This is a genomic window from Streptomyces sp. NPDC002206 (assembly GCF_053593595.1).
The window spans coordinates 56,110-112,764 of record NZ_JBSFCW010000007.1 but is presented as its reverse complement, the minus strand read 5'-3'; the positions used below and the strand labels follow the sequence as shown (position 1 = coordinate 112,764).

General features: G+C 70.1%; 46 protein-coding genes and 3 pseudogenes. 21 read left to right on the top strand and 28 right to left on the bottom strand.

The window, feature by feature from the left end; all coding sequences use genetic code 11:
- The first annotated feature begins 113 nt into the window (after window positions 1-113).
- Window positions 114-593, top strand: a complete 480-nt coding sequence (locus ACWCP8_RS16105; protein ID WP_352266848.1) for a hypothetical protein — start codon at window positions 114-116, stop codon at window positions 591-593.
- Window positions 594-716: 123 nt separating this feature from the next.
- Here ACWCP8_RS16105 and ACWCP8_RS16100 read toward each other — a convergent pair.
- A pseudogene (locus ACWCP8_RS16100) lies at window positions 717-1,256 on the bottom strand (AMP-binding enzyme); the annotation flags it as partial.
- 64 nt (window positions 1,257-1,320) lie between these two features.
- Here ACWCP8_RS16100 and ACWCP8_RS16095 point away from each other — a divergent pair.
- From ACWCP8_RS16095 to ACWCP8_RS16085, 3 genes and pseudogenes are all read left to right on the top strand, one after another.
- Window positions 1,321-1,758, top strand: a complete 438-nt coding sequence (locus ACWCP8_RS16095; protein WP_451116443.1) for a hypothetical protein — start codon at window positions 1,321-1,323, stop codon at window positions 1,756-1,758.
- A 317-nt stretch (window positions 1,759-2,075) separates the two neighbouring features.
- Window positions 2,076-4,856: a SpoIIE family protein phosphatase gene (locus tag ACWCP8_RS16090; protein ID WP_451116441.1), complete on the top strand. Its 2,781-nt coding sequence runs from the start codon at window positions 2,076-2,078 to the stop codon at window positions 4,854-4,856.
- A 524-nt stretch (window positions 4,857-5,380) separates the two neighbouring features.
- Window positions 5,381-5,719, top strand: a pseudogene (locus ACWCP8_RS16085) (tyrosine-type recombinase/integrase); the annotation flags it as partial.
- 111 nt (window positions 5,720-5,830) lie between these two features.
- Here the strand turns inward: ACWCP8_RS16085 and glnA are convergent.
- Window positions 5,831-7,240, bottom strand: a complete 1,410-nt coding sequence (gene glnA, locus ACWCP8_RS16080; RefSeq protein WP_030933685.1) for a type I glutamate--ammonia ligase — start codon at window positions 7,238-7,240, stop codon at window positions 5,831-5,833.
- A gap of 276 nt (window positions 7,241-7,516) precedes the next feature.
- Here glnA and ACWCP8_RS16075 point away from each other — a divergent pair, with 276 nt between their 5' ends.
- Window positions 7,517-7,984, top strand: a complete 468-nt coding sequence (locus ACWCP8_RS16075; RefSeq protein ID WP_078879252.1) for an RDD family protein — start codon at window positions 7,517-7,519, stop codon at window positions 7,982-7,984.
- Between the two features lie 107 nt (window positions 7,985-8,091).
- On the opposite strand, the gene ACWCP8_RS16070 is transcribed toward ACWCP8_RS16075, so the two are convergent.
- The 4 genes from ACWCP8_RS16070 to lipB form a co-directional block, all read right to left on the bottom strand.
- The gene (locus ACWCP8_RS16070; RefSeq protein WP_267005527.1) at window positions 8,092-8,799 is read right to left on the bottom strand and encodes a DUF4191 domain-containing protein; all 708 of its coding nucleotides are present in this window, start codon (window positions 8,797-8,799) and stop codon (window positions 8,092-8,094) included.
- Between the two features lie 19 nt (window positions 8,800-8,818).
- Complete coding sequence (locus ACWCP8_RS16065; RefSeq protein ID WP_030970723.1) at window positions 8,819-9,019, bottom strand: SCO2195 family GlnR-regulated protein; 201 nt, start codon at window positions 9,017-9,019, stop codon at window positions 8,819-8,821.
- Window positions 9,020-9,320: 301 nt separating this feature from the next.
- Window positions 9,321-10,286, bottom strand: coding sequence for a lipoyl synthase (gene lipA, locus ACWCP8_RS16060; RefSeq protein ID WP_352266845.1), 966 nt, complete (start codon window positions 10,284-10,286; stop codon window positions 9,321-9,323).
- A gap of 203 nt (window positions 10,287-10,489) precedes the next feature.
- Window positions 10,490-11,287, bottom strand: a complete 798-nt coding sequence (gene lipB, locus ACWCP8_RS16055) for a lipoyl(octanoyl) transferase LipB (protein WP_352266844.1) — start codon at window positions 11,285-11,287, stop codon at window positions 10,490-10,492.
- A 267-nt stretch (window positions 11,288-11,554) separates the two neighbouring features.
- Between lipB and ACWCP8_RS16050 the strand changes: the two genes are divergently transcribed.
- A complete protein-coding gene (locus ACWCP8_RS16050; protein WP_451116438.1) occupies window positions 11,555-13,249 on the top strand; it encodes a regulator in 1,695 nt (564 codons plus the stop codon).
- 198 nt (window positions 13,250-13,447) lie between these two features.
- Here the strand turns inward: ACWCP8_RS16050 and ACWCP8_RS16045 are convergent, their stop codons facing one another.
- The gene (locus ACWCP8_RS16045; RefSeq protein WP_352266842.1) at window positions 13,448-14,764 is read right to left on the bottom strand and encodes an NAD(P)/FAD-dependent oxidoreductase; all 1,317 of its coding nucleotides are present in this window, start codon (window positions 14,762-14,764) and stop codon (window positions 13,448-13,450) included.
- Between the two features lie 170 nt (window positions 14,765-14,934).
- Window positions 14,935-15,834: a TIGR01777 family oxidoreductase gene (locus ACWCP8_RS16040; protein WP_451116436.1), complete on the bottom strand. Its 900-nt coding sequence runs from the start codon at window positions 15,832-15,834 to the stop codon at window positions 14,935-14,937.
- 127 nt (window positions 15,835-15,961) lie between these two features.
- On the opposite strand from ACWCP8_RS16040, the gene ACWCP8_RS16035 reads away from it, so the two are divergent.
- Window positions 15,962-16,480 carry an N-acetyltransferase family protein gene (locus tag ACWCP8_RS16035; protein ID WP_451116434.1) on the top strand — a complete coding sequence of 173 codons (519 nt, stop codon included), beginning with the start codon at window positions 15,962-15,964 and terminating at the stop codon, window positions 16,478-16,480.
- A 57-nt stretch (window positions 16,481-16,537) separates the two neighbouring features.
- On the opposite strand, the gene ACWCP8_RS16030 is transcribed toward ACWCP8_RS16035, so the two are convergent.
- The 7 genes from ACWCP8_RS16030 to ACWCP8_RS16000 all read right to left on the bottom strand — a co-directional run bounded on the left by ACWCP8_RS16030 (window position 16,538) and on the right by ACWCP8_RS16000 (window position 27,095).
- Window positions 16,538-17,059, bottom strand: a complete 522-nt coding sequence (locus ACWCP8_RS16030) for a DUF4240 domain-containing protein (RefSeq protein WP_451116432.1) — start codon at window positions 17,057-17,059, stop codon at window positions 16,538-16,540.
- A gap of 61 nt (window positions 17,060-17,120) precedes the next feature.
- Window positions 17,121-18,092, bottom strand: a complete 972-nt coding sequence (locus tag ACWCP8_RS16025; RefSeq protein WP_352270876.1) for a helix-turn-helix transcriptional regulator — start codon at window positions 18,090-18,092, stop codon at window positions 17,121-17,123.
- Window positions 18,093-18,226: 134 nt separating this feature from the next.
- Window positions 18,227-20,896, bottom strand: a complete 2,670-nt coding sequence (gene aceE / locus ACWCP8_RS16020) for a pyruvate dehydrogenase (acetyl-transferring), homodimeric type (RefSeq protein ID WP_352270878.1) — start codon at window positions 20,894-20,896, stop codon at window positions 18,227-18,229.
- 258 nt (window positions 20,897-21,154) lie between these two features.
- Window positions 21,155-21,778 carry a GntR family transcriptional regulator gene (locus tag ACWCP8_RS16015; protein WP_451116429.1) on the bottom strand — a complete coding sequence of 208 codons (624 nt, stop codon included), beginning with the start codon at window positions 21,776-21,778 and terminating at the stop codon, window positions 21,155-21,157.
- A gap of 152 nt (window positions 21,779-21,930) precedes the next feature.
- Complete coding sequence (sucB, locus tag ACWCP8_RS16010; RefSeq protein ID WP_451116427.1) at window positions 21,931-23,736, bottom strand: 2-oxoglutarate dehydrogenase, E2 component, dihydrolipoamide succinyltransferase; 1,806 nt, start codon at window positions 23,734-23,736, stop codon at window positions 21,931-21,933.
- Between the two features lie 98 nt (window positions 23,737-23,834).
- Entirely contained in the window at window positions 23,835-25,223 is a 1,389-nt protein-coding gene (gene lpdA / locus ACWCP8_RS16005; RefSeq protein WP_267005538.1) for a dihydrolipoyl dehydrogenase, read from the bottom strand.
- Between the two features lie 327 nt (window positions 25,224-25,550).
- Window positions 25,551-27,095, bottom strand: a complete 1,545-nt coding sequence (locus ACWCP8_RS16000) for a leucyl aminopeptidase (protein WP_352270882.1) — start codon at window positions 27,093-27,095, stop codon at window positions 25,551-25,553.
- A 262-nt stretch (window positions 27,096-27,357) separates the two neighbouring features.
- On the opposite strand from ACWCP8_RS16000, the gene ACWCP8_RS15995 reads away from it, so the two are divergent.
- Window positions 27,358-28,191 carry an endo alpha-1,4 polygalactosaminidase gene (locus ACWCP8_RS15995; protein ID WP_352270883.1) on the top strand — a complete coding sequence of 278 codons (834 nt, stop codon included), beginning with the start codon at window positions 27,358-27,360 and terminating at the stop codon, window positions 28,189-28,191.
- A 34-nt stretch (window positions 28,192-28,225) separates the two neighbouring features.
- On the opposite strand, the gene ACWCP8_RS15990 is transcribed toward ACWCP8_RS15995, so the two are convergent.
- Window positions 28,226-29,005 (bottom strand): adenosylcobinamide-GDP ribazoletransferase, encoded by a 780-nt coding sequence (locus ACWCP8_RS15990; protein WP_355993671.1) that lies wholly within the window; start codon window positions 29,003-29,005, stop codon window positions 28,226-28,228.
- A gap of 88 nt (window positions 29,006-29,093) precedes the next feature.
- On the opposite strand from ACWCP8_RS15990, the gene ACWCP8_RS15985 reads away from it, so the two are divergent.
- Window positions 29,094-29,855 (top strand): hypothetical protein, encoded by a 762-nt coding sequence (locus ACWCP8_RS15985; RefSeq protein ID WP_352270886.1) that lies wholly within the window; start codon window positions 29,094-29,096, stop codon window positions 29,853-29,855.
- Here ACWCP8_RS15985 and ACWCP8_RS15980 read toward each other — a convergent pair.
- From ACWCP8_RS15980 to ACWCP8_RS15960, 5 genes and pseudogenes are all read right to left on the bottom strand, one after another.
- Window positions 29,801-30,535 (bottom strand): annotated as a pseudogene (locus ACWCP8_RS15980) (hypothetical protein); the annotation flags it as partial. The gene ACWCP8_RS15985 and the pseudogene ACWCP8_RS15980 overlap by 55 nt on opposite strands.
- Window positions 30,532-32,313, bottom strand: a complete 1,782-nt coding sequence (locus ACWCP8_RS15975; protein WP_352270888.1) for a phosphatidylglycerol lysyltransferase domain-containing protein — start codon at window positions 32,311-32,313, stop codon at window positions 30,532-30,534. The gene ACWCP8_RS15975 and the pseudogene ACWCP8_RS15980, both read right to left, overlap by 4 nt.
- An 89-nt stretch (window positions 32,314-32,402) precedes the next feature.
- The gene (cobT, locus tag ACWCP8_RS15970) at window positions 32,403-33,521 is read right to left on the bottom strand and encodes a nicotinate-nucleotide--dimethylbenzimidazole phosphoribosyltransferase (protein ID WP_355993664.1); all 1,119 of its coding nucleotides are present in this window, start codon (window positions 33,519-33,521) and stop codon (window positions 32,403-32,405) included.
- A 115-nt stretch (window positions 33,522-33,636) separates the two neighbouring features.
- On the bottom strand, window positions 33,637-34,464 hold the full coding sequence (locus tag ACWCP8_RS15965) for a class I SAM-dependent methyltransferase (RefSeq protein ID WP_352270891.1): 828 nt from the start codon (window positions 34,462-34,464) through the stop codon (window positions 33,637-33,639).
- A 34-nt stretch (window positions 34,465-34,498) separates the two neighbouring features.
- Entirely contained in the window at window positions 34,499-35,701 is a 1,203-nt protein-coding gene (locus ACWCP8_RS15960) for a bifunctional adenosylcobinamide kinase/adenosylcobinamide-phosphate guanylyltransferase (protein ID WP_352270892.1), read from the bottom strand.
- A 96-nt stretch (window positions 35,702-35,797) separates the two neighbouring features.
- Between ACWCP8_RS15960 and ACWCP8_RS15955 the strand changes: the two genes are divergently transcribed.
- Window positions 35,798-36,007, top strand: a complete 210-nt coding sequence (locus ACWCP8_RS15955; protein ID WP_030933634.1) for a hypothetical protein — start codon at window positions 35,798-35,800, stop codon at window positions 36,005-36,007.
- Window positions 36,008-36,086: 79 nt separating this feature from the next.
- Here the strand turns inward: ACWCP8_RS15955 and ACWCP8_RS15950 are convergent, their stop codons facing one another.
- The 3 genes from ACWCP8_RS15950 to ACWCP8_RS15940 all read right to left on the bottom strand — a co-directional run bounded on the left by ACWCP8_RS15950 (window position 36,087) and on the right by ACWCP8_RS15940 (window position 38,707).
- On the bottom strand, window positions 36,087-37,178 hold the full coding sequence (locus ACWCP8_RS15950; RefSeq protein ID WP_451116421.1) for a S1C family serine protease: 1,092 nt from the start codon (window positions 37,176-37,178) through the stop codon (window positions 36,087-36,089).
- A gap of 87 nt (window positions 37,179-37,265) precedes the next feature.
- Window positions 37,266-38,000, bottom strand: a complete 735-nt coding sequence (locus tag ACWCP8_RS15945) for a class I SAM-dependent methyltransferase (RefSeq protein ID WP_352270913.1) — start codon at window positions 37,998-38,000, stop codon at window positions 37,266-37,268.
- Window positions 38,001-38,107: 107 nt separating this feature from the next.
- Window positions 38,108-38,707: a DUF3043 domain-containing protein gene (locus ACWCP8_RS15940; protein WP_352270895.1), complete on the bottom strand. Its 600-nt coding sequence runs from the start codon at window positions 38,705-38,707 to the stop codon at window positions 38,108-38,110.
- 296 nt (window positions 38,708-39,003) lie between these two features.
- Here ACWCP8_RS15940 and ACWCP8_RS15935 point away from each other — a divergent pair, with 296 nt between their 5' ends.
- From ACWCP8_RS15935 to ACWCP8_RS15915, 5 genes are all read left to right on the top strand, one after another.
- Window positions 39,004-39,786: a PspA/IM30 family protein gene (locus tag ACWCP8_RS15935; protein ID WP_030933623.1), complete on the top strand. Its 783-nt coding sequence runs from the start codon at window positions 39,004-39,006 to the stop codon at window positions 39,784-39,786.
- Window positions 39,787-39,796: 10 nt separating this feature from the next.
- Window positions 39,797-40,075, top strand: a complete 279-nt coding sequence (gene pspAA / locus ACWCP8_RS15930) for a PspA-associated protein PspAA (protein WP_352270897.1) — start codon at window positions 39,797-39,799, stop codon at window positions 40,073-40,075.
- 189 nt (window positions 40,076-40,264) lie between these two features.
- Window positions 40,265-41,533 carry a sensor histidine kinase gene (locus ACWCP8_RS15925; RefSeq protein WP_352270898.1) on the top strand — a complete coding sequence of 423 codons (1,269 nt, stop codon included), beginning with the start codon at window positions 40,265-40,267 and terminating at the stop codon, window positions 41,531-41,533.
- The gene (locus ACWCP8_RS15920) at window positions 41,530-42,225 is read left to right on the top strand and encodes a response regulator transcription factor (protein WP_352270900.1); all 696 of its coding nucleotides are present in this window, start codon (window positions 41,530-41,532) and stop codon (window positions 42,223-42,225) included. Before ACWCP8_RS15925 ends, ACWCP8_RS15920 begins: the two co-directional genes overlap by 4 nt.
- Window positions 42,226-42,390: 165 nt before the next feature.
- Window positions 42,391-45,546, top strand: coding sequence for an efflux RND transporter permease subunit (locus tag ACWCP8_RS15915; RefSeq protein WP_451116418.1), 3,156 nt, complete (start codon window positions 42,391-42,393; stop codon window positions 45,544-45,546).
- A gap of 115 nt (window positions 45,547-45,661) precedes the next feature.
- On the opposite strand, the gene nadA is transcribed toward ACWCP8_RS15915, so the two are convergent.
- A complete protein-coding gene (gene nadA / locus ACWCP8_RS15910) occupies window positions 45,662-46,849 on the bottom strand; it encodes a quinolinate synthase NadA (protein WP_352270902.1) in 1,188 nt (395 codons plus the stop codon).
- A gap of 292 nt (window positions 46,850-47,141) precedes the next feature.
- Here nadA and ACWCP8_RS15905 point away from each other — a divergent pair, with 292 nt between their 5' ends.
- Window positions 47,142-47,498: a HesB/IscA family protein gene (locus tag ACWCP8_RS15905; protein ID WP_030933606.1), complete on the top strand. Its 357-nt coding sequence runs from the start codon at window positions 47,142-47,144 to the stop codon at window positions 47,496-47,498.
- 89 nt (window positions 47,499-47,587) lie between these two features.
- Here the strand turns inward: ACWCP8_RS15905 and ACWCP8_RS15900 are convergent, their stop codons facing one another.
- A complete protein-coding gene (locus ACWCP8_RS15900; RefSeq protein WP_352270904.1) occupies window positions 47,588-49,057 on the bottom strand; it encodes a hypothetical protein in 1,470 nt (489 codons plus the stop codon).
- A 154-nt stretch (window positions 49,058-49,211) separates the two neighbouring features.
- Window positions 49,212-49,409, bottom strand: a complete 198-nt coding sequence (locus ACWCP8_RS15895; RefSeq protein ID WP_451116415.1) for a hypothetical protein — start codon at window positions 49,407-49,409, stop codon at window positions 49,212-49,214.
- Between the two features lie 160 nt (window positions 49,410-49,569).
- On the opposite strand from ACWCP8_RS15895, the gene ACWCP8_RS15890 reads away from it, so the two are divergent.
- Window positions 49,570-50,544 carry a carbohydrate kinase family protein gene (locus ACWCP8_RS15890; protein ID WP_030933597.1) on the top strand — a complete coding sequence of 325 codons (975 nt, stop codon included), beginning with the start codon at window positions 49,570-49,572 and terminating at the stop codon, window positions 50,542-50,544.
- Here ACWCP8_RS15890 and ACWCP8_RS15885 read toward each other — a convergent pair whose 3' ends face one another.
- On the bottom strand, window positions 50,545-51,927 hold the full coding sequence (locus ACWCP8_RS15885; protein WP_451116413.1) for an aminotransferase class V-fold PLP-dependent enzyme: 1,383 nt from the start codon (window positions 51,925-51,927) through the stop codon (window positions 50,545-50,547).
- A 270-nt stretch (window positions 51,928-52,197) separates the two neighbouring features.
- Here ACWCP8_RS15885 and ctaC point away from each other — a divergent pair, with 270 nt between their 5' ends.
- The 4 genes from ctaC to ACWCP8_RS15865 all read left to right on the top strand — a co-directional run bounded on the left by ctaC (window position 52,198) and on the right by ACWCP8_RS15865 (window position 56,649).
- Complete coding sequence (ctaC, locus tag ACWCP8_RS15880; protein WP_267005559.1) at window positions 52,198-53,160, top strand: aa3-type cytochrome oxidase subunit II; 963 nt, start codon at window positions 52,198-52,200, stop codon at window positions 53,158-53,160.
- Entirely contained in the window at window positions 53,157-54,893 is a 1,737-nt protein-coding gene (gene ctaD, locus ACWCP8_RS15875) for an aa3-type cytochrome oxidase subunit I (RefSeq protein WP_313936920.1), read from the top strand. The genes ctaC and ctaD overlap by 4 nt, the downstream gene beginning before the upstream one ends.
- Window positions 54,890-55,288: a cytochrome c oxidase subunit 4 gene (locus ACWCP8_RS15870; protein WP_030973012.1), complete on the top strand. Its 399-nt coding sequence runs from the start codon at window positions 54,890-54,892 to the stop codon at window positions 55,286-55,288. The genes ctaD and ACWCP8_RS15870 overlap by 4 nt, the downstream gene beginning before the upstream one ends.
- Before the next feature lie 110 nt (window positions 55,289-55,398).
- The gene (locus ACWCP8_RS15865) at window positions 55,399-56,649 is read left to right on the top strand and encodes a L,D-transpeptidase (protein WP_352270477.1); all 1,251 of its coding nucleotides are present in this window, start codon (window positions 55,399-55,401) and stop codon (window positions 56,647-56,649) included.
- Window positions 56,650-56,655 lie beyond the last annotated feature (6 nt).

Here is a 56,655-nt window from a genome sequence, read left to right as displayed (position 1 = left end):
ACACCGTCCGCGTGCCCGCAGGCCATCTGCCGTCACCCGATCGACGTGCGCGGCATGCGGACCGCCGCGCCTGCGTCTTGACTGGGACGGATCCGTGAGTGCTGGGAGGCGCGATGACAAGGCGATCCGTGCGAGGCGCGTGGGCCGTGCTGCTGACGGCGGTCGTGGCATCGGCTGCCGCCTGTACGGACGACGGCGGCAGCCCGGCCGGCACGGTGTCCAAGGCCGCGTCCGCGGTGGCGTCCGCCGCGTCCAGAGGGGGCGACGTGGCGGCCTCGGCATCAGCTGCCGCGCAGGAGAAACTCCAAAATTTCAAGAACGGCGTGAACGCGGGCAAGGACGTCAAGGCGGGCGCGGTGACCGAGCAGGGCGGCCGCGCCACTACGAAGATCACCGTGACGAACAGCACCGAGTCGGCCAAGTCGTACATCGTCCAGATCAACTTCCGCGACCCCAGCGGCAATCTGCTGGACTCGACCGTGGTCACGGTCGACGACGTACGGCCGGGCACCCCCAAGGACGCGACGGCCCGCAGTAACCGCACGCTCGCCGGCGACGTCACCGCCGAGGTGGGCAGGGCGCTGCGGCACTGACAACAGGCAACGGGAGCGGGTAACTGAGTGCCGTCGCTCCCGTTGCTCGTCCCGCATGGCCAGCGGCCGTGACCAGGTGGCGGAATGTGGGGGCGGGATCCCGGGATGGCGGGTCGCCCTCCCTCAGGAGCCCGGGGTAGCGATCTCGCGCTTGAGGATCTTGCCGGTGGCGCCCTTGGGGAGGGCGTCGAGCAGCCAGACCTCGCGAGGGTACTTGTAGGGGGCGACCTGCGCCCGTACGAACTCCCGCAGGTCGTCGGGGGTGGCCTCGGCGCCCGGGAGCAGGGCCACGGCGGCGGCGATCTCCTGGCCGAGAGCAGGGTGGGGGATGCCGATCACCGCGGCCTCGGCGACTGCGGGGTGCTCGTAGAGGACCTCTTCGATCTCGCGGGGGTAGACGTTGAAGCCGCCGCGGATGATCAGGTCCTTCTTACGGTCGACGATGAAGTAGCAGCCGTCCTCGTCGACGGTGGCGAGGTCGCCGGTGCGCAGCCAGCCGTCGAGGATGGTTTCGGCGGTGGCCTCGGGGCGGCCCCAGTAACCCTTCATGACGTTGTGGCCGCGGACGCAGAGTTCGCCGACGCCGTCCTTCTCGTCGATCAGGCACAGCTCGACGCCCTCGATCGGGGTGCCGATGGAGCCTGCCTTGCGCGGGCGGTCCGGCAGCGTAGGCCTGTCCGGTGCGACGCTCGGCGGCGGCTTCGGCTTCCTCACCCGCTACCTCGGCATGGCCTGCGACAGCCTGATGGCGGCTGAGATCGTCGTCGCGTCGGGTGCCGACTGCGCCAAGGTGATCAGGGCAGACCTGAAGAACAACTCGGACCTGCTCTGGGCGCTCCGCGGGGCCGGAAACGGCAACTTCGGGATCGTCACCTCACTCACCTATAAGGCGGCTCCACTCAGGAGCGTCGCCTATGTGCAAGCGACATGGGACGGCATCGAGGACCTGCGTGGGGTATTCGACGCCTGGCAGCGTACGGCACCGAGGGCCGACAACCGCCTCGGGACCCAGCTCGAGATCCAAGGTTTCGGCGCTGCGTCGACAGCCGCCGCCCGATCCCTGCCCACAGAAAAGGCCGTCGGCCGCGTCTTCCGGGAGGGAAGAACACGGCCGACGGCCCAGAGACGGCACAGGCGAGCGAAATCCGACCTGCGGCGTTCTTAGATGTCGAAGAACTGATGTTGCAGTTTCGCCACCTTGGATGCGAGACCGTCGTGCTGCTCTGACCAGCGAGGGAGCGGTCGTCATTGGCCGTTGTTGGTCGCCGTGGGCCCCCCTTTGGCGGCCCACAGACGGCCCCAGGTCTTCCTCAGGTCGATCCCAGACGCGCATCGAGGACGATCTCGCGTACAGGTTTGCCGTTGTGGTCGGCTAGTAGTGCTGGGGCGTCCCTGGTCCGCGTACCCGTCGTCCCCGATTCCCTCATGTGCGTATCTCCCGGCGCAGTGGCAGCGTGGGAAGGGAGGCACAGACCCACACGCATGGGGACGGCCCGGATGCACGAAGAGCGTGGTCGCACTGTTGGCGGCAGGGACCTTGGCGGACCGGCGGAACACCATTCCTGGGCGCGTCGCCTGCGGTCCTGGCCGAGGGGGCGCAGCGTCGCCGGGCAGACTTTCCTCTGGCTGCTGGCAGCCGTGGTGCTGCTCGTCGTCGCGGCGCTGGCGGCGCTCGTCCTGCAAGCCCAGCACTACAGCAAGAGCGACGCGGAACACCGCACGGCCGCCGCTGCCATCGCGGTGTCGCAGTCCCCGGGGGTGGTGCAGGCCCTCGAGAGCGCTCATCCGAGCGCGATTCTGCAGCCGCTCGCCGAACAGACCCGGAAGAGCGCCGGCCTCGACTACGTCGTCATCTACAACTCCCGGGGCATCCGCTACACCCATCCCAATCCCCAGCTGATCGGGAAACACGTCCTCGGCCCGTACGAGTACGCCCGGAAGGGGCCGAGCACCGTCACCACCGCCTCGCCCCTGGGCCTCACCGTCGACACGACCGCGCCCATCAAGAGGCCTGATGGCTCGGTTGCGGGGTTCGTGTCGGTAGGCATCACGGCCGAGCACGTGACCGGTGTCGTGAACCGCCAGCTGCCGGTGCTCCTCGGCGGCACCGCTGTCGCGCTGGCCCTCGGCATGACCGGCGCGGCCCTGGCGAGGCGGCGGCTGCGCCGCCAGACGCATGGCCTGGGGCCGTCCGAGATGACACGGATGTACGAGCATCACCACGCGGTGCTGCACGCGGCCCGCGAGGGCGTGCTGATCGTCGGCGGGGACGGCCGGCTGATCCTGGCCAACGACGAGGCCCGGCGCCTGCTGGATCTGCCCCCCGAGCCCGAGGGTCGGCCGGTCCAGGACCTCGAGCTTGATCCGAAGCTGGCCGGGCTGCTGGCGTCCGGGCGCGTCGTCACCGACGAGGTGCACCTGGCCGGAGACCGCTTGCTCGCAGTCAACAACCGCCCGACGGAGCCCTACGGCGGACAGCCCGGCAGTGTCGCGACGCTGCGCGACACCACCGAGCTGAGGCGCCTGGCCGGGCAGGCCGAGCTGGCTCGCTCCCGCCTGCAACTGCTCTACGACGCGGGGATGCGGGTCGGGACCACGCTGAACGTGGTGCGGACCGCGCAGGAGCTGGCGGACGTGGCGGTGCCACGGTTCGCGGACTTCGCCACGGTCGAGCTGGCCGATCCCGTCCTGCGGGGCGACGAACCGCCCTTGGGCACGGGCACGGCGCGGGGCCTGCAGATCCGCCGCACGGCGGCGAGCGGCATCAGGGACGACCACCCGCTCTACCCCGTCGGGTCGACGATGAGCTTCGCCTCCGCGACACCGGAGGGCCTCAGCCTGGACACCGGCCGTGCCGTACTCGCCGCCGATCTGAGCCAGGCGCACGCGTGGCGGTCGCGCGACCCCGAGAGCTCCGACGCCATCCTGTCGTACGGGATCCACTCGCTGATCTCCGCGCCGCTCCAGGCGCGCGGCCTGGTCCTGGGCATGGTCAACTTCTGGCGCTTCGGGGATTCCGAACCGTTCGGGGACGACGACGTCTCCTTCGCCGACGAGCTGGTCGCACGCGCGGCGATCGCCGTCGACAACGCCCGCCGCTTCACCCGTGAGCACACCATGGCCGAGACGCTGCAACGCAGCCTGCTGCCCCGCGGCGTGCCCGAGCAGAGCGCCTTGGACCTGGCGTACCGCTACCGCCCGGCGCACCGTGGCGTTGGCGGGGACTGGTTCGACGTCATCCCGCTGCCGGGATTCCGTGTGGCGCTGGTCGTCGGCGACGTCGTCGGCCACGGCCTGCACGCCGCGGCCACCATGGGCAGGCTGCGCACGGCGGTCCACAACTTCTCCACCCTCGACCTGCCCCCCGACGAGCTGATCGCCCACGTCGACGAGCTGGTGGCCCGCATCGATCAGGACGAGGCGGCCATGGAGGGGGAAGAGGGCGATGGCGGGCGGATCACGGGCGCCACCTGCCTGTACGCCATCTACGATCCGGTGTCCGGACGCTGCACCATGGCGCGGGCGGGCCACCCCTTCCCCGCGCTCGTACGGCCCGACGGTGGTGTCGAGTTCGTCGACCTGCCCGCGGGTCCGCCCCTCGGCGTGGGAACCCTGCCCTTCGAGACGGCCAAGCTGCGGCTGGAGGCGGGATCCCGGCTCGTGCTCTACACGGACGGGCTGATCGAGAACCGGCACCGGGACCTGGAGGACGGGCTCACCCGGCTGCACGGCTGCCTGTCCAGGGCCCGCACCAACGGGTCCCCGGAGGAGATCTGCACGGCCGTCTTCGACGCGATGGTGCAACCGAACCCGAGCGACGATGTCGCGCTTCTCGTCGCGCGCACGCACCTGTTCGCCCCCGACCAGGTGGCCACCTGGGACGTGCCCCGCGACCCCGCCGCCGTCTCCCGCGTCCGCTCGGCGTGCGTCGGACAACTCACGGCCTGGGGCCTGGAGTCGCTCTCCTTCACCACGGAACTCATCCTCAGCGAGCTGATCACCAACGCCGTCCGCTACGGCACCGAGCCCATCCACGTCCGCCTGCTCCGCGACCGCACCCTCGTCTGCGAGGTCTCCGACGGCAGCAGCACCGCGCCCCACCTCCGCTACGCCGCCAGCACCGACGAGGGCGGCCGCGGACTGTACCTCGTCGCCCAGCTCGCCGAACGCTGGGGGACCAGGTACACGGAACGGGGCAAGGTCATCTGGACGGAACAGGCCCTCACCACGACGCCCGGGCTGTTCGACGCCATGCCTTTCTAGCTAGGGGCAGGTCCCGGCGCTCCTCTGTTGTTCATGCCGCGGGCCCCTGCCAACTTGGCAGGGGCCCGCGCTGCCCGAAGCCATGAACTGTTCGATTTCTGCAGTGCTTCGGGTGCTGCCCAATCTCGTGTCCGGATGCTGTCGGTTCTCGTGAACAAAGCCACTGGGGCGATCCGGCTGCGGACTAGGCGAACAGCGGGTGGCTGCGGGAGACGCTGGCCGCGGCGGACCCGTCGGGTCGCGGTGGTCACTACGTTGCCGACGGAGCACCGCGGGGCTGACCTGCGCATCAGCACCTTTGTGCGTCAAGGGCGAGAGGCTTCCAGAGCTGCGATCACGGCCGCAGTGTCGCCGTCGTAGAGGAGGTGCGGTTCGTCGACCTGAGGAGGGATGAACCGGGCGCGGTACCGCTGGAGGTCGCTCTCCGAGAAGTAGATCGAGTTGGGATCGTCCGCGTGGAACTCGTTGCGCTTGCTGATCCTCGCCCAAAGCTCATCGTGGTTGGCTCGCGCGAGCGGAAGGCGCTGAACCGCAATTACTTCAACATGTACCTGTGGAAGCCCGCGCTCGTCTCGGCCGGCGTCATCCCGGAGCGCGAGCCGGGGGAGCGGTTCACGAAGTCGCGCGAGCACGGCATGCACGCGCTGCGGCACTACTACGCATCGGTGCTCCTGGACGCGGGGGAGAACGTCAAGGCTCTTGCCGAGTACCTCGGGCACTCGGACCCCGGCTTCACTCTCCGCACGTACACGCACCTGATGCCAAACAGCCAGGACCGCGCGCGGAAGGCCATCGACTCTGCCTTTGGAGCGGCGGGCGCTGACGACGATGGCGACGACGGAGCGGTGCTTGTGGCGGCCTGATCGGCGCTCACAGAAAAGGCCATCGGCCGTGCCTTCCGAGAGCGGAGGAACACGGCCGACGGCCCACAGAGTGCCCAGGGGAGCGGAAACCCTCTCTGACCTGCGGCGTTCTTAGATGTCGAAGTACAGCTCGAACTCGTGCGGGTGCGGGCGCAGCTGGATCGGGGCGATCTCGTGAGTCCGCTTGTAGTCGATCCACGTCTCGATCAGGTCGGACGTGAAGACACCGCCGGCGAGCAGGTACTCGTGGTCCGCCTCGAGCGCGTCCAGGACGGCCGGGAGCGAGGTCGGGACCTGCTGGACGTTCGCGTGCTCCTCGGGAGCCAGCTCGTAGAGGTCCTTGTCGATCGGCTCGGCCGGCTCGATCTTGTTCTTCACGCCGTCGAGGCCGGCCATCAGCAGCGCCGAGAAGGCCAGGTACGGGTTGGACGACGGGTCCGGGGCGCGGAACTCGACGCGCTTGGCCTTCGGGTTCGAGCCCGTGATCGGGATACGCATCGCGGCCGAGCGGTTGCGCTGCGAGTAGACCATGTTGACCGGGGCCTCGAAGCCGGGGACCAGGCGGTGGTAGGAGTTCACCGTCGGGTTCGTGAAGGCGAGCAGCGAGGGGGCGTGCTTGAGGATGCCGCCGATGTAGTAGCGGGCGATGTCCGAGAGGCCCGCGTAGCCCTGCTCGTCGTAGAACAGCGGGTCGCCGCCGGCCCACAGGGACTGGTGGACGTGCATGCCCGAGCCGTTGTCGCCGAAGATCGGCTTCGGCATGAAGGTCGCGGTCTTGTTGTTGCGCCAGGCGACGTTCTTCACGATGTACTTGAAGAGCATCAGGTCGTCGGCCGCGGCGAGCAGCGTGTTGAACTTGTAGTTGATCTCGGCCTGGCCGGCGGTGCCGACCTCGTGGTGCTGGCGCTCGACCTGGAGGCCGTTCTTGTCCAGCTCCAGGGAGATCTCGGCACGCAGGTCGGCGAAGTGGTCGACCGGCGGGGTCGGGAAGTAGCCGCCCTTGTAGCGGACCTTGTAACCACGGTTGTTCTCTTCCGAACCGGTGTTCCAGGCGCCGGCCTCGGAGTCGATGTGGTAGAAGCTCTCGTTCGCCGACGTCTGGAAGCGGACGTTGTCGAAGACGTAGAACTCCGCCTCGGGACCGAAGTACGCGGTGTCGGCGATGCCGGTGGAGGCGAGGTACGCCTCGGCCTTCTTGGCCACGTTGCGCGGGTCACGGCTGTACTGCTCGCCGGTGATCGGGTCGTGGATGAAGAAGTTGATGTTGACGGTCTTGTCGCGGCGGAAGGGGTCGACACGGGCGGTCGACAGGTCCGCGCGAAGCGCCATGTCGGACTCGTGGATGGCCTGGAAGCCGCGGATCGACGAGCCGTCGAAGGCCAGTTCCTCGGTCGGGTCGAAGGCCGCTGCCGGGATGGTGAAGTGCTGCATCACACCGGGCAGGTCACAGAACCGGACATCGATGAACTTGACGTCTTCGTCGGCGATGTACTTCTTCACGTCGTCGGCGTTCTGGAACATCCAACTCCTCCTACTCCCGACCCGGGAGGGGCGGGGTTGTAGCTCGTTGTGCGGCCAGTGCGGTGGCACACGCTGGACCCGACCATAGGCAGACCGGATTTCTCAAGCATGACCCATTTGTTTCGCCGAAGTTAACCGAGCCGGGTGCGGGTGGCATCTCGGAGTCGCATCCGGGTCCGGTAGTGGTCCGGTCGGGGCGGTGGCGACGCCCGGGGCCCGGGGCGGCCATGGGCCCCGGGCGGCAGGGCGCGGAGGCGGGCGCAGTACCGTGGTCGGGTGGACAATAGGCAAGCAATCGGATCGTGGCTCTCCGGGCCGCGCGCGGCAGCCGAGGAAATGGGCGTCGATTTCGGGTACCGGGGCAAGCGGCTCGGTCTGCCCGAGGAAGGCCCGGGGTCCGTCGCCCCGCTCGGCCGGCGCTTCGGCGCCCTCCTCATCGACTGGGCGCTCTGCATGCTGATCGCATACGGGCTGTTCGCTCGCGGTGACCAGCAGGCGGCCGGAAACTGGGCGCTCGGCATCTTCCTCGTACTCAGTGTGCTCACCGTCGGAACCATCGGCTGTACGCCGGGCAAGCGCATCCTGGGCATCCGGGTCGTCGCCGAGGGCGGTGGCCGGCTCGGTCTCGGGCGGGTGGTCGTGCGGAGCGTGCTGCTGTGCCTGGCGGTCCCGGCCCTGGTCTGGGACCGCGACGGCCGGGGGCTGCACGACCGGCTCGCACGCGCCGTCCAGGTGCGGATCTGAGTGTGATGTGACCGAGCGGACGTGACAGAGCAGAAGAGGGCGGGTCCCTGAACCGGAGTGGTTCGGGACCCGCCCTCTTGCTTGTTGTGTCCTGTGCGGTGACTGCGTCAGCGCATCTTGCCGCCGCGCGGCATCCGCATACCCTTCGGCATCGGGCCCTTCGGCAGCGGCATGTTGCTCATCAGGTCGCCCATGGCCCGGAGCCGGTCGTTGGCCGCCGTCACCTGCGGGCCGGTCAGGACCCGCGGCAGCTTCAGCATCTTGGTGCGGACCTTCTTCAGCGGCACCTGGCCCTCGCCGTTGCCGACGATGATGTCGTGCACGGGTACGTCCACGACGATGCGGGCCATCTTCTTCTTCTCGGCCGCCAGCAGGACCTTGACCCGGTTCGGGTTGCCCTCGCCGACCAGCACGATGCCCGCCTTGCCGACGGCCCGGTGGACGACGTCCTGGCTGCGGTTCATCGCGACCGCGGGCGTCGTGGTCCAGCCACGGCCCACGCGGTCCAGCACCGCCGCCGCAGCGCCCGGCTGTCCCTCCATCTGCCCGAAGGCCGCCCGCTCGGCACGCCGTCCGAAGACGATCGCCATCGCGAGGAGAGCCAGCACGAAGCCCAGGATGCCCAGGTAGACCGGGTGCTTGATCAAGAAGCCGACGGCGAGGATGACACCGAAGGTGACGATTCCCACACCCGCGACGACAAGACCGATCTTGGAGTCGGTCCGCCGGGTCATCTTGTAGGTCAGGGCGATCTGCTTGAGTCGCCCCGCGTTCTCGGCGCTGTCCGCGCCGTCAGTGTTTGCCTTCCTCGCCATGTACTGAAGTTTACGTGGCCTAGGAGCGATGGTCGGCCACGGCCTCCAGTACGTATGCGGTCTCGACCCGGTCCTTGGCCCGGCGGCGGTCCTCGAGGACCGCTGTCCAGGCGTTTCGGCGGGCTGTGCGCTGGCCGCTGCTCAGCAGCAGCGACTCGACGGCACGGAGAGCATCGGTGACGGACGGGATGGCGGTTGCGCGTACCGGCACGGCCTGCATCGTGGAAGTCCCCTCGGAACGGATGCGCGAAGTGAGTCTGTTATGGAAGCGGATTGCGCGGCTGGACACGGGGAGCAGCGACGGCGGCAGCTGTGAAAGCCACTGCGCTGCGTGAATCCAGGGTCACTGCTCGGTGTTACCAGCGCATGACCTTTCGGTCAAACACCAATGAAACCTTGATGTGGGCGTCGCGCACGTCGAAGCGGCCCATACGCGTCCCCGACCTGCGGGGAACGTATGGGCCGCGTCGTATGCCGCTACCGTCCGGTAGCTTCTTGTGCTCGATTTCACACAGTCCGGGTCACACCGCGGACGTCGGGGCGACGGCGCCACGACGCTCGATCGCCTGCTGGAAAAGCCGGCCCGCGCGGTACGAGGAACGGACCAGCGGCCCGGACATCACACCGGAGTAGCCGATCTCGTCGGCCTCCTCCTTGAGCTCCACGAACTCGTGCGGCTTCACCCAGCGCTCGACCGGGTGGTGGCGCACGGACGGCCGCAGGTACTGCGTGATCGTGATGAGCTCGCACCCGGCGTCGTACAGATCCTGGAGCGCCTCGCTCACTTCCTCGCGGGTCTCGCCCATGCCGAGGATGAGGTTGGACTTGGTCACCAGACCCGCCTCGCGGGCCCGCGTGATGACCTCGAGCGAGCGCTCGTAACGGAAGCCGGGGCGGATCCGCTTGAAGATCCGCGGCACCGTCTCGACGTTGTGCGCGAGCACCTCGGGGCGCGAGGAGAAGACCTCGGCGAGCTGCTCGGGCTCCGCGTTGAAGTCGGGGATCAGCAGCTCGACCTTGGTGGCGCCGGCTTCGCGCTCCGCCGTCAGCGCGTGGATCTGGCGCACGGTCTCCGCGTACAGCCAGGCGCCGCCGTCCTCCAGGTCGTCGCGGGCGACGCCGGTGATGGTGGCGTAGTTCAGGTCCATCGTGACGACCGACTCGCCGACGCGGCGGGGTTCGTCCCGGTCCAGCGCCTGCGGCTTGCCCGTGTCGATCTGACAGAAGTCACAGCGGCGGGTGCACTGGTCGCCACCGATGAGGAATGTGGCCTCCCGGTCCTCCCAGCACTCGAAGATGTTGGGGCAGCCGGCCTCCTGGCACACCGTGTGCAGACCCTCGCTCTTCACGAGCTTCTGCAGCTGGTTGTACTCGGGGCCCATCTTCGCCCGGGTTTTGATCCACTCGGGCTTGCGCTCGATGGGGGTCTGGCTGTTCCGGACCTCCAGGCGCAACATCTTGCGCCCGTCGGGTGCGACAGCGGACACGTCCGGCTCCCTACGACTTCGATTCTTCGGCGAACACCAGGGTACGCCCGCTATTTGTATGGTCGAGGTGTGGCCCTCACCCCTGGGCAACCAGGGGACGGGCCGGGCCATTCCCGGGGCGGCCGGGTCCGTGGGCATCGGGCGGGGCGGTTCCGACCCCGGGCCCTCGCTCCTCGAACGGCGCAGAGGCCGGGTTTCGCGGATCAGGCCGAGGCGCGTTCGATCTCGCGCGGAGCGAGTTCCGCGTTCTCCAGGACGTCCTTCAGGTGCTTCTCTGCGACCGGGAGCACCTCGGCGATCGTGATGTCGCGCCCGAGCTCGTACGCGAGCGAGGTGACGCCCGCGTCGCGGATGCCGCACGGCACGATCCGGTCGAACCAGGTGTTGTCCGGGTTCACATTCAGTGCGAAGCCATGCATGGTCACACCCTTGGCGACCCGGATGCCGATCGCCGCCAGCTTGCGGTCCTCGCGGCGCTGGCCGGCGTTGGACGGGGCGTACTCGGGGCCGTTCAGCCGCGGGTCGAACTCCTCGTCGTGCAGCCGCGGATCGAAGTCGAGCGACAGGCCGCCGAGCGCCGGACGCTCCTCGACCGGATCGCCCAGCACCCAGACCCCGCTGCGGCCCTCGACCCGGGTGGTCTCCAGGCCGAACTCGGCGGCCGTACGGATCAGCGCGTCCTCCAGCCGGCGGACATGCGCCACGACGTCCACCGGCCGCGGCAGCTTCTGGATCGGGTAGCCGACGAGCTGCCCGGGGCCATGCCAGGTGATCTTGCCGCCGCGGTCCACATCGACAACCGGAGTGCCGTCCAGGGGGCGCTCACTGTCGGTCGTACGCCGTCCGGCCGTATAGACGGGCGGGTGCTCCAGCAGCAGACAGGTGTCGGGAACCGTGTCCTCGAACCGGGCCGCGTGCACCTCGCGCTGCTTCTGCCAGGCCTCCTGGTAGTCGACGGCCGACTCGCCGAATCCCAGCCGGACGAACCGAAGCTCACTCACGACAGATGCCTTCCTACTTGCGGTGCCGGGAACCGGGGGGTGTCCCCGGAGCCACGTCACCATGCAGTGATTCGCGCCCCGGGCCACTGTACGACCGCCCCGGGAGCGGCGGCCCGGCAGGTCTTTCCCGTCAGCGCCACCCCCAATCCTCACACGATCGGATGAATGTGAAGCGAAGGAGGCTTCGGCCGCCGCGGGCCCCGCTAAATTCGCGCCGTTCCATAAGGGCTGCCCGCCCGGCCCCGAAGGCAGGAGACCGTACAGCTGATGTCGGAACGACCTCCGCAGCGCACCCCCAACCGCCAGCTCGCCTCGCTCATCACAGAAGCCGGATTCTCGAACGCAGGTCTCGCCCGCCGGGTGGACCAGCTCGGCCTCGAGCACGGTCTCGATCTGCGGTACGACAAGACGTCCGTGACTCGCTGGCTGCGGGGCCAGCAGCCGCGCGGGACCACCCCTGCCCTGATCGCCGAGGTCTTCACCCGGCGGCTCGGACGCCGGCTCTCGGCGCAGGACCTGGGCCTCGACGCATGTGCGCCCGTCTATGCCGGTCTGGAGTTCGCCGCCACGCCCAGCGAGGCGGTGGACATCGTCAGCGGGCTCTGGCGGAAGGACTCGGGCAGCCATGCGGAGCTGCGGAAGATCGCCTTCACCCCGGCCGGGCTGGTGGTGCCCAGCCGGGACTGGCTGATCGGACGGGCCGACGAGTGGGTGGGCCGGGGGAACGGTGAGGCCGCCGCGCCCAGTGGGGGGACCGCTGGGGTGCGCGGGACGCCGGGGGCGTCCGCGGTCGGCGGGGCCCGTGGGGCGGCAGGGCTCAACGGGACCCGTGGTGCCCACGGCACGCATGGATTACATGGAGTGAATGGGCAGAACGGGTCCGTGGGGCCCGGCGGCAGGTCCGGCGCCCGTGGGCCCGCACCGGTCAGGCCCTCCTCCGGACCGCTCTCCTCACCCGCACCGTCACCCGTACCTCCGGTGCACCTCGCGTCCCCGGCACCAGGCGCATCCGGGGCACCCGGCGTCCCCCGGCAGCGCCAGACCGACCGCGGCCCCGGCCAGAAGGTCAGCAGCGGCGATGTCGATGCCCTGCGTTCCGTCGGGGAGCTCTTCCGCACCCTCGACCACACCTACGGCGGCGGCCACGCCCGCCAGGCCCTCGTCCGCTATCTGGAGCACGAGGCCGAGCCGATGCTCCGCGGGACGTACGGGGAGGCGATCGGGCGGCGGCTCTTCTCGGCGGCCGCCGATCTGACCCGGCTGGCGGGCTGGACCTCGTACGACATCGCCGCACACGGCCTCGCCCAGCGCTATTTCGTCCAGGCACTGCGGCTCGCGCAGGCAGCGGGGGACCGGGTGTACGGCAGCCATGTCCTGATCACCATGAGCCGGCAGGCGGTGTATCTCGGGCACGGCAGGGAAGCCGTCCAGCTGGCACGCGTCGCCCAGCAGGGCGTCGGCTCCTCGGCGCCGCCCGTCGTCATGGCCCTGCTGCACGCGGTCGAGGCGCGTGGCCACGGGGTGCTCGGTGAGGCCAGGACGTGTGCGGCCTCGCTGGCACGGGCGGAACACGCACTGGAGGCTGCCCGGCCCGGCGACGACGTACCGCACTGGGGGCGCTACTTCGACGAGGCGCAGCTCGCCGACGAGTTCGGGCACTGCCACCGCGATCTGCAGCAGTACCGGGCCGCCGCGCAGCATGCGGAGCGCTCTCTCCAGCTGCGCGCCCCGGTGTACGCCCGGAGCAGGCTGTTCTGCCGGGTGGTGCTGGCGTCCGCCCGGCTCGGGCTCGGCGAGCTCGACCAGGCGTGCCTGCTCGGCGCGGAGGCGGCCCAACAGGCGGCGGAGATGCGGTCGGTGCGCGCGACGGAGTACGTGAGGGAGTTCGAGCGTCGTCTTGAGCCGTACCGGGACGCGGCGGCGGTACGCGGCTACCGAGAGCGGGTTGCGGCGCTCGGGTGATCCCTCCCGCGTGACCGCGGGTGACACTTCGGCATGACTCCTCCGCGTGACAGAACGGGTGGTGGCCCGGACCGGAAGCGATCGGTTCGGGCCACCACTCGTTCGGGCAGGGTTCGCTCAGTGCCCGCGCACCTCGACTTCCGCCAGCGACAGAGGGTTGGGACCGGCCGGACCGGGGCGGGCGGTGTGCGGGCGTAATCAGGCCGCTTCGCGCAACCCGGCCTCCACGTCGCTCCCGGACCGGATGCCCAGATCGCCGAGGATGGCGTGTGCGGCGCGGCGGCCGGAGAACAGGGCGCCCTGGACCGTGCTGGTGTCCCGGTGGTCGCCGCACACGTACAGCCCGGCGAGCAGCCGCACCGAGCGGCGCAGATCGTGCGGGGGCGGCATCGCCGGGACCGCCTCCGGATCGTGGTGGGCGGCCAGGAGCTCCCAGTCGTCCGTGGAGGTGCCGTACAGCGCGGCGAGATGGGCACGGGCCGAGCGGTCGAGATCGGGAGGCGGGGTGCCGAGCACCGTCGACGTGATCAGGGTCCGGCCGTTCGGGGCGCGCGACGGGTCGACCTCGCTCATCACGCAGGTGTGCGCGACCGGGCCCGAGCGGTCGGCGTCCAGCAGCAGCGCGGCGCCGGTCGGCGGGGGAGCGGGAGCCGTGTGGTGCAGGACGGTCACCGGGTGGAAGGACGGCACCCGCAGACCGGGCAACAGCTCGGCGGCAGCGCCCGCGCCGGTGGCCAACAGCAGGGACCGGCAGCCCAGTTCGCCGTGCTCCTTGGTACGGACCGAGGTGATGTCGGCGGTGGTGACATGCACACCGGTCCGTACGGTGCCGGGCGGCAGCGCCGCCGTCAGCAGGTCGGGCAGCGTGGCCGAACCGCCGGACGGTACACACAGCCGGCCGCGTGCGTAGCCGCGCAGGACGAGATCGGCGCAGCGGCTCGATGTGGTGAGCCCGGGGTCGCTGAGCAGCGCGGTGAGCAGCGGGCGCAGAAAGCCGTTGACCGTGCGGGACGGCAGGCCGCGGCCGGACAGGGCGGCGAGCGCCGTCTGTTCCGGCCGGGCCAGGATGCGGGACGCCGGGGTGGTGGCGAGCCTGGCCAGGGCGGCGCCGAGCCGGGCCTGGTCGATCGGCCCACCCATCGGCGGGCGGGGGGCGCTCGCCAGGGCGCGTGCCGCCTTGAGTGCGCCCCGCGCGCTCCGTGTGTGCCGCACGTCGCCGGTCCGGTACTGGCGGCCCTCGCTGTGGACGAGTACCCCCGGCGCGAAGTTCCGCAGCACGAGCCCTTCGAGACCGGGCGTCGCGCGCAGTTCCGGATACGAGGTGCTGAGAAGCGGGCCGAGGTGGTCGAGCCGGAATCCGTCCACTTCCTCGGTGGTCATCCGGCCGCCGGCCCGTGGACCGGCCTCCAGGACGCTGACGCTTACCCCTGCGCTGGTCAGTTGATGGGCTGCTGACAGGCCGGCGATCCCGGCCCCGATGATGACGACGTCCGCGTGGTGTGCCGTGCTGAGCACGTGCCCCTCCCCGAGTCGGCGCGACTGCTGGGAGGGTCTTGCCCCCAACAGGCCCCCGGAATGCCCGAGTTCGCGATGAGGCTAGGAGGGGACCGGTGCAGGCACAGTCGCGCGCGGCCCGGGGCACCGTTGCACGGGGTCGCACATCCGTGTGATTCGCCCGGTCGTGGTCAGCGCAGCGCCGCGCGGATCGAGGCGTCGATGCCGGGGAAGGCGAACGAGAATCCCGACTCCAGCAGCCGTCTCGGCAGCACCCGCTGACTGCCCAGCACATCCTCCGCGAAGTCCCCCAGGGCGATCCGAAGGGCGGGTGCCGGGACGGCGAACAGCGTCGGACGGCGCAGCACCCGTCCCATCGCGGCCGTCACCTCACCATTGGTCACGGGGTCCGGCCCGGTCAGATTCACCGGTCCCGACAGCGACGGCGTATCGAGGATGTGCCGCAAGGCGGCGATGTGGTCGTGCAGCGCGATGAAGCTCCAGTACTGGTGCCCGTTGCCGAGCCGCCCGCCGAGTCCCGCCCGGAACAACGGGAACAGCCGGCCCCAGGCCCCGCCCTCCCGGCCGACGACCAGACCTGTGCGCGCGAACACCGTCCGTACGCCCGCCTCCTCCGCCGGGGCCGCGGCCGCCTCCCACTCCACGCACACGGACGGCAGGAACCCCTCGCCGTGCGGTGCGCTCTCGTCGACCGCGCGGTCCCCGGTGTCGCCGTAGTAGCCGATCGCCGACCCGGACAGCAGGACCTTCGGCGGTACGTCGAGGGAGGCCACCGCCTGCGCGATCGCTTCCGTCCCCAGCACCCGGCTGTCCCGGATCTCCTGCTTGTACGCCTCCGTCCAGCGGTGGTCGCCGACCCCGGCACCGGCGAGATGGACGACGGCGTCGCAGCCGACCAGGCCCGCCCCGTCGACGTAACTCCGCTTCGGGTCCCACTCGACCTCGTCCCCGGCCCGGGCCGGGCGCCGGACCAGGCGTACGACGTCGTGTCCGTCGGCCCGCAACGAGCGCACCAGCGCCGTTCCGATGAGTCCGGTGGATCCGGTGACAGCAATACGGGAGTGCACCATGGATCCATCCTGCCGCAGGGGAGGACGCGGCGCCTCGCCCGTGCCGCCCGGCGGGCCCGGGCTGTCGGCCCGGGGCCCGGCGGATATGCGGTGACGGGGCCGGGCGCGCCGTGGCACAGTGGCGCGCATGCCTGAACTCCGTACGCGCCCCGTCCGCCCCGCGGATCTCAGCGACGACACCGCACTCGGGGAGCTCGACCGGGCCACCTGGTCGACCCTGCACTCGGTGCAGTCGTGGCCGCAGCCGCCGTACGAGCCGTTCTTCAGTGACCGCAACCGGTCCGAACACCTGCTCGTCGCCGAGGCGGAGGACGCGACGGGCGAGGTGCGCATCGCCGGGTACATCAGGGCCGTCCCGCCGACCGCGCTGGCCTGCAACACGCATGTGCGCCAGATACAGGGCCTGGCAGTGGCCGACTGGGCGCGTGGCCGCGGTGTCGCCAGAGGGCTGTTGCGGGCCGCGCTCGCCGCGGCACGGGGCGAGGGCGCGAGCCGGATGACGCTGCGGGTGCTCGGGCACAACGCGCCCGCGCGTGCGCTGTACGAGTCGGAGGGATTCGTCGTCGAGGGCGTGCTGCCCGGTGAGTTCTTCCTGGCCGGGCGTTACGTGGACGACGTACTGATGGGCCGTTCGCTCACCCCGTGAGGAATCCCGACCGACCCGGTACCGGACGGCGCGCAGCGCGGGGCGGGACGGGGCGGGTCAGCCGGCGCCGAACCGCTCCCAGAGCAGCGGGAAGCGCGCGGCCAGGGCCGCGTCGTCCTCGAAGCCGAACGGGGTGCCCTCCGGCTCGGCCGATTGCGGCGGAAGACCGAGATCCGGGGTGACGATGCCGGTGAGCTGCTCGTACGCCTCGTCGGCGGCGTAGCCGAGGTCCTCGGCGTCCCCGTCGATCTCATCGTCGAAGTCGTCGAGGAGTTCGGCGAGGCTGTCCGGATTGTGCACCGCCGCCTCGAAGATCTCCCGGCCCTGGCCGATCAGCCAGCAGCGGAAGAAGTCGAACGCGTCGTCGCTCGCACCGCCGAGCAGCACGGCGGCGGCGCCCCACACGTCCCAGCGGTACGCGCGGTTGAAGCGGGCCTCGAAGTGCCGGGCGAAGTCCAGCACGGATTCGGGATCGAGCTGCAACAGTCGTTCGACGAGCAGGTCGGCATGTTCCTCGGGGTCGCCCTCGGCGGCCTCGCGGGTGCTGTCGATGATCTCCCAGAATTCCGTCTCGTCCATCACGGGACAAGCATCGGCCTTGGCGGCAGGCGATGCACGCGGAGACGCCGAAAAGAAGCCTTCAGCGATAGAGATCGCTCAGCCGTTCGGCGGCAGCGCCGAACCGGGTCCGCAGAGCGGCCGGTTCGAGCACCTCCAACTCCGGTCCCAGGACGAGCAGCTGGCTGTACGCGACATCCAGCGACTCGACCGGCAGGACGACCGTGCGCCACCCGTCGGCGTCGGGCGGACCGGCCGCGTCCAGCGCATCGAGGGCGGCCGAACGGTCCACGAGATGAGGCAATCGGCCTACGCCCGTCTCCGACACCCGTACCGTCACCTCGGTCCGCAGGATCGACCGGGCGAACTGCGCGGCCCGCTCGTCCCAGAACCCCGGCAGGTCGAAGTCCTCGTCCCGGACGAACCGTTCGTCCGTCACGGCCACCGCCGCGAAGCGGTCGATCCGGTACACCCGGAAGTCGGTCCCGGAGCGGGCGCAGACGTACCAGACCCCGGCCTTGAGAACGAGCCCGTACGGTGCCAGCTCCCGCTCGACCTCGCTGCCCGGCCCGCCGCGCCGGTAACGGGCCTTGACCATCCGGTCGTCCCAGACGGCCTCCGCGACGGCGGGCAGCAGCTCGGGTGTCGCGGGCTCCTGATACCAGCCGGGCGCATCCAGATGGAACCGCTGGGCGGCGGTATCCGAGGCGTCCCGAAGCGAGGGCAGGAGGGCGGCGGACACCTTGAGCCGGGCGGCCGACGCGGCATCCTCCAGCCCCATCTCGCGCAGCGCGGACGGCAGGCCGGAGAGAAAGAGCGCCTCGGCCTCGTTACGGGCCAGGCCGGTGAGCCGGGTGCGGTACCCGCCGACCAACCGGTACCCGCCCGCCCGGCCCCGGTCCGCGTACACCGGAACACCCGCCTCGGAGAGCGCCTGGGCGTCGCGGGTGATGGTCCGCTCGGAGACCTCCAGCTCCCGGGCCAGCTCGGCGGCGGTCATCGCGGGCCGGGACTGGAGGAGCAGCACCATCTTGATGAGCCGGGCAGCGCGCATGGGGCAAGTGTGCCTTGCCTCGATCGCCGGGGGGGCGCGCAGAGATGCCCTCGATCGCCGGGCGGGCACGGGAAGCGTGCCCGCCCGGCGATCGAGGGCGACAGGGCGGCCGGGCGTACCCGGCCGCCTCCATCTCACAGCCCGTACTTCTCCCGGGCCTCCTTGACCGCCGACGCGGGCACCTCGCCGCGCCGCGCCAGCTGGGCCAGCGCCGCGACCGCGATCGACGGGGCGTCGACGCCGAAGTGGCGGCGGGCCGCGTCACGGGTGTCGGACAGACCGAAGCCGTCCGTGCCGAGCGAGGACCAGTCCTGCTCCACCCACTGGCTGATCTGGTCCGGGACCTGACGCATCCAGTCGCTGACCGCGAGGACCGGACCCGGCGCACCGGACAGGGTCTGCGTCAGGTACGGCACCCGCTGCTCACCGCGGAGCAGCGCCTCGTCGCACTCCAGCGCCTCGCGGCGCAGCTCGCCCCAGGACGTGGCGGACCAGACGTCGGCCGTGACACCCCAGTCCGCGGCGAGCAGCTCCTGGGCCTCCAGGGCCCAGTGGATCGCCGTGCCGGAGGCCAGCAGCTGCAGGCGCGGCGCGTCCGCCGAGGCGGGCGTGCCCTCCTTGAAGCGGTAGAGACCCTTGACGATGCCGTCCTCGACGCCTTCCGGCATCGCGGGCTGCCGTTTCGGCTCGTTGTAGACCGTCAGGTAGTAGAAGACGTTCTCGGCCTCGGGGCCGTACATCCTCCGCAGACCGTCCTTGACGATCACTGCGATCTCGTACGCGAACGCCGGGTCGTAGTTGAGCGAAGCCGGGTTCGTGGCCGCGATCAGTTGCGAGTGGCCGTCCGCGTGCTGCAGGCCCTCACCGGTCAGCGTCGTACGGCCCGCCGTGGCGCCGACGATGAAGCCCTTGCCGAGCTGGTCGGCGAGCTGCCACATCTGGTCGCCGGTCCGCTGCCAGCCGAACATCGAGTAGAAGATGTAGAAGGGGATCATCGTCTCGCCGTGCGTCGCGTACGACGTGGCGGCGGCGATGAAGTCGGCCATGGCGCCGGCCTCGGTGATCCCCTCGTTGAGGATCTGGCCGTCCTTGGCCTCCTTGTAGTACATCAACTGGTCGCGGTCGACCGGCTCGTACCTCTGGCCCATCGGCGAGTAGATACCGGCCGACGGGAACAGCGACTCCATGCCGAAGGTACGGGCCTCGTCGGGGACGATCGGAACCCAGCGCTTGCCGGTCTCCTTGTCCCGCATCAGATCCTTGGCCAGGCGGACGAAGGCCATGGTGGTGGCCATCTCCTGCTTGCCGGACCCCTTCTTCAGCGCGGCGAACGCCCGCTCCTCCGGCTCGGGCAGCGCCACCGCGTGCACCCGGCGGGCCGGGGCGGGGCCGCCGAGGGCGGCGCGGCGCTCCTGGAGGTAGCGGACCTCGGGAGAGTCGGCGCCCGGGTGGCCGTAGGGCACCAGGCCGTCTTCGAAGGCGCTGTCCGGGATCGGGAGTCCGAGCAGCTCGCGCATGCCCTTGAACTCGTCGATCGACAGCTTCTTCATCTGGTGGTTGGCGTTCTTGGACTCGAAGCCCTTGCCGAGCGTGTAGCCCTTCACGGTCTGGGCCAGGATCACGGTCGGCGCGCCCTTGTGCTCGACGGCCGCCTTGTACGCCGCGTACACCTTGCGGGCCTCGTGGCCGCCGCGGGAGGTGTAGAAGCACTCGGCGATCTTCGCGTCGGTGAGCAGCTTCGCCAGCTCGGCGAGTGCCGGCTCGGCGCCGAAGAAGTGCTCGCGGATGTACGCGACGTCGCGGGTGGCGTACGTCTGGAACTGGGCGTCCGGGACCTCCCGGAGCCGACGGACCAGCGCGCCCGTGGTGTCCAGCTGGAACAGCTCGTCCCAGGCGTTGCCCCAGAGCGTCTTGATGACGTTCCAGCCGGCCCCGCGGAACGCACCCTCCAGCTCCTGGACCACCCGGAAGTTGGCGCGGACCGGGCCGTCCAGGCGCTGCAGGTTGCAGTTGATGACGAACGTCAGGTTGTCGAGCTGCTCACGCGCCGCGAGGGCGAGGGCCGCGGTCGACTCGGGCTCGTCCATCTCGCCGTCGCCCAGGAAGGCCCAGACGTGCGAGTTCGACGTGTCCTTGATGTTGCGGTTGGCCAGATAGCGGTTGAAGCGCGCCTGGTAGATGGCCGCGAGCGGGCCGAGACCCATCGACACGGTGGGGAACTCCCACAGCCAGGGCAGCCGTCGCGGGTGCGGGTAGGACGGCAGACCGTCGCCGCCCGCCTCCTGGCGGAAGTTGTCGAGCTGCTGCTCGCTGAGCCGGCCGTCGAGGAAGGCGCGGGCGTAGATGCCGGGGGAGGCGTGGCCCTGGATGTAGAGCTGGTCGCCGGAGCCGTCCCCCTCCTTGCCGCGGAAGAAGTGGTTGAAGCCGGTCTCGTACAGCCAGGCCGCCGAGGCGAAGGTGGCGATGTGGCCGCCGACGCCGTGCCGGGCGCCACGGGTGACCATCGCGGCCGCGTTCCAGCGGTTCCAGGCGGTGATCCGGGACTCCATCTCCAGGTCGCCGTCGAACGCGGGCTCGGCGGCGGTCGGGATGGAGTTGACGTAATCGGTCTCCAGCAGTTTGGGCAGCGCGAGACCGGCACCCTCGGCGTGCTGGAGCGAGCGGCGCATCAGGTACGCGGCGCGGTGCGGGCCCGCGGCCTTGGTGACGGCATCGAGGGAGGCCGCCCATTCGGCGGTCTCCTCCGGGTCACGGTCCGGGAGCTGGTCGAGCTCGCTCGGAAGCTTTCCTACGGGGTCGGTCATGATCGCCGCCTTCCGGAGAGGAGGGGGGTGGAGAAAGGCCCTGACTGGCAGGACAGGGCGATGGGGCCGGTGGGCCCGCGAAATGAACTCTAAGTCGCTGATCGATGATCGATCAAAGGATGAAGGGCAAAACTTCTCGATATGAAGAAATTGGCATCCGGTGCCCTGTTTCGCGGCACGGAGTGACGTCCCAAATGCGGGTAAATCGGGCGCACGATTGCACGGTCGAGCGCCCCTGCTCCCATCTGCGCACGGGTCTCAGGCGCGCGGCGCGCACCCCAGGACATGCGCCTTCACCAGCACACCGATGTCCGGGTCCTTGCGGAGGAACGCGTCGATGAGCGCCTCGTGCTCCTCCGCGTACGACTTCTGCACCGTCCCCAGCCAGCGGATGGAGAGCGCCGTGAACACCTCGATGCCCAGCCCCTCCCAGGTGTGCAGCAGCACGGCGTTCCCGGCGGCCCGCACCATCTCCCGGTGGAACGCCACCGTGTGCCGTACCTGCGCCTCGCCGTCGGCCAGCCGGTCGGCCTCGTACAACGCCGCCACATGCGGCGACAGCCGCGAGCAGTTCTCGCCGAGCGTCGGAGCCGCCAGCTCCGCAGCGATCTGCTCGAGACCGGCCCGTACCGGGTAGGACTCCTCCAGGTCGGCCGCGGTCAGATTCCGTACCCGTACGCCCTTGTTGGGCGCCGACTCGATCAGCCGGAGGGTCTCCAGCTCCCGCAGCGCCTCGCGTACGGGCGTCTGACTGACCTCCAGTTCGGTGGCGATCCGTCGTTCCACGATCCGCTCGCCCGGCTTCCAGCGCCCGCTGACGATCCCGTCCACGATGTGCTCGCGGATCTGTTCGCGCAGCGAGTGGACGACGGGCGGGGTCATGAGGGGCTCCTTCGGGGAAACCGACGCTGCCGACCGGTCGGCGTCGAAGCGGCGACCGGTGGTGTCTAGACAATACGGCGGCGCCCCCGCCCGGAAGTGGTCCGGACGGGGGCGCCGCTGGTGAGGCTGGTTACAACGAGTCGTACTCCGCCTTACAGGCCGAGCTCGACCTCGAACTCGCCGGCCTCCAGGATCGCCTTGACCGCGGTCAGGTAACGGGCGGCGTCCGCGCCGTCCACCAGACGGTGGTCGTAGGAGAGCGAGAGGTACGTCATGTCGCGCACCGCGATCGTCTCGCCGAGGTCCGGGTGGTCGATGACCACCGGGCGGCGGACCGTGGCACCGATGCCCAGGATGGCGGCCTGGTTCGGCGGCACGATGACGGTGTCGAACAGCGCACCGCGCGAACCGGTGTTGCTGATGGTGAAGGTGGCACCGGACATGTCGTCCGGGGTCAGACCGCCACCGCGGGCCTTGCCGGCCAGCTCGGCGGTCTTCTTCGAGATGCCGGCGATGTTCAGGTCGCCCGCACCCTTGATGACCGGGGTCATCAGACCCTTCTCGGCGTCCACGGCGATGCCGATGTTCTCCGAGTCGAAGTACGTGATGGTGCCCTCGTCCTCGTTGATCCGGGCGTTGACGACCGGGTGGGCCTTCAGCGCCTGGGCTGCCGCCTTCACGAAGAACGGCATCGGGGACAGCTTGACGCCCTCACGGGCGGCGAACGCGGCCTTCGCCTGGTTGCGCAGCTTCATCAGCTTCGTGATGTCGACCTCGAGGACCGAGGTCAGCTGGGCCTGCGAGTGCAGCGCCTTCATCATGTTGTCGCCGATGACCTTGCGCATGCGGGTCATCTTGACCGTCTGACCGCGCAGCGGGGAGACCTCGAGCTTCGGCGCCTTCGCGGCCGCCGGGGCAGCCGCGACGGGGGCCGGAGCAGCGGCGGCGGCCTTGGCGGCCTCCGCGGCGGCGACGACGTCCTGCTTGCGGATACGGCCACCGACACCGGTGCCCTTGACCGCAGCGAGGTCGACACCGTTCTCGGCGGCGAGCTTGCGGACCAGCGGCGTGACGTACGCGCCTTCGTCACCGGAGGCCGGCGCCGGAGCGACCGGGGTGACCGGAGCCGGGGCGGCGACCGGAGCAGCGGCCACGGGCGCCGGGGCGGCAACCGGGGCGGCGGGCGCCACCGGAGCCGGTGCGGGGGCAGCGGCGACCGGGGCCGGAGCCGCCGGAGCAGCCGGGGCGGCCACGGGAGCCGGAGCGGCCGGGGCGGCCACGGGAGCCGGAGCGGCCGGGGCCGGGGCAGCGGCCGGAGCGGCGCCCGCGGCACCGATGACGGCGAGCTTGGCGCCGACCTCGGCGGTCTCGTCCTCGGCGACCACGATCTCCAGCAGCACACCGGAGACGGGGGCGGGGATCTCGGTGTCGACCTTGTCCGTGGAGACCTCGAGCAGCGGCTCGTCCTCCGTGACCTCCTCGCCGACCTCCTTCAGCCAGCGGGTGACGGTGCCCTCGGTGACGCTCTCGCCGAGCGCCGGAAGGGTGACGTCGGTACCGGCGGCGCCACCGGCCGGGGCGGCGGCCACGGGGGCCGGGGCGGCGGCCACGGGGGCCGGGGCGGCGGCGGCAGGGGCCTCGGCGACCGGGGCCGGTGCGGCAGCGGCAGGCGCGGCCACGGGCTCGGCGGCCGGAGCCGCGGCCGCGGCGGGTGCGCCCGTGCCGTCGTCGATGATGGCCAGCTCGGCGCCGACCTCGACGGTCTCGTCCTCGGCGACCTTGATGGAGGCGAGGATGCCGGCGGAGGGGGCCGGGATCTCGGTGTCGACCTTGTCGGTCGACACCTCGAGCAGCGGCTCGTCGACCTCGACGCGCTCGCCCTCGGCCTTCAGCCAGCGGGTGACAGTGCCCTCGGTGACGCTCTCGCCGAGCGCCGGAAGGGTTACGGAAACCGACATGGTTTCAGTTGCTCCTAAGGATGTGGTCTCCCCGGCTCGCGAGCGGGACCGCGAGCTCGGGGAAGTGCGGAAGTGTCGGTCGTCGCGCCCTGACCGGATCAGTCGTGGGAGTGCAGGGGCTTGCCGGCCAGGGCCAGGTGGGCCTCGCCGAGCGCCTCGTTCTGCGTCGGGTGGGCGTGGACGAGCTGCGCGACCTCGGCCGGCAGCGCCTCCCAGTTGTAGATCAGCTGGGCTTCGCCCACCTGCTCGCCCATGCGGTCACCGACCATGTGGACGCCGACCACGGCACCGTCCTTGACCTGGACGAGCTTGATCTCGCCCGCGGTCTTCAGGATCTTGCTCTTGCCGTTGCCCGCGAGGTTGTACTTCAGAGCGACGACCTTGTCCGCGCCGTAGAGCTCCTTGGCCTTCGCCTCGGTGATGCCCACGGAGGCGACCTCGGGGTGGCAGTACGTCACCCGGGGGACACCGTCGTAGTCGATCGGAACGACCTTCTGACCGGCCAGCCGCTCCGCGACCAGCATGCCCTCGGCGAAGCCGACGTGCGCGAGCTGGAGGGTCGGGGCCAGGTCGCCCACGGCCGAGATGGTCGGGACGTTGGTCTGCATGTACTCGTCGACGAGGACATAGCCGCGGTCCATCGCGACGCCGGCCTCCTCGTAACCCAGGCCCTGCGAGACCGGACCGCGGCCGATCGCCACCAGCAGCACCTCCGCCTCGAAGGTCTTGCCGTCGGCGAGGGTGACCCGCACACCGTTCTCGGTGTACTCGGCCTTCTGGAAGAAGGTGCCGAGGTTGAACTTGATGCCGCGCTTGCGGAAAGCGCGCTCAAGAAGCTTCGAGCTGTTCTCGTCCTCGACCGGGACGAGGTGCTTCAGACCCTCGACGATGGTGACGTCGGTGCCGAAGGACTTCCACGCCGAGGCGAACTCGACGCCGATGACGCCGCCGCCCAGCACGATCGCGGACTGCGGGACGCGGTCCAGCTTCAGCGCGTGGTCCGAGGAGATGATGCGGTTGCCGTCGATCTCCAGACCCGGCAGCGACTTCGGCACGGAGCCGGTCGCCAGGAGCACGTGGCGGCCCTGGATGCGCTGGCCGTTCACGTCCACGGAGGTGGGGGAGGAGAGCCGTCCCTCGCCCTCGATGTACGTCACCTTGCGCGAGGCGATCAGACCCTGCAGGCCCTTGTACAGGCCGGTGATCACCTCGTCCTTGTACTTGTGGACGGCCTCGATGTCGATGCCCTCGAAGGTGGCCTTGACGCCGAACTGGCCGGCCTCGCGTGCCTGGTCGGCGATCTCACCGGCGTGCAGCAGCGCCTTCGTGGGAATGCAGCCGTTGTGCAGGCAGGTGCCGCCGACCTTGCCCTTCTCGATCAGAGCGACGTCCAGGCCCAGCTGCGCTCCGCGCAGGGCCGCGGCATAACCGCCGCTACCACCGCCGAGGATCACTAGGTCGAAAACGGTGCTGGCGTCGTTCGCCACGTCACGTCCTCCATGCATGTGCGCCGTACGCCGGGCCCCGTCGCTGGGGTGTGACCGGCCGGTCGGCTGGTGTTCGGCCGCTTTTGTCTTTCGGCCCTGTGGTGGGGGCCCTGTCCTGCCGAGAACCCATCTTCGCACTTGTTGACGGTGGGCGGGACGCGGGGCCCTGGTCTGGGACGGCTGATGGTCCGTTCCAGAGGGTTACCGCTGCGTAGAGACATACGGATTTCGTCGAGAGCGAAACCTGCGTGACGCGGTGCAGCGGTGTCAAGGAGGGAACACGTACGGCCCCGGACGTATGCCCGGGGCCGTACGCACACAGCTGCCTCAGCCGAGGTCGCCGGTCGCGGTGCGCTCCGCCAGCTTCACCAGCGTGCGGACCGCGGAACCGGTGCCGCCCTTCGGCGTGTAGCCGTACGGCGCGCCCTCGTGGAAGGCCGGGCCCGCGATGTCCAGGTGCGCCCAGGCGATGCCCTCGCCCACGAACTCCTTCAGGAACAGACCGGCCACCAGGCCGCCGCCCATCCGCTCGCCCATGTTGGCGATGTCGGCGGTCGGGGAGTCCATGCCCTTGCGCAGGTCGGCGGGGAGCGGCATGGGCCAGGAGGCCTCGCCGACCTCCTCGGCGATCTCGTGGATGGAGGTACGGAAGGCGTCGTCGTTCGCCATGATGCCGAAGGTGCGGTGGCCCAGCGCCAGCACCATCGCGCCGGTCAGGGTCGCCACGTCGACGATCGCGTCCGGCTTCTCCTCGGAGGCGCGGGTCAGCGCGTCGCCGAGGACGAGCCGGCCCTCGGCGTCCGTGTTGAGGACCTCGACGGTCTTGCCGCTGTACATGCGCAGCACGTCACCCGGGCGGGTCGCGTTGCCGGACGGCATGTTCTCGGCGAGCGCCAGCCAGCCGGTGACGTTGACCTGGAGCCCCAGACGGGCGGCCGCGACGACGGTCGCGAACACGGCGGCGGCGCCGCTCATGTCGCACTTCATCGTCTCGTTGTGACCGGCCGGCTTCAGCGAGATGCCGCCCGAGTCGTACGTGATGCCCTTGCCCACCAGGGCCAGGGTCTTCTCCGCCTTCGGGTGCGTGTAGGCGAGCTTCACCAGGCGGGGGCCGTGGGTCGAGCCCTGGCCGACGCCCAGCAGACCGCCGAAGCCGCCCTTGACGAGCGCCTTCTCATCGAAGACCTGCACCTTGATCCCGTGCTCCTTGCCGGCGGCCGTGGCCACGGCGGCGAAGGACTCGGGGTACAGGTCGTTCGGCGGGGTGTTGATCAGGTCGCGGGCGCGGTTGATCTCCTCGACGACCGCGACGGCGCGCTCGGCGGCCGCCTTGAAGGCCTTGTCGCGCGGCTTGGTGCCGAGCAGGGCTACCTCGGCGAGCGGCGACTTCGGGCCGTTGCCGTTCTTCTTGTCCTTCGAGGCGAGCTTGTCCTCGCCGCCCTGGTACGCGGTGAAGGCGTACGCACCGAGGAGCGCGCCCTCGGCGACGGCCTCGGCGTCCTCGACCGACGCGACCGGCAGTGCGAAGCCGGCCTTCTTCGAACCGGCCAGCGCACGCGAGGCGGAGCCGGCGGCGCGGCGCAGCGCCTCCGCGTCGAACGCCGCGTCCTTCTCCGGAACCGAACCGAGCCCGACCGCGATGACGACGGGGACCTTGAGGCCGGCCGGCGCGGGGAGCTTGGTGACTTCGCCCTCGGCACCGGAGGCGCCCAGGGTCTCCAGGACGGTGGCGAGCTTTCCGTCGAACGCCTTGTCCACGGCCTCGGCGCCCGGTGCGACGACCGGACCCTTGGCGCCCTTGGCGACGCCGACGACGAGTGCGTCGGCGCGCAGCGTCGCCGCACCGGCAGTGCTGAGAGTGAGAGCAGTCACGGTGGTGAAATCTCGCTTCCGTTGAGTTCATTTGTCGGTCGAGGGGTGGGCCGACCGTGCCCGGCGCATCGTAGACGCCGCCGCAATGTGCCGGTAATGAGCCTACGCGCGCCTTTGCTGCCCGATCACGTCGGCGGGCCGTTGGCGACCCGTTCCGGCGGTACGGCTCCGGCACCGGCCGGTCCGGGCCGGGGCCGCGGAGTCGCGAAAGTCCTTGCCAGTAGGGTCGGTTGGGAGTGCCGGAGCAAGCGGGGGGAGAGTGATGCGCGCCCAGTGGGCTGCACGCATTTCGGGACCGTGGCCGGCGCTGCCCGCCGTATCCATTCTGCTGGCAGTCCTGGCCGGCTGCGCCGCGGCGCCGGAAACCGCCCCCGCGGAGCGCTGGAGGCCGAGGCCCGGCGCCGACTGGCAGTGGCAGCTCTCCGGCCGCCTCGACCTCACCGTGGACGTCCCGGTGTACGACATCGACGGCTTCGAGCACGACGCGTCGGCGGTCGCCGATCTGCACCGCCGGGGCCGCAAGGTCATCTGTTACGTCTCCACGGGCGCCTGGGAGGACTTCCGCCCGGACGCCGCGAAGTTTCCCGCCTCGGTGCGGGGGAGGGGCAACGGCTGGCCGGGGGAGCGCTGGCTCGACATCCGCCGCACGGACGTGCTGGAACCGCTGATGGAGGCCCGGATCGAGATGTGTGCGAAGAAGGGCTTCGACGCGGTCGAACCCGACAACATGGACGGCTACCGCAACCGGACGGGTTTCCCGCTGACCGCCGCCGACCAGCTGCGTTACAACCGGCTCGTCGCCCGCATCGCCCACCGTCACGGACTGGCCGTCGGCCTGAAGAACGACCTGGACCAGATCCCGCAGCTGGAGTCGGACTTCGATTTCGCGGTCAACGAACAGTGCGCGCAGTACGACGAGTGCGCCGCCCTCACACCGTTCATCGAGGCGGACAAGGCAGTGTTCCATGTGGAGTACGAGATGCCGGTGGCGCGGTTCTGCCCGCAGTCGAAGAAGCTGCGCCTGAGCTCACTGCGCAAGAAGTACGAACTCGGAGTCTGGCGCCGGAGCTGTACGTCGAGCCTGTCCGGCAATTGAGGACATATCGGCAAGCGGGCCGCCCCGCACCCGCTCAGCCCAGGGCCAGCCCCACCAGCGTCCCCGTTGCCGCCACCTCCGCAACCGCCCCGAAGACATCCCCCGTGACCCCGCCGAACCTCCGTACGCAGTGCCGCAGCAACACCTGCGCACCGGCCAGCCCGCCCACCACGGCAAGTCCCTGGTGCAACGGCGCGTACCCGCCGAACACCGCCCCCGCCCCCGCGCACGCGGCCACCACCACCGCGGCCGCACCTGCCGCCGCCCGCAGCGGAACCGTGCCCGCCACCGCCGCGCCCAGCCCCTCCGGCCGGGCCGGCGGTACGCCCTGACGGGATGCCAGCGTGAGCGCGAGCCGGGCGGTGACCCCGGCGACGACCGCCGCCATCGCGCCGTGCGCCCAGCCCTGCCCGTACAGCTGGTGGAGGACGGCGATCTGGGCCAGCAGCACGAACAGCAGAGTGATCACACCGAATGGCCCAATGTCCGACTGCTTCATGATGCGCAGCGCGTCCTCAGCGGGTTTGCCGCTGCCGAGCCCGTCCGCCGTGTCCGCGAGGCCGTCGAGATGCAGTCCCCTCGTGAGGACCGCGGGCACCGCGGCCGAGGCGACCGCGGCGAGCAGTGGCCCCGATCCGAACAGCAGCAACAGCCCGCCGGGCACCGCCGCCAGCAGCCCCACCACCAGACCGGCCAACGGGGCGCACAGCATCCCGGCACGGGCCGCTTCACGGTCCCAGCGGGTGACGCGGACGGGGAGGACGGTCAGGGTGCCGAAGGCGAAACGTATGCCGTGGCTGTTCGGGGAGGTCACGGCGCGCAGGCTAATCGCTCCTCCGGGTCGATAGATTGGCCGAAACGCTGCAGAACGCCACAAAAGTGGATCACCGGGAGAGGGTGGCATGGGTCACTGGTTCGATCAGAACTTCGTCGAGCCGGGGAAGCTGCCCCTGCTCCTCGCGCTGGCCGCCTTTGTGCTGACCTTCGCCATCACCCGTCTCATCACCCGGCTGATCAGGGCGGGGAAGGGCCCGTTCCGCAACATCACGCCCGGTGGCCTGCACGTCCACCATGTGGTGCCCGGTGTGGTGCTGACGGTGATCGGGGGCTTCGGCGCGGTCTCCAGCGGGCGGCACGGTGTCACGGCGGGCATCTGCGCGGTGATCTTCGGGATGGGCGCCGGGCTGGTGCTGGACGAGTTCGCCCTGATCCTCCATCTCGACGATGTGTACTGGACCGAAGAGGGCCGGCGGAGCGTGGAGGTCGTCGTCCTCACCGCCGCGCTCGTCCTGCTTCTCCTCGGTGGCTTCTCGCCGCTCGGGGTGAACGAACTGACCAGCGATCAGGAGCAGGGACGGCTCGGCATCGTCCTGACCCTGTTGATCAACTTCTGTTTCGTGCTGATCGCGCTCTTCAAGGGCAAGGCCCGGATGGCGGTGATCGGCACCCTGGTGCCGTTCGTCGCTCTGTTCGGCGCTATCCGGCTGGCCCGGCCGACGTCGATGTGGGCGAAGCGCTTCTACCGTAACCGGCACCGCGCCCGCTCCAGGGCGGTGCTGCGCGCGTACCACCACGACCGGCGCTGGGTGGGGCCGCGCCGCAGGTTCGAGGATCTGATCGGCGGCGCACCGGACCGGAACCCGGCCCCGGTGCGCAAGTCCTGACCGTGGCGGGCGCGCAGATGACGGCGCCGGTCGCGCCGGGCCGTGAAGCCGCACAGGATCAGCACCGCGACGATCGCCGCGAGATGCTCCTTGCCCGCCAGGTTGTTCTTGAGAAACACCTCGATGACCATCGCCGTGATCACCACCGCCCCGGTGAACCAGGCCCGGTAGACGTGGCACAGATACACGGCGATCCCCACCACCGCCGCCGACGGGCCGGTGTCGACGACCTGCGCGTCCGATGCGGGCAGTCCGAACAGCCCGTCGGGGCCCACCGCGACGCCGACCCGTGCGTACAACGTCCCGGCCAGCGTCGCGACGTACGCGATCAGCAGGGTGCGCCACCGGCCCCGACAGATCTCGGCGATCCCGAACACCATCAGGACCTGCGCCAGCGCACCCCACACCGGGAGATCCGGCGCGGGTACGAACAGCGACAGCGGGGTACGCAGCAGGGCGATCCACAGCGGGTCCTCGGCCCGCACCGAGCCGAGGACCTGTACCGGCCGCCGGCCCCAGGACTGGTTCTGCACCACCTGGAGCAGCGCCGTCAGGCAGACCGCCCCCAGCGTCATCGGGACGGCCCGCAGCCGGGAGCCGCTGAGCGCGCAGCGTACGGCCGGCAGCAGCGGCCCCCACTCGCGGCGGGCGGCCGTGCGCAGCGAGGTCACCGGTCTCATCTACGGGTTCCCAGATGCGAGCGGTGCATCCACTTGGGCAGGCCGGGGGCCTCCAGAAATCCTTCGGCGCGGGCTGCGGCGATGCCGATGCGCAGCAGGTCGGAGCTCTTCTCGAAGAGCATGAAGCGCGGCTCCCAGATCGGTCGGTACTTGGCGTTGGCGCGGTAGAGCGACTCGATCTGCCACCAGCGCGAGAAGAAGCTGAGCAGCGAGCGCCACAGCCTCAGCACCGGTCCGGCGCCGAGGCGTGATCCCCTCTCGAAGACGGACCGGAACATCGCGAAGTTGAGCGACACCTGGGTGATCCCGATCGCCGGTGCGCGCTGCAGGAGTTCGATGACCATGAACTCCATCAGGCCGTTCTCGGAGTTCCGGTCACGGCGCATCAGGTCCAGCGAGAGGCCGTTCGGACCCCAGGGGACGAAGCTCAGTAGGGCACGCAACGCGCCCTGGCCCGGGGCGTCACCGCTGTCCCGGCACGCCAGCATCACGCACTGTCCGTCCGCCGGATCACCGAGCCGTCCGAGCGCCATCGAGAAGCCGCGCTCGGTCTCCCCGTCGCGCCAGTCGTCGGCGCAGCGCAGCAGTTCGGCCATCTCGTCGTCGGGGATGTCCGCGTGGCGGCGGACGGTCACCTCGTACCCGGCGCGTCTGACCCGGTTGTACGCCTGGCGGACGGTCCGCATCGCCCGCCCGTCGAGGGTGAACTCGGCCGTCTCCACGATCGCTTCGTCGCCGAGCTCCAGTGCGTCGAGGCCGTGCCGGGCGTAGACCGTGCCGCCCTCCTCGCTCACCCCCATCACCGCGGGGATCCAGCCGTGCTCGCGGGCCTCGGCGAGCCACGGCTCGATCGCGCCGGGCCAGGCCTCCGGGTCGCCGATCGGGTCACCGGAGGCGAGCGAGACCCCGCCGACCACCCGGTAGGCGACGGCGGCCTTCCCGGTCGGCGACCAGACGACGCTCTTCTCCCGGCGCAGCGCGAAGTAGCCGAGCGAGTCGCGGTCGCCGTGCTTGTCGAGCAGGACGCGGAGCCGGTCCTCGTCCTGCGGGGTGATCGGGTCGACGGCCCGGCGGGAGCGGAAGGCCGCGTACACGACGGCGATCAGCAGCAGGGTGGAGAGGATGTTGATGACGACATCGACCCAGCCGGGCACGGTGATGCCGGGGAAGCGGGAGTTGTCGGCGGTGACCGAGATCAGCCGCAGCGCGCCGTAGCGCCAGCGGTCGAGGAAGGTCGAGCGGTACTCGTCGTGCGCCGTGTTGGTGACGGTGACGAGCAGGGTCGCGATCAGCGAGGTGAGCAGCAGCCCGCCGACGGCGACCACGGCCGCCAGCTTCGGGTTGGATCTGTCGCCCTTGGCGTAGAACTCGCGCCGGCCCAGGAGCAGCGCCAGGACGAACGCGGCGGTCAGTGCCAGGGAGATCCAGTTCTGCGGGTACTGCCGGATCTCCGGGAAGGAGATCACAAAGGCGAAGAGCAGCAGCAGCAGACCGCTCAGCACCATGTTGACGATCCACGCGGCCCGCTTGCGGCGGCGCATGGTGACGGCCAGGAAGAGTGCGACCACCCCGGAGGAGAAGCCCGCGGTGAGCAGGTAGGGCGTGAAGTAGTTCTCGGTGTTGTGCCGGCGAAGGTCCTGGCCGAGCGTGACCCAGACCGCGCTCAGGAAATTGATGAACGACACGACGCGCAGATACCAGATGGCGAATGCCGCGCTGCGTCGTGAGCGGACGGTGCTCCGCCGGACACCCCCACCGACCAATCGGACCTCTCCCATGAAAAGCGATCATATGGGGCATCGCGCTTCATGAGGGGCTGTGCTGCGGCCGGTGTCTGTGGCCGGCGGCCGCAGCCCGGCAGGGTCGGTCAGTCGTCGGCCGTGTCGCCGTTCGCGCCGGTCGTCCCGGTCTCGTCGCCGTCCTTCTCGACGTTCTCGCCGGTGTCCGCCGGTGCGCGCTCGGGCAGCTCCGCCGCCAGCGCGGCCGCGGCCTGCACGAGCGGAAGCGCCAGCAGGGCCCCGCTCCCCTCGCCCACGATGACGCCGTGGTCGAGCAGCGGGTTGAGCGCCATCCGGTCCAGCGCCTTCGTCTGCGCCGGCTCGCCGCTCACCTGGCCCGCCAGCCACCAGTCCGGCGCCCGGAAGGCGGCCCGCTGGGCGACCAGTGCACACGCCGACGAGACCACGCCGTCCAGGATCACCGGCAGCCTGCGCACCGCGCACTGCAGCAGGAATCCGGTCATCGCCGCCAGGTCGGCGCCGCCGACCGTGGCCAGCAGCTCCAGCTGGTCACCGAGGACCGGCCGGGCCCGTCGCAACGCGTCCCGGATCGCCGCACACTTGCGCATCCAGGCGAGATCGTCGATGCCCGCACCGCCGCGCCCGGTGACCACCGAGGCGTCCGTGCCGCACAGCGCCGCGATCAGGGTGGACGCCGCAGTGGTGCCGCCGACGCTCAGATCGCCGAGCACCACCAGATCGGTGCCCGAGTCGGCCTCCTCGTCGGCGATCGCGATCCCGAGTCGCACCGCCTGCTCGGCCTCCTCGGCCGTCATCGCGTCCTCGATGTCGATCCGGCCGCTGCCGCGCCGCACCCGGTGACGTACGACCGACTCGGGCAGCAGTTCCGGATCGCAGTCCAGGCCGGCGTCGACGATCCGCACCGGTACGGAGAAGCGGCGGGCCAGCACGGCGAGCGGCGTCGCACCGTCCAGCGTGGCCCGCACCAGCTCGTGCGCGGTCCCGGCCGCACGGCCCGAGACGCCCAGCTCGGCCACCCCGTGATCACCGGCGAAGAGCACCACGCGCGGCTGCTCGATCGGCTTGACCGGTACGGCCTGCTGTGCGGCCGAGAGCCATTCGCCCAGCTCGTCGAGGCGGCCGAGGGCACCCGGGGGCACGATCAGCCGCTCCCGGCGTTCCTCGGCGTCGCGCCGTACGCCGCCGTCGGGGCGTTCGATCAGGTCGGAGAAGTCGTCCAGATTCACGGGGGTCTGCCTCGCGGGTCGTTACGTGGTGTGGGCCGGTGAGCCCGCCGCCGGGCTCATTGCGGAACAGTACCTGCCACATTTCTGACGCCCCCTCAGCGCGGCGGGCGGTGGATCAGGCCCCGAACCGCAGCAGCGTCATCGCGGGGGTCAGCGTCCGCAGACCCGGGGTCAGGTGCTGGAGCCGGATCAGCTCGCCCATCGCACCCCGTCCGCGTGGCAGCCCCAGCGCGTGCACCTCGGTGATGTTCGGATGCGCACTGCGCAGCTTCTTCCGCTCGCGAGGGTCCATCGCCCAGCGCATCGGCGGGATGGTCATGGAGCCGACCTTCGACGTACCGGCCACCGTCCCTCGTGCCAGCCAGCGTGCCATCGAGTCCAGGACGAGTACGCCGCCCGGCAGTCGTTCGGCGCAGCCCGCCAGGATTTTTCGTACCTCGGCAGGTTCCAGATACATCAGCAGCCCCTGCGTCGTGACGGCCACACCCCGGCCGACCGGGTCCTCGATCTCGTCCAGCCAGGAGAGATCGGTCGCCGAACGGGTCAGCGTCCGCAGCCGGTCCGACGCGGGCAGCAGCGTACGGCGCAGCGCGGCGACCTCCGGCAGCTCCACGCTCAGCCAGTTGAGCCGGCCGTTGTCGACCCGCCAGAAGCCGGTCTCCAGACCTTCGCCGAGCGCGACCACGGTGGCCTGCGGATGGGCGCGCAGATAGCCCTCCACCGCCAGGTCGAAGCAGCGCGAACGCAGCGCCTGCGCCTGCGAGTGGAACGCGTTCGGCCGCCCGAACCGCTCCTCGAAGGGGTAGTCGAGGTCCGCCAGCAACTGCAGCGCCATCGGATCATCGATGACGGGGTAGGGCCGCCCCGCCTCGTACGCCCGGTTGTAGAGCGTCCACAACAGGGTCTCCGGAACCCCGTTCAGCATCGGCCGTACACGTGCCATGTCCGCTCCTCTCCCGCTCTGCTGTTCCGTCCGCTCAGCCGCGCAGTGTCACTGCCTGCCCGGCCACCACCAGCAGTACGTGCTCGCACTCGTCGGCGAACGCCGCGTTCAGCCGCCCCAACTCGTCCCGGAACCGCCGCCCGGAGGCCGTCGCGGGCACCACGCCGGAGCCGACCTCATTGGTCACGGCGACGACGGTACGCCGCGTCCCGCGCACCGCGCCGACCAGTTCGGTGATCCGCTCCCGCAGCGCGGTCTCGCCGCCGTTCGCCCACGCCGCGTCGGACCAGGCGTCCACCCGGTCCATCGCGTCCGTCAGCCACAGCGACAGGCAGTCGATCAGCAGCGGCGGCCCGTCCGACTCCAGCAGCTCCACCAGCTCACAGGTCTCCTCGGTACGCCAGGCAGCCGGCCTGCGCTCCCGGTGCAGACCGATCCGGGCAGCCCACTCCGCGTCGCCGTCCCGGCCGCCGCCGGTCGCCACGTACACCACCTCCGGGAACGTCTCCAGACGCCGCTCGGCCTCCACCGACTTCCCGGACCGCGCACCGCCTGTCACCAGCGTGCGCCGCGGGACATCCGGTACGGCCCGGTAATCGCCGACCACCAGCGTCGTCCCGTCCGGCACGGTCCGCGCCCCGGACGCCGCGAGTCGCCGGTCCAGCTCGGGGCCGGGCGGTGCGTCGTGGTCGATATGGACGGCGATGACCTCGGTGTCCGGCCCGATCGCCTCGACGGCCCGCAGCCGGGCCACCGCGTCCGGCCGCCCGGTCACATCGCCGACGACCATCTCGTACGGCTGCGCCACCCGGTCCGTGAGACCGGCGGGGGCGGCCCCCGGGGGCATGTACAGCAGCCGCTCGCCCTCCGGGGCCGTCACCTCGTATCCGGTCCCCGGCGCGTCCATCGACACCGCCCGGATCCGGTGCCCGCTGATCAGCGTCAGCTCCTGCCCGTCCGGCACCCGGGCGGCCGGGGGCAGCCCGGCGGGCAGCTCCATGGCGGGTCCGTCGTGCGGATGGGTGAGCAGGACCTGCCGTACGCCGGTCAGCGAATGCCCCGCACGGGCGGCCGAGAACACGGCCCCCGGAGTGAGATCGAGCAGCAGCGCATCGTCGACCAGCAACGCGGTCGCGGCCCGCGCCCGCGGCCCGCGGGCGGTGGCGCAGGCGGCGCACGGACATTCGGGGCGAGGCAGCCCGTCGGGGGCTCCGGTGCCGAGCAGAGTCAGTTCCACGCTCCTGATCCTCCCGCGTCCCCGTACCGACTGCGCGACCAACCCTGCGCGTCCAGCCACTAGGCTGCGGGCAGCAACGTGACCCAGGAGGCGGACATGGCGTGGACGTGGCGGTTCGAGAAGTCCGACGGTACGGAGACGGAGCCGGCCCTGCAGCCGGAGGAATTCACGACCCAGGGCGACGCGGAGTCCTGGATCGGCGAGTTCTGGAAGGAGCTCCTCGACGGCGGAGCGGACCAGGTGACGCTGTTCGAGGACGCGACGAAGATCTACGGCCCCATGAGTCTCCAGGCCGACCAGGGCTGACCCGTTCCGCCGGCATGCACCGGCCCCGGGCGCCGTTCGTCGGCACCCGGGGCCTGCGCGAGTACGGTGCCGCAGGCGGTCAGATCTCGCCCAGCGTGACGTCCGCGGTCTTTTGCGCGTCGTTGCGCAGATACGTCACCGTGACCTTCTGGCCCGGCTTTTTGACGGCCAGTGCCTCCGACAGCGAGGCGATCGTCGTGACCTGCGCGTCGTCGATCTTCGTGATGATGTCGCCGACCCGCAGCCCCGCCTTGTCGGCGGCGCCACCCTTCGTGACGCTGACCAGCGTCACCCCGGCCGGCTGGTAGTTGTCGTCGACGACCGTGCGGCCGGTGATGTTCAGCGCCGCCCGGCCCGAGTCGGTGACCTTGCCGTTCTTGACGATCTGGTCGGCCACCGTCCTGACCATCGAGGCGGGGATCGCGAACCCGATGCCCGGCGCGGCGCTGTCACCCATGGCCGGGTCCACCGCTCCCAGGGTCGGGATGCCGATCACCTCGCTGTCCAGATTGACCAGTGCGCCGCCGCTGTTGCCGGGGTTGATCGCCGCCGAGGTCTGCACCATGTTCGCGATGGTCGCCCCGGTGCCCCCGCCCGCGCGGCTCTCGGTCACGGTCCGGCCGACCGCCGACACGATGCCCTGGGTGACGCTGCTGGACAGCCCGAGCGGCGAGCCCATCGCCAGCACGATCTGACCGACCTCGACCTTCTCCGAGTCACCGAACGTCGCCGGCTCCAGCCCGCTCGGCACGTCGTCGAGCTTGATGACGGCCAGGTCCTGTGCCGGATACGCGGCGACCAGTGAGGCGTTCAGCACCTTCTCGCCGGTGGCGACGGTGACCTTGAAAGTCTTCTCCTCGCCCACCACATGGGCATTGGTGACGATATGGCCCTTGTCGTCATAGATGATGCCCGAGCCAAGGCTGTTGGAGGCCTCGATCTGCACGACCGAGGGCAGGACGTTCTTGATGACCGTCTGGAAATCGGTCTGCAGATCGTCGGCGGACGGGGTGGTCGAAGCCTGCTTCTTCGCGCCCGACGGTGTGGCACCGGCCTGCGACGCGTTCGATTTCGATCCGGAGCAGCCGCTCACCAGGGCGATGGCGCAGAGGCCTGCGGTCAGCGGCAGCAGCAACCGGCGGGCACGGGTACGCGAGTGGGAAGCATCCATGTCCGGATTATTACTTTTAACCCCTTTGGCGGCCTGTTGGGCGCAGCCGATCGAGCGGGGCGCCCGCCAGGGATTACGGGACGGGGCTCAGCCCCGCACGCCGCACAGATGGAGCAGTGCCGCCACGCTGCGGTACGGGTCCGTCCGCCCGGCCCGGTCCTCCGCGGCCAGCACCCGGTCCAGTTCCGCCGCGGCCGGCAGTTCCACGTCACTGCTCATGTGGTCCGTGAAGATCCGCACCCCGTACCAGGCATGCAGCGGCGCTGCGATCCCGGCGAGTGTGGCGGTGAGGTCGTCCAGCCGGTCGGCCCGGACCGTCAGCCCCAGCCGATTGGTGTACGCGTCCGTGTCGAACGCGGCAAGCGCCGTGTCCCAGTCCCCGGCGGTGCCGGGCCGCATCGCCAGCGCGTCCCCGTTCCGTACGAGCAGGGACAGCAGCCCGCCCGGCGCCAGCATCCGGGCCAGGCCCGCCAGCATCGCGTCCGGCTCCTGGACGTACATCAGCACGCCGTGGCAGAGCACCACATCGAAGCTGCCCGGCAGGAAATGCACCCCGGTCTCCAGGCCGTCGCCCTCGATCAGCCGGACCCGCTCCCGGATGCCCGCGGGCTCGTCGGCGAGTGCCTCACGGGCCACCCGCAGCATCTCGGCGTCGGACTCCAGACCGGTCACCGTGTGACCGGCCCGGGCCAGCCGCAGTGCCTGGGTGCCCTGCCCCATGCCCACATCGAGGACCCGCAGCCGTTGCCCGACCGGGAAGCGCGCGGCGATCTGCTCGTCGAGCTGCCGGGCGACCAGCTCCTGGCGGACGGTGTTGCGCAGCCCGCCGAGCCCTTTGAGCCAGGTGGAAGAGGCCCCGGAGAACGGGGAGGTGCCGCTGCGGGGCGGACCGACGGACGGGCCGGCGACCGAGCCGGAGACCTCCGTGCTCAGGGCCGCTCTCCGCGCTTGACCTGCGGCTTCGGCAGACGGAGCCGGCGCATCTGAAGCGTACGCATCAGGCCGTAGGCGACCGCGCCGCGCTTCGGCGTATCGGGGAAGCGTGCGTTCAGCTGCTTCTTCAGCCGGAACGCGAGCCCGATCGAGTCGATGACGATCAGCACGATCACACCGAGCCAGAGCAGCAGTGAGATGTTCTGGATGTTCTGCACCTGGATCACGCTGAGAATCAGAATGATCACTGCGAGCGGCAGGAAGAACTCCGCGATGCAGAAGCGCGAGTCCACGAAGTCGCGGACGAAGCGCCGCACCGGACCCTTGTCACGGGCCGGCAGGTAGCGCTCGTCGCCACTCGCGAGCGCCTCCCGCTGCTTGGCCATGTCCACGCGGCGCGCTTCGCGCTGGCGCTTCATGGCCTCCTTGCGGTCGAGCGGCGCACCACTGGAGGCACGACGGCGCTGCGACTGGGCATCGTTGCGCTTGGGGGTGGGGCGACCCTTGGGTGCCTGCGGGTCGCGGGGCTGCGTGGAGAGGTCTGCCGTCACCTTGGAGGTGGGCGCCTTCTCTTCCTTCGAACGGCTACGGAACACAAAACCCAAGGGTACGGGGTCGGCGGCGGCGACCCCAGCCCGGTCGGGAACGATCCGGCAACGGCCTGCGTCCTCACATGTGTCCTGAGAGGGGCAGAACGGACGTTGCCGCCGGTTTCCCTGACAGTCACCTACTCCCTGGGCCGGAGCGGTGACCGGGAGCAGTCGTCCTTGGGGAGGACCACATCCTTGCTCGAACAGTGCGGTAATAGAGACAGGGCCCGTACTGTGGGTTCTGTTGGAGTGCTGGAGCCCAGTCCGTCAGAAGGGGGCGCGCGAAGCCCATGAGCGGTGTCATGAAGCGTATGGGGATGATCTTCCGCGCGAAGGCAAACAAGGCCCTTGACCGGGCCGAGGATCCGCGCGAGACCCTCGATTACTCGTACCAGAAGCAGCTGGAGCTGCTTCAGAAGGTGCGCCGCGGTGTCGCCGATGTGGCGACCTCGCGCAAGCGTCTGGAGCTGCAGCTGAACCAGCTGCAGGGCCAGACGTCCAAGCTGGAGGACCAGGGCCGCAAGGCGCTCGCGCTCGGTCGTGAGGACCTGGCCCGCGAGGCGCTGTCCCGGCGGGCCGCCCTCCAGCAGCAGGTCACCGACCTGGAGACGCAGCACTCGACGCTGCAGGGCGAGGAGGAGAAACTCACTCTCGCGGCCCAGCGGCTGCAGGCCAAGGTCGACGCCTTCCGCACCAAGAAGGAGACCATCAAGGCCACCTACACCGCCGCCCAGGCGCAGACCCGGATCGGCGAGGCGTTCTCCGGGATCTCCGAGGAGATGGGCGACGTCGGCCTGGCGATCCAGCGGGCCGAGGACAAGACCCAGCAGCTGCAGGCGCGCGCCGGTGCGATCGACGAGCTGCTCGCCTCCGGCGCACTCGACGACCCGACCGGGACGGCGAAGGACGACATCGCCGCCGAGCTCGACCGGATCTCCGGTGGTACGGATGTGGAGCTGGAGCTGCAGCGCATGAAGGCCGAACTGGCCGGCGGCTCCGCTCCCCAGCAGGCGATCGAGGGCGGCTCGCAGGACGCCGCCCAGCAGCAGTCGTCGCAGTCCCCGCACAAGTTCGACAAGCAGTGAGGCAGACGTCATGATCGTTCGGATCATGGGGGAGGGCCAGCTGACCCTGGCCGACAGCCATCTCGCCGAGCTGAACAAGTTCGACGACGAACTGCTCGCCGAGATGGAGAGCGGGGACGGCCCGGGCTTCCGCACCACGCTCCACGCGCTCCTCGCCAGGGTGCGCGAGCTCGGCACACCCTTGCCGGACGACTCCCTGGAGCCGTCCGAACTGATCCTGCCGTCGCCCGACGCCACCCTCGAAGAGGTACGCGACATGCTCCGCGACGACGGTCTGATCCCCGGCTGACGTCAGCCGCTCCAGCACCCGCACGCAAGCGCTCTGCCCCGTGTCCGGTCCGCCGGCCGCGGGGCAGAGCGCTGTCCGGACCGGTACGTCGTGCTGCCGGACCGGTTCGTCCGGATCGGTACGTTCTGCGTCCGGGCCCGGGGTCGGTCGGACCGGATCCGTGCGCGACACGCCGTACCGTTGCTTGACGTGACCACCCTAGGAACCGGGTTCCTGCGCGCGCGGCGCTGGCTGCGCGACCACCCCCTCGCGTTCGACGGCGCGCTTGCCGTGGCCGTGCTCGCCTCGATGATCGCTGGGTCGTTCACCGACCCGAACGCCCCGAACGGGCCCAGCTTCGGCACCCGTACGCCCGAGGTGGCCAGCGTGGTCCTGATGGTGCTGGGCGCTGCCGTGCTCGTTCTGCGGCGGCGCAACCCCATGGCGGTGCTCGCCGCCACCGGTGCGCTGGCGATCGTGGAGTTCGTGCTGGTGGACCCGCCCGCCCCGGTGGTGATGAGTACGGTCATCGCGCTGTACACGGTCGCCGCCACCACCGACCGGCCCACCACCTGGCGGGTCGGCCTGCTGACCATGAGCGTTCTGGCGGCGTCCGCGATGCTCTTCGGCGCTTCCCCCTGGTACAGCCAGGAGAACCTCGGGGTCTTCGCCTGGACCGGCATGGCCGGCGCGGCCGGGGACGCGGTCCGCTCCCGGCGGGCCTTCGTCGACGCGATCAGGGAACGGGCCGAACGGGCCGAACGCACCCGCGAGGAGGAGGCCCGCCGCCGGGTCGCCGAGGAACGGCTGCGGATCGCCCGCGATCTGCACGATGTCGTCGCCCACCACATCGCTCTGGTCAATGTGCAGGCCGGGGTCGCCGCCCACGTCATGGACAAGCGCCCCGACCAGGCCAAGGAAGCGCTCGCCCACGTCCGGGAGGCCAGCCGCTCCGCACTGGGCGAACTCCGTGCCACCGTCGGGCTGCTGCGCCAGTCCGGCGACCCGGAGGCGCCGACCGAGCCGGCCCCCGGCCTCGCGGTCCTCGGCGAACTGGTGGACAAGGTCCGGCGAGCCGGCCTCCCGGTCGAGGTGGCGTGCGCCGACCGTCTGACCCCGCTGCCCGCAGCCGTCGATCTCGCCGCGTACCGGGTGATCCAGGAGGCGCTGACCAACGTGCAGAAGCACGCGGGCCCCGGGGCGAAGGCCGAGGTGAGTGTCATACGCGTCGGGGAGACGGCCGAGGTGACGGTCCTCGACAACGGCACGGGCCGGACCGAAGGCGCGGGCACTGCCGCCGACGGCGGCGGCCACGGACTCCTCGGCATGCGCGAACGCGTCACCGCCCTCGGCGGCACCCTCACCGCCGGGCCCCGCTACGGCGGCGGATTTAGGGTTCATGCGATCCTGCCGGTCAAGGCCCGCACGGGAGAGCCGGAGTCGCCGGGCGCGGCGGGCCGGACGGGGGAACGCCCATGACAACACCCATCAGGGTCCTGCTCGTCGACGACCAGGCGCTCCTGCGCAGCGCGTTCCGGGTGCTGGTCGACTCCGAGCCCGACATGCAGGTGGTCGGCGAGGCGGCGGACGGAGCCGAAGCCGTGGCGCTGGCCCGCTCGACGCGCGCCGATGTGGTGCTGATGGACATCCGGATGCCCGGTACGGACGGGCTCGCCGCGACCCGGATGATCAGCGCCGACCCGGAGCTGGCAGGCGTGCGGATCGTCATGCTCACCACCTTCGAGGTCGACGAGTACGTGGTGCAGTCGCTGCGGGCCGGCGCGTCCGGCTTCCTCGGCAAGGGGGCGGAACCGGATGAACTGCTCAATGCCATCCGTATCGCCGCGGGCGGCGAGGCGCTGCTCTCCCCGGCCGCGACCAAGGGACTGATCGCCACCTTCCTTGCGCAGGGCGGCAGTTCGGACGGTTCCGGGCCGAGTGCCGCCGAGTACTCCGAGCGGCTCGACGCGCTCACCGGTCGTGAGCGCGAGGTGCTGGTCCTCGTCGCGGGCGGGCTCTCCAACGACGAGATCGCCGAACGGCTGGTCGTGAGCCCGCTCACCGTCAAGACCCATGTGAACCGGGCGATGGCGAAGCTGGGTGCCCGCGACCGGGCTCAATTGGTGGTAATTGCGTACGAATCGGGCCTGGTGCGCCCCCGGGTGGAGTAGCAGATGGAGCAGGGGCGTACTCCACCTGCGGTATGCGTCGCATAAGAATGCGACCCTGGGGCGGACGCTTTCGTCCCGGCGGATGGGCGATCGTATAGCTGGGCCGGGTCTGTCCCCGAGTCACCCGCCCGCCTGCCGCGTAAGCCACAGAAGAGAGACCCACCCATGTCCTGGCTGTCCAGATTCAGCCTCGCGCAAAGGGCCCTGATCGGGCTGATCTCGATCGTCGCGCTCGTCTTCGGAGCGATCGCGATCCCGCAGCTCAAGCAGCAGTTGCTGCCCACCATCGAGCTCCCGATGGTGTCGGTGCTCGCCCCCTACCAGGGTGCGTCTCCCGATGTGGTCGAGAAGCAGGTCGTCGAACCGCTCGAGAACACCATCAAGTCCGTCGACGGAGTCACGGGCGTCACCTCGACCGCCAGCGAGGGCAACGCCGTCATCATGGCGTCCTTCGACTTCGGCGACGAGGGCACGAAGCAGCTGGTCGCCGACATCCAGCAGGCGGTCAACCGCGCCCGCGTCCAGCTGCCCGACGATGTCGACCCGCAGGTCATCGCCGGTTCGACGGACGACATCCCGACCGTCGTCCTCGCCGTCACGTCCGACAAGGACCAGCAGGCGCTCGCCGACCAGCTGGACCGGACCGTCGTCCCCGCCCTGGAGGACATCGACGGTGTCGGTCAGGTCACCGTCAACGGTGTCCAGGATCTCCAGGTCTCCGTCACCCCCGACGACAAGAAGCTCGCGGCCGCCGGACTGAACGCCGGATCCCTCGCCCAGGCCCTCCAGGCGGGCGGCGCCACGGTCCCGGCCGGTTCCTTCTCCGAGCAGGGCAAGAGCCGCACCGTCCAGGTCGGCGGAGCCTTCACCTCGCTGAAGCAGATCGAGGACCTGCGGGTCGCCGGTCAGAACCCGGCCGCCGACAAGCCCGGCAAGCCGGTCCGCGTCGGTGACATCGCCACGGTGAAGCAGGAGCCGGCCACCGCGGTCTCCATCACCCGGACGAACGGCAAGCCGAGCCTCGCCGTGATGGCGACGATGGACAAGGACGGCAGTGCCGTCGCCATCTCGGACGCCGTCAAGGACAAGCTCCCGGACCTTCGCAAGGACCTCGGCGCGGGCGCCGAACTGACCGTCGTCTCCGACCAGGGCCCCGCCGTCTCCAAGGCGATCTCCGGTCTGACCACCGAGGGCGCGCTCGGCCTGCTTTTCGCGGTCATCGTGATCCTGGTCTTCCTCGCGTCGCTCCGCTCGACGCTGGTCACCGCGGTCTCCATCCCGCTCTCCGTGGTCCTCGCCCTGATCGTGCTCTGGACCCGCGACCTGTCGCTCAACATGCTCACGCTCGGCGCGCTGACCATCGCGATCGGCCGTGTCGTCGACGACTCGATCGTCGTCCTGGAGAACATCAAGCGCCACCTCGGCTACGGCGAGGAGCGCCACTCCGCGATCATCACCGCGGTGAAGGAAGTGGCCGGCGCGGTCACCTCCTCGACCCTCACCACGGTCGCGGTCTTCCTGCCGATCGGTCTGGTCGGCGGCGTGGTCGGCGAGCTGTTCGGCTCGTTCTCCCTGACCGTCACCGCGGCCCTGCTCGCCTCCCTGCTGGTCTCGCTGACCGTGGTCCCCGTCCTGTCGTACTGGTTCCTGCGCGCCCCCAAGGGCAGCACGGAGAACCCGGACGAGGCCCGTCGCAAGGCGGAGGAGAAGGAGGCCCGCAGCCGGCTCCAGCGGCTGTACGTCCCGGTGCTGCGCTTCGCGACCCGGCGCCGTGTCACCAGCATCGTCATCGCCGTCGCCGTGCTCTTCGGCACCTTCGGCATGGCCCCGCTGCTGAAGACCAACTTCTTCGACCAGGGCGAGCAGGAAGTCCTCTCCATCAAGCAGGAGCTGGCCCCCGGCACCAGCCTGACGGCCGCCGACGAGGCGGCCAAGAAGGTCGAGAAGCTCCTCGACGGCGACAAGGGCGTCAAGGATTACCAGGTCACCGTCGGCTCCTCCGGCTTCATGGCGGCCTTCGGCGGCGGTACGGGAGCCAACCAGGCCTCGTACCAGGTCACTCTGAAGGACTCGGCCGACTTCGACGCCACCCAGAAGCGCATCGACGAGGGCCTCGGCAAGCTCGACGGCATCGGTGACACCACCATCGCCGCGGGCGACGGCTTCGGCAGCCAGGACCTGAGCGTCGTGGTGAAGTCCGCCGACGCGGACACCCTGAAGAAGGCCTCCGAAGAGGTCAGGGCGCAGGTGGCCGAGCTCAAGGACGTCACCGACGTCCAGAGCGACCTGGCGCAGTCCGTCCCGCGCATCTCGGTCAAGGCCAACGCCAAGGCCGCGGCCGCCGGCTTCGACCAGACCACGCTCGGTGCGGCGGTCGCCGGAGCGGTGCGCGGCACCCCGTCCGGCAAGGCGATCATGGACGACACCGAGCGCGACGTCGTCATCAAGTCCGCCCACCCGGCCACCACGATGGACGAGCTGAAGAACCTCTCGCTCGGCCGGGTCGAGCTCGGTCAGATCGCCGAGGTGAAGCTGGTCCCGGGCCCGGTCTCGATGACGAGGATCGACGGCCAGCGCGCCGCCACGATCACCGCCCGCCCCACCGGTGACAACACCGGCGCGGTGAGCGCCTCGCTCCAGTCGAAGATCAACGCCCTGGACCTGCCGGACGGCGCCACCGCCACCATCGGCGGTGTCTCCGAGGACCAGAACGACGCGTTCATGAAGCTCGGTCTGGCCATGCTGGCCGCGATCGCGATCGTCTTCATGCTGCTCGTCGCGACGTTCCGCTCGCTCGTCCAGCCGCTGATCCTGCTGGTCTCCATCCCGTTCGCGGCGACGGGCGCCATCGGCCTCCTGGTCGTCACCGGCACCCCGATGGGCGTTCCGGCAATGATCGGCATGCTGATGCTGATCGGCATCGTGGTGACCAACGCGATCGTGCTGATCGACCTGATCAACCAGTACCGGTCGCAGGGCATGGGCATTGTCGAAGCAGTCATCGAGGGCGGCCGCCACCGCCTCCGCCCGATCCTGATGACCGCACTCGCGACGATCTTCGCCCTTCTCCCGATGGCGCTCGGCGTCACCGGCGAGGGCGGCTTCATCTCGCAGCCCCTCGCGGTCGTGGTGATCGGCGGTCTGGTCACGTCGACGCTGCTGACGCTCCTTCTGGTGCCGACGCTGTACGCGATGGTGGAGCTCCGCAAGGAGCGCCGCGCGAAGAAGAAGGCGATCAAGCGGGCGAAGAAGGCGGGCCTGTCCGCCCCGGCGCGGCCGGAGGAGACCACCTCCGAGGAGCCGGAGCCCGCGAAGGCGTAACGCAGGGCACGCAAAAGGCCCCGGCACCGTTTCAACGGTGCCGGGGCCTTTGCACGTTTCCAGTGCGGCGAGAAGGGCGGTAACGAGGCAACGCCCGCCCGTAGGCGCAACGCGCCTACGGCAGCGCCAGCATCCGCTCCAGCGCCAGCTTCGCGTACTTCTCCGTCTCCGGGTCGACCTCGATCCGGTTGACCAGGTTGCCCTCGGCCAGCGACTCCAGCGTCCACACCAGGTGCGGCAGATCGATCCGGTTCATCGTCGAGCAGAAGCAGACCGTCTTGTCGAGGAAGACGATCTCCTTGTCCTCCGCCGCGAACCGGTTGGCCAGGCGCCGCACCAGGTTCAGCTCGGTGCCGATCGCCCACTTCGAGCCGGCCGGCGCCGCCTCCAGGGCCTTGATGATGTACTCCGTCGAGCCGACGTAGTCCGCCGCCGCCACGACCTCGTGCTTGCACTCGGGGTGCACCAGCACATTGACGCCCGGGATGCGCTCGCGCACATCGTTGACGGATTCCACCGAGAAGCGCCCGTGCACCGAGCAGTGCCCGCGCCACAGGATCATCTTCGCGTTCCGCAGCTCCTCGGCGGTGAGGCCGCCGTTCGGCTTGTGGGGGTTGTAGAGGACGCAGTCCTCCGGAGTCATTCCCATGTCCCGGACCGCGGTGTTCCGGCCCAGGTGCTGGTCGGGAAGGAAGAGCACCTTCTCGCCCCGCTCGAAGGCCCACTCCAGGGCCCGCTTCGCATTGGACGAGGTGCAGATCGTGCCGCCGTGCCGGCCGGTGAAGGCCTTGATGTCGGCGGAGGAGTTCATGTACGAGACGGGTACGACCTGCTCGGCGACCCCGGCCTCGGTCAGCACGTCCCAGCACTCGGCGACCTGCTCGGCAGTGGCCATGTCGGCCATCGAGCAGCCCGCGGCCAGGTCCGGCAGCACGACCTTCTGGTCGTCGGTGGTCAGGATGTCCGCGGACTCGGCCATGAAGTGCACGCCGCAGAAGACGATGTACTCGGCCTCGGGCCGGGCGGCCGCGTCGCGGGCGAGCTTGAACGAGTCGCCGGTGACGTCCGCGAACTGGATGACCTCGTCGCGCTGGTAGTGGTGGCCGAGGACGAAGACCTTGTCCCCGAGCTTCTCCTTGGCCGCGCGGGCGCGCTCCACCAGGTCCGGGTCGGACGGGGAGGGCAGATCGCCAGGACACTCCACGCCGCGCTCGCTCCTGGGGTCGGCATCGCGGCCGAGGAGCAGCAGGGCGAGGGGTGTCGGCTGGACATCCAGTGGTTGGGCGGTGGTCACGTCACGCACCCTTTCTGTTCTGCGGTCAGTGCGGCGCAGCCGCTCCAGTGGAGCCGGGCACCGGGAAGTCTTTTCGTCTATTTGACGCTATCTATCATATCTGCTTCATGTCACTTTGACGACACCGATCGCGTCGATGTGACGCATTCCGTCCGGGCTCCCCGATGCCCCCGCTCGCGGACTCTTCCCGGACCGGTGTGCGAGCATGAAAGGAACAGGCAAGCGCTCGGCCCGGAATGAATCCGCGGTCCCGACGGTTGCAACGTCGGCAAGCAGTCCGTACAACCCGGGAGAGAAGCAGATGTCCGTATCGGACGAGACCACCACCGTGAGCGACGGCATCCTCCTGTCCGACGCCGCCGCAGCCAAGGTCAAGGGCCTGTTGGAGCAGGAAGGCCGTGACGACCTGGCGCTGCGCGTCGCCGTCCAGCCCGGCGGTTGCTCGGGCCTGCGCTACCAGCTCTTCTTCGACGAGCGTTCGCTCGACGGCGATGTCGTGAAGGACTTCGACGGCGTCAAGGTCGTCACCGACCGGATGAGCGCTCCGTACCTGGGCGGCGCCTCCATCGACTTCGTCGACACCATCGAGAAGCAGGGCTTCACGATCGACAACCCGAACGCCACGGGCTCCTGCGCCTGCGGCGACTCCTTCAGCTGAGGCGCGAAGGCGGTAGCGGGCAGCGGTACCCGCAGAAGGCGGCGACCCCCGGCATTCCGGGGGTCGCCGCCTTCTGTCGTACCTACCGTCTAGCCGCGCGGCACCATGCCGCCCGTCGTGTCGAGCACCTTCCGGTCACCCAGCGGCGCGTCCAGCGTCACCGTTCGCGTCAGCTTCTTGGCGATCATGATGCAGACCTTCTTCGGGTCGGGGTTCGACTCGGTGATCGTCACCCGCACCGCGTCCGCGCTCTCGGTCGCGCTCGCCGCGTAGGTACTGCACACCCCGCCCCAGAACGTCACCTCCAGCGTCCGCCCGTCGGCGCTGTACGAGATGAGCGGCCGCTGGGACCGTGCGTCGTCCCCCGAGCCGGGGGCCGGAGTCTTCTCCGGCGTCGGGGTCTTCGAGGGCTTCGCCAGGGAGTCCGGGTCCACCGCGATCTGCGTGACCGTGTTGCCCGTCCCGCCCGCGGCCGGGTGCACCGAGAAGAGCCACGACGGTACGAGCGTCTGATCGCCTTCCACGTACCGCATCGCGAGGCCGAACACCGCCTTGTCGACCGTCACGGTCGTCGTCCCGCGCTCCGCCCCGGTCCGCGTCCCGCAACTGTTCCCCGGCGACTTCAGGGTGCCGTCCTCCAGTGGTACGGGGGTGGCGCACCCTCCGATGCCGCTGCGCGAAGTGTCCGCCCGGCCTGCCCTGTTCAACTGGTTCAACGCCTCGCCCGCGCTGATCACCGGATACTCGGCGCCCTTCTCCAGGCCCTTCAACTGCCCGCTGCCACCGGTCACTTCACCGTCGGGACCCACCTGGATCCCGGTCGCCCAGCCGTAGGTGGGCAGCCCGTCGACCACCGGGTTCGCGTTCACCACCCGTACCGAGCCCATCAGTTGGCGGGCGTCGAGAGCCGCGTCGTCCTGCCCGACCGCCTTCAGCACGGGCGCCGCGGCGGCCTTGGCCGCCTTCTCACTCACCGGCGACCCCGAGCCGCCCGGCGCCACCTCCTTGCTCGAACACACCGTCGTGCTCTGGCAGTTGTCCGTCCCGCCGGAGCCGTACCTGGCGAAGGTCCAGGTGCCCGGCGCCTGCTTGTTCACCCGCAGCAGTGGACCTGAGCCGTCCCCGTCGGAACCCACCTTCCAGGCCGTGCCCTCGGCCTGCGGTGTGCCCGCCACGCCCAGTGCCTTCGCCAGCCGTGCCACCTCCGCCGCCGATACCGTGCCCTTCGCGCGGTGGACAGCGGCCGTGTCCGGCCCGTCGGGCAACTTGCCGGCCGCGCGGTAGACCACGCCGCCGCCACTCGGATCGGGCTCGCCGACAGCAATGCCCTCGGGGGGCGCCGTCGGGCTGTCCGGGCCGTCCGGTGTCTCGTCGAGCGCGAGCAAGGGGGCGGCGTCGTCGCCGCTGCCGGACCGGCTGCCCCCGTCGTCCGCCGCACTGGCGGCCCAGTACGCGCCGCCGCCCCCGGCCAGCAGTACCGCTGCCGCCACCGAAGCAACGGCCAGCGGGGACCGCCGCCGGGGGCGGATCACGTCGTTGTCGGGTCGCTCGGTGTTCACCGGATCGCTCCTTCGACTGCGTTGCCGTCACCGTGACCGTCGCACGGTCATCGCCTGTCCCGCGAGTCGGGGACAACGGTGGGACGGAGCACAGGAGCCCTCGGTTCCCCCATGGAGCATCCGAGGGGGTGTCCGGTGCGAGCGGCCGCCGCTCTCAGTCGCCGTACTCGGCCATCGAATCGATCAGCTGTGCGGACGCGGCCGGCACGGTCACGCCGTGAATCAGGGACGGCGTCACAGGGGTGGGAGCGGCCATGGCGGGTACCACCCAGTGCGGAGCCATCCGTGCGCAGTCACCGCGCAGCTCGGCCAGGCTGATCTCGGACTCGCGCGGGGCGATGTTCTTCGACATGTCCGCACCGTAGGCACCGCGAGCCTCAGGATAAAAGCCCTACTATCGGGTAGTTTTTCCCCCTTCAAGGCGAGTGCGACGAACGGGTAGCGTGGACTGTCACGCCGTTCCGGGAGCGCAGTCACCCGTTCCCCTCGACCTCCGCAGGAGCAGTCTCCCCGTGCGCATCGCAGTCACCGGCTCCATCGCCACCGATCACCTCATGACCTTCCCGGGCCGCTTCGCCGACCAGCTGGTCGCCGACCAGCTGCACACGGTCTCGCTCTCCTTCCTGGTCGACAACCTCGATGTACGCCGGGGCGGTGTGGCTGCCAACATCTGCTTCGGCATGGGCCTCCTCGGCACCGGCCCGATCCTGGTCGGTGCCGCGGGCTCCGACTTCGACGAGTACCGCGCCTGGCTCGACCGGCACGGTGTCGACACCGGATCGGTCCGGATCTCCGAAGTCCTGCACACCGCCCGTTTCGTCTGTACGACGGACGCCGACCACAACCAGATCGGCTCCTTCTACACGGGCGCGATGAGCGAGGCCCGGCTGATCGAGCTGAAGGCCGTCGCCGACCGGGTGGGCGGCCTCGACCTCGTCTCGATCGGCGCCGACGACCCCGAGGCGATGCTCCGCCACACCGAGGAGTGCCGCTCGCGCGGCATCGCGTTCGCCGCCGACTTCTCGCAGCAGATCGCCCGGATGGACGGCGAAGAGATCCGGATCCTCCTCGACGGCGCCACGTACCTCTTCTCCAACGAGTACGAGAAGGGGCTCATCGAGTCCAAGACCGGCTGGACCGACGAGGAGATCCTCGCCAAGGTCGGCCACCGCGTCACCACGCTCGGCGCCCGCGGCGTCCGGATCGAGCGGGCCGGCCAGGAGACCATCGAGGTCGGCTGCCCGGAGGAGGAGACGAAGGCCGACCCGACCGGCGTCGGCGACGCGTTCCGTGCCGGGTTCCTCTCCGGCCTTGCCTGGGGTGTCGGCCTGGAGCGGGCCGCCCAGGTCGGCTGCATGCTCGCCACGCTGGTCATCGAGACGGTCGGCACGCAGGAGTACACCCTGCGCCGCACCCACTTCATGGACCGCTTCACCAAGGCGTACGGCCACGACGCCGCCGCCGAGGTCCGCGCCCACCTCGCGTAGTCAGGACAGCCGGCGGACCACATAGGCCGAGCCGCGGTCCGCCGGCTCCTCACCCACGTACTCCTGCTCACGCATCACGCACCACGCCGGGATGTCCAGCCGCGCCGCCTCGTCGTCGGAGAGCACGGTCACCGTCCCGCCCACCGGTACGTCTCCGATCACCTTTGCGAGTTCGATCACCGGGATCGGGCACCTCTTGCCCAGGGAGTCGACGACCAGGGACGTGGCGGCGGTGGGGGAGGGGGCCACCGAAACGGGTGCGCCCAGCCTCTCCCGTACCTCTGACACCACTCCCGGCAGCACCCGGAGGAAGCGGTCGACGTCCTCCGCCGTGGTGCCGGCCGGCAGGGACACCCGGACGTTCCCCTCCGACAGCACCCCCATCGCCCTCAGCACATGGCTCGGCGTCAGCGTGCTGCTGGTGCAGGACGAACCGGACGATACGGAGAACTCCGCCCGGTCCAGTTCATGGAGCAGAGTCTCCCCGTCGACATAGAGACAGGAGAAGGTCACCAGGTGCGGCAGCCGCCGCACCGGATCACCGACCACCTCCACGTCGGGCACCAGCTCCGGCACCCGCGCCCGGATCAGGTCCACCAGCGCACGCAGCCGTACGGACTCCGCCCCCGCCTCCGCACGGACCGCGCGCAGCGACGCCGCCGCCGCCACGACCGCAGGAATGTTCTCGAACCCGGCGGCCCGCCCCGACTCCCGCTCGTCCGACGGTCCTTGAGGGGCGAACCGGACCCCCTTGCGCACGGCGAGCAGCCCCACCCCCGAAGGCCCGCCCCACTTGTGGGCGCTCGCCGCCAGCAGCGACCAGCCCGCCGGCACCGGACCCCAGCCCAGCGACTGCGCGGCGTCCACCAACAGGGGTACGCCCGAGGCCCGGCAGAGCTCCGCGACCTCGGCCACCGGCTGCTCCGTACCGACCTCATGGTTGGCGGACTGCAGGCAGGCCAGTGCGGTGTCCTCGCGCAGGGTCTCCCCGTACGCCGCCGCACTCACCGCGCCCGCCCGGTCCACCGGCACCTCGGCGAACGTCCCGCCCTGCGCCTCATGGGTGGCAGCCGCATGGAGCACCGACGAGTGCTCGACCGCCGAGACCACCAGATGACGACCGACACGCCGACGCCCGGCGAGCGCTCCGGAGATCGCGGAGTGCACCGCCCGGGTCCCCGAAGAGGTGAAGGTGAGCTCGTCGGGGCGGCACCCCACGGCCTCCGCGGCGGCCTCCCGGGCCGCGTCCAGCAGCAGCTGCGCCCGCCGCCCCTCCCGGTACAGCCGGGCAGGGTCGGCCCAGCCCTCGTCCAGGGCGGCAAGCAGCGCCTGGCGGGCGACCGGGTGCAGGGGGGCGGAGGATGCGGCGTCGAAGTAGGGCACACGTCCACGCTAGCCCGCGCCCGCCAACCATGTCGGGACGGGCCGGTCGCGCAGCCAGGATAGGGCCCGTCAGATGGCGGCCGGAGGCCCGGATTCCACCCCTTCGGGGAGTCGGGCGGCGCGTTGGGCACCCTCCCCGCGCGACCCCAAATAGCGTCCAGTAGGGTTTGGTCCGCATAAACATCCAAACCCCTGCCCGCGTCAGGGCGGCGACCGACCAGCGAGACGGCCGCGCCGAACGCGCGGGCGAGACTCTCGGGAAGGCGCTACGTGAGTCCCAACGGCTCCGACCGCTCGTCGCGGCGCCCGATGCGGCGGAAGCTGCCGCAGGTGCTGACTGCGGGCCTGATCCTGGCGACCGCCACCGGTTGCACATACAAGGACTTTCCCCGCCTTGGTATGCCCACGCCGGTAACGGAAGAGGCACCACGGATCCTTTCCCTCTGGCAGGGCTCGTGGGCGGCAGCGCTCGCCACGGGCGTGCTGGTCTGGGGCCTGATCCTGTGGAGCATCATCTTCCACCGGCGCAGCCGCACCAAGGTGGAGGTTCCTCCGCAGACCCGGTACAACATGCCCATCGAGGCGCTGTACACCGTGGTCCCTCTCATCATCGTCTCGGTGCTGTTCTACTTCACCGCGCGCGATGAAACGAAGCTCCTATCGCTCTCGGCGAAGCCCGCCCACACCATCAACGTGGTCGGCTACCAGTGGAGCTGGGGCTTCAACTACATCGAGAACGTGGACGGCTCGACCGCCACGGGCAACGAGATCCCCAAGGAGCTCGACGCCATCCCCGACCGGTTCCGTAAGCAGTTCCCCCCGGGTGCGGACGGCGTCTACGACGTCGGCGTCCCGGGCACCCGGAACCCGCAGAACGGCAACCCGGGCCCGACCCTGTGGCTGCCGAAGGGCGAGAAGGTCCGCTTCATTCTGACTTCGCGTGACGTCATCCACTCCTTCTGGGTGGTGCCGTTCCTCATGAAGCAGGACGTCATTCCGGGCCACACCAACTCCTTCGAGGTGACTCCCAACCAGGAGGGCACCTTCATGGGCAAGTGCGCCGAGCTCTGCGGCGTCGACCACTCCCGGATGCTCTTCAACGTCAAGGTCGTCTCCCCGGAGCGCTACCAGGCGCACCTCAAGGAGCTGGCCAAGAAGGGCCAGACGGGCTACGTGCCGGCCGGTATCGAGCAGACGAACCCGGCCAGGAATGCGGAGACGAACAAACTGTGAGCATCCTCAACGAATCTCAGGGTGCCGCGGCAGCAGACGACTCGTACGAGGACGAGCTGCCGGTCCGGCGCAAGCAGCCGGGAAACGTCGTCGTCAAGTGGATGACCACCACTGACCACAAGACGATCGGCACGATGTACCTGGTCACGTCGTTCGCGTTCTTCTGCATCGGCGGCCTGCTGGCGCTCTTCATGCGCGCCGAGCTGGCCCGTCCCGGCACGCAGATCATGTCGAACGAGCAGTTCAACCAGGCGTTCACGATGCACGGCACGATCATGCTGCTGATGTTCGCGACGCCGCTGTTCGCCGGATTCGCGAACTGGATCATGCCGCTGCAGATCGGTGCGCCCGACGTGGCGTTCCCGCGGCTGAACATGTTCGCGTACTGGCTGTACCTCTTCGGTTCGATCATCGCGGTGGCCGGCTTCCTCACCCCGCAGGGTGCGGCCGACTTCGGCTGGTTCGCCTACTCCCCGCTCTCGGACGCGGTCCGTTCGCCGGGTATCGGCGCCGACATGTGGATCATGGGTCTGGCCTTCTCCGGCTTCGGCACGATCCTCGGTTCGGTCAACTTCATCACCACGATCATCTGCATGCGCGCACCCGGTATGACGATGTTCCGCATGCCGATCTTCGTGTGGAACGTCCTGCTGACCGGTGTGCTGGTCCTGCTGGCCTTCCCGGTGCTCGCCGCCGCGCTCTTCGCGCTGGAGGCGGACCGCAAGTTCGGGGCGCATGTATTCGACGCGGCCAACGGCGGAGCACTGCTCTGGCAACACCTCTTCTGGTTCTTCGGCCATCCAGAGGTGTACATCATCGCGTTGCCATTCTTCGGAATCATTTCCGAGGTGATCCCGGTGTTCAGCCGGAAGCCGATGTTCGGCTACATCGGCCTGATCAGCGCGACGATCGCCATCGCGGGCCTCTCCGTGACCGTGTGGGCGCACCACATGTACGTCACCGGTGGTGTGCTGCTGCCGTTCTTCTCGTTCATGACGTTCCTCATCGCGGTACCGACCGGTGTGAAGTTCTTCAACTGGATCGGCACGATGTGGAAGGGATCGCTGTCCTTCGAGACACCGATGCTGTGGGCCGTCGGCTTCCTGATCACCTTCACCTTCGGTGGTCTGACCGGCGTCATCCTGGCCTCGCCCCCGATGGACTTCCACGTCTCGGACTCGTACTTCGTCGTCGCGCACTTCCACTACGTCATCTTCGGCACCGTGGTCTTCGCGATGTTCTCCGGATTCCACTTCTGGTGGCCGAAGTTCACCGGCAAGATGCTGGACGAGCGGCTCGGCAAGATGACGTTCTGGACGCTGTTCGTGGGCTTCCACGGCACGTTCCTGGTGCAGCACTGGCTCGGTGCCGAGGGCATGCCGCGTCGTTACGCGGACTACCTCGCCGCCGACGGCTTCACCGCGCTGAACACGATCTCGACGATCTCCTCGTTCCTGCTCGGCCTGTCGATGCTGCCGTTCTTCTACAACGTGTGGAAGACCGCCAAGTACGGCAAGAAGGTCGAGGTCGACGACCCGTGGGGCTACGGCCGTTCGCTGGAATGGGCGACCTCCTGCCCGCCGCCGCGGCACAACTTCCTCACGCTGCCGCGGATCCGTTCCGAATCCCCGGCGTTCGACCTGCACCACCCGGAGATCTCGGCACTCGAGCAGCTGGAGCATCACTCCGAGGCCGACAAGGCTCTCGCGGGTGGCAAGGAGGCCGGCAAGTGAAGATCCAGGGCAAGATGTTCCTCTGGCTGAGCGTCTTCATCCTCGCCATGGCAGTGACCTATGGCGTGTGGTCGAAGGAGCCGGCCGGTACCACCGCGCTCGTCCTGGCCTTCGGTCTGAGCGTCATGATCGGCTTCTACCTGGCCTTCACGGCGCAGCGGGTCGACGCGATGGCTCAGGACAACAAGGAAGCCGATGTCGCGGACGAGGCCGGCGAGGTGGGGTTCTTCTCCCCGCACAGCTGGCAGCCGCTCTCGCTGGCCGTCGGTGGCGCCCTCGCCTTCATGGGGGTCATCTTCGGATGGTGGCTGCTCTACTTCTCGGCCCCGGTCATCCTGATCGGCCTGTTCGGCTGGGTCTTCGAGTACTACCGCGGTGAGAACCGCACCCAGTGACACCGCTCCACCTGACGGGGGGCCCGCACTCTCTCATGTGAGAGGTGCGGGTCCCCCGTTTGCAGTCACCCGGCGCGCTGAAACTGATGAATCTTCTTAGCGTGGTGACCATGAACACGCCGCGCATTCGCCCCGTAGTGAGCTGCACGCTGCTGGTCATGACCCTGGTTGCAGGGGCGACGGCCTGTGGTGGGCCAGATGGCCATCCGCTCGCCGAGCAGCCGTACGACGCGGCGGACGAGATCACCTCCAACGCCCCGGAGGGCAACGAGAAGGCCGATCCCGACATGCCCCTCGAAGTGACCGCCACGGGTGACGACGGCCGGATCACGGACGTGGCCGCGGTGGACACCGCCGGGCGCCATCTCGCGGGCGAACTCTCGGCCGACGGGCTGCGCTGGCACTCCACCGTTCCGCTCGCGGCCGGCACCCGCTACAGAGTCAGAGTCAGTGTCGAGGACGGCGACGGCGCCCCGGGCAGCCGTACGCTCTCCTTCGAGACGGCCCCGGCGAAGAAGCTCCTGAACGTCACCTTCGGCCCGCACGCGGGCACCTACGGCGTCGGACAGCCCATTACGGCGGAACTCAGTGCTCCGGTCAAGGACAAGGCCGCCAGGGCCACTGTGGAGCGCGCGCTGAAGGTCCGCTCCACGCCCTCCGTGACGGGCTCCTGGTACTGGGTCGACGACAAGATCCTGCATTACCGCCCGCAGACGTACTGGCCGGCCCGGGCCACGATCGAGGTCAGCAGCAACATGGCCGGCATCAAGGTCGCCAAGGGTCTGTACGGAGCCCCCACGAAGACGTTGAAGATCACTACCGGCGACCGTATCGAGGCCGTCACCGACGCCGCCGCGCACTCCATGACGGTCAAGCGCAACGGAGAAGTGATCAACACCATTCCGGTGACCACCGGAAGGCCCGGCTTCGACACCCGCAACGGCGTCAAGGTCGTGCTGAGCAAGGAGTACTCCGTACGCATGCGCGGGGAGACCATCGGCATCTCGGAGAACTCCAGCGACGGGTACGACCTGATGGTCTACTACGCGACCCGCGTCACCTGGAGCGGTGAGTACGTGCACGCCGCCCCCTGGTCCACCGGCTCACAGGGGTACGCGAACGTCAGCCACGGCTGTACGGGCATGAGCAACGCCCAGGCCCAGTGGTTCTTCAACACCGTGCGCGAGGGCGACCTCGTCTCGGTCGTCGGCAGCCAGGGCCCCACGATGACGCCGTTCGACAACGGCTACGGCGACTGGAACCTGTCCTGGGCGAAATGGCAACAGGGCAGCGCCCTGCAGAACAAAGCCACCCCGGACAGGTCGACGGTGCAGGCGGCGCGCCTGCGCCCCGAGGTCTGACCGGCC

What these genes read in the sequence shown, in the direction of transcription:
- ACWCP8_RS16095 (WP_451116443.1), top strand. Translation starts at nt 1,321, where the DNA reads ATGGCCTGCGACAGCCTGATGGCGGCTGAGATCGTCGTCGCGTCGGGT.
- ACWCP8_RS16040 (WP_451116436.1), bottom strand. Translation starts at nt 15,834, where the DNA reads ATGGTGCACTCCCGTATTGCTGTCACCGGATCCACCGGACTCATCGGA.
- ACWCP8_RS16050 (WP_451116438.1), top strand. Translation starts at nt 11,555, where the DNA reads ATGTCGGAACGACCTCCGCAGCGCACCCCCAACCGCCAGCTCGCCTCG.
- ACWCP8_RS15965 (WP_352270891.1), bottom strand. Translation starts at nt 34,464, where the DNA reads ATGGCACGTGTACGGCCGATGCTGAACGGGGTTCCGGAGACCCTGTTG.
- ACWCP8_RS15915 (WP_451116418.1), top strand. Translation starts at nt 42,391, where the DNA reads ATGTCCTGGCTGTCCAGATTCAGCCTCGCGCAAAGGGCCCTGATCGGG.
- ACWCP8_RS16090 (WP_451116441.1), top strand. Translation starts at nt 2,076, where the DNA reads ATGGGGACGGCCCGGATGCACGAAGAGCGTGGTCGCACTGTTGGCGGC.
- ACWCP8_RS15935 (WP_030933623.1), top strand. Translation starts at nt 39,004, where the DNA reads ATGAAGCGTATGGGGATGATCTTCCGCGCGAAGGCAAACAAGGCCCTT.
- ACWCP8_RS15995 (WP_352270883.1), top strand. Translation starts at nt 27,358, where the DNA reads ATGCGCGCCCAGTGGGCTGCACGCATTTCGGGACCGTGGCCGGCGCTG.
- ACWCP8_RS15905 (WP_030933606.1), top strand. Translation starts at nt 47,142, where the DNA reads ATGTCCGTATCGGACGAGACCACCACCGTGAGCGACGGCATCCTCCTG.
- ACWCP8_RS15895 (WP_451116415.1), bottom strand. Translation starts at nt 49,409, where the DNA reads ATGTCGAAGAACATCGCCCCGCGCGAGTCCGAGATCAGCCTGGCCGAG.
- ACWCP8_RS15955 (WP_030933634.1), top strand. Translation starts at nt 35,798, where the DNA reads ATGGCGTGGACGTGGCGGTTCGAGAAGTCCGACGGTACGGAGACGGAG.
- glnA (WP_030933685.1), bottom strand. Translation starts at nt 7,240, where the DNA reads ATGTTCCAGAACGCCGACGACGTGAAGAAGTACATCGCCGACGAAGAC.
- ACWCP8_RS16105 (WP_352266848.1), top strand. Translation starts at nt 114, where the DNA reads ATGACAAGGCGATCCGTGCGAGGCGCGTGGGCCGTGCTGCTGACGGCG.
- ACWCP8_RS15865 (WP_352270477.1), top strand. Translation starts at nt 55,399, where the DNA reads ATGAACACGCCGCGCATTCGCCCCGTAGTGAGCTGCACGCTGCTGGTC.
- ACWCP8_RS16035 (WP_451116434.1), top strand. Translation starts at nt 15,962, where the DNA reads ATGCCTGAACTCCGTACGCGCCCCGTCCGCCCCGCGGATCTCAGCGAC.
- sucB (WP_451116427.1), bottom strand. Translation starts at nt 23,736, where the DNA reads ATGTCGGTTTCCGTAACCCTTCCGGCGCTCGGCGAGAGCGTCACCGAG.
- pspAA (WP_352270897.1), top strand. Translation starts at nt 39,797, where the DNA reads ATGATCGTTCGGATCATGGGGGAGGGCCAGCTGACCCTGGCCGACAGC.
- ACWCP8_RS16025 (WP_352270876.1), bottom strand. Translation starts at nt 18,092, where the DNA reads ATGCGCGCTGCCCGGCTCATCAAGATGGTGCTGCTCCTCCAGTCCCGG.
- ACWCP8_RS15975 (WP_352270888.1), bottom strand. Translation starts at nt 32,313, where the DNA reads ATGGGAGAGGTCCGATTGGTCGGTGGGGGTGTCCGGCGGAGCACCGTC.
- ACWCP8_RS16015 (WP_451116429.1), bottom strand. Translation starts at nt 21,778, where the DNA reads ATGACCCCGCCCGTCGTCCACTCGCTGCGCGAACAGATCCGCGAGCAC.
- ACWCP8_RS15985 (WP_352270886.1), top strand. Translation starts at nt 29,094, where the DNA reads ATGGGTCACTGGTTCGATCAGAACTTCGTCGAGCCGGGGAAGCTGCCC.
- ACWCP8_RS16030 (WP_451116432.1), bottom strand. Translation starts at nt 17,059, where the DNA reads ATGGACGAGACGGAATTCTGGGAGATCATCGACAGCACCCGCGAGGCC.
- ACWCP8_RS16070 (WP_267005527.1), bottom strand. Translation starts at nt 8,799, where the DNA reads ATGGCGAGGAAGGCAAACACTGACGGCGCGGACAGCGCCGAGAACGCG.
- ACWCP8_RS15950 (WP_451116421.1), bottom strand. Translation starts at nt 37,178, where the DNA reads ATGGATGCTTCCCACTCGCGTACCCGTGCCCGCCGGTTGCTGCTGCCG.
- aceE (WP_352270878.1), bottom strand. Translation starts at nt 20,896, where the DNA reads ATGACCGACCCCGTAGGAAAGCTTCCGAGCGAGCTCGACCAGCTCCCG.
- ACWCP8_RS15920 (WP_352270900.1), top strand. Translation starts at nt 41,530, where the DNA reads ATGACAACACCCATCAGGGTCCTGCTCGTCGACGACCAGGCGCTCCTG.
- ACWCP8_RS16065 (WP_030970723.1), bottom strand. Translation starts at nt 9,019, where the DNA reads ATGCAGGCCGTGCCGGTACGCGCAACCGCCATCCCGTCCGTCACCGAT.